The organism is Fibrobacter sp. UWB10 (assembly GCF_900182935.1).
Lineage (GTDB): Bacteria > Fibrobacterota > Fibrobacteria > Fibrobacterales > Fibrobacteraceae > Fibrobacter > Fibrobacter succinogenes_O.
In genome coordinates, this window is record NZ_FXUE01000004.1 from 1 (window position 1) to 57,671 (window position 57,671).

At 49.7% G+C, this 57,671-nt stretch carries 41 protein-coding genes and 1 rRNA gene (1 of these 42 running past the window's edge); 31 read left to right on the top strand and 11 right to left on the bottom strand.

Annotated features, from left to right (window positions below; translation table 11 throughout):
- Positions 1 to 84: ribosomal RNA gene (gene rrf, locus QOL41_RS14270) — 5S ribosomal RNA — on the top strand; the annotation flags it as partial.
- Between the two features lie 254 nt (positions 85 to 338).
- On the top strand, positions 339 to 4,625 hold the full coding sequence (locus QOL41_RS10380) for a fibro-slime domain-containing protein (RefSeq protein WP_283429698.1): 4,287 nt from the start codon (positions 339 to 341) through the stop codon (positions 4,623 to 4,625).
- 7 nt (positions 4,626 to 4,632) lie between these two features.
- Here the strand turns inward: QOL41_RS10380 and QOL41_RS10385 are convergent, their stop codons facing one another.
- From QOL41_RS10385 to aroC, 3 genes are all read right to left on the bottom strand, one after another.
- On the bottom strand, positions 4,633 to 6,096 hold the full coding sequence (locus tag QOL41_RS10385; protein WP_283429699.1) for a hypothetical protein: 1,464 nt from the start codon (positions 6,094 to 6,096) through the stop codon (positions 4,633 to 4,635).
- Positions 6,097 to 6,160: 64 nt separating this feature from the next.
- Entirely contained in the window at positions 6,161 to 7,033 is an 873-nt protein-coding gene (locus tag QOL41_RS10390; RefSeq protein WP_283429700.1) for a tetraacyldisaccharide 4'-kinase, read from the bottom strand.
- Between the two features lie 56 nt (positions 7,034 to 7,089).
- Positions 7,090 to 8,172, bottom strand: a complete 1,083-nt coding sequence (gene aroC, locus QOL41_RS10395; RefSeq protein WP_283429701.1) for a chorismate synthase — start codon at positions 8,170 to 8,172, stop codon at positions 7,090 to 7,092.
- A 105-nt stretch (positions 8,173 to 8,277) separates the two neighbouring features.
- Between aroC and QOL41_RS10400 the strand changes: the two genes are divergently transcribed.
- Positions 8,278 to 8,865, top strand: a complete 588-nt coding sequence (locus tag QOL41_RS10400; protein WP_173653692.1) for a hypothetical protein — start codon at positions 8,278 to 8,280, stop codon at positions 8,863 to 8,865.
- An 89-nt stretch (positions 8,866 to 8,954) separates the two neighbouring features.
- Here the strand turns inward: QOL41_RS10400 and QOL41_RS10405 are convergent, their stop codons facing one another.
- Positions 8,955 to 9,611, bottom strand: coding sequence for a potassium channel family protein (locus tag QOL41_RS10405; RefSeq protein WP_173653691.1), 657 nt, complete (start codon positions 9,609 to 9,611; stop codon positions 8,955 to 8,957).
- A gap of 17 nt (positions 9,612 to 9,628) precedes the next feature.
- Positions 9,629 to 11,020, bottom strand: coding sequence for a TrkH family potassium uptake protein (locus QOL41_RS10410; RefSeq protein ID WP_163438974.1), 1,392 nt, complete (start codon positions 11,018 to 11,020; stop codon positions 9,629 to 9,631).
- 67 nt (positions 11,021 to 11,087) lie between these two features.
- Between QOL41_RS10410 and QOL41_RS10415 the strand changes: the two genes are divergently transcribed.
- The 4 genes from QOL41_RS10415 (at position 11,088) to QOL41_RS10430 (ending at position 15,612) form a co-directional block, all read left to right on the top strand.
- Positions 11,088 to 11,990, top strand: a complete 903-nt coding sequence (locus QOL41_RS10415; protein ID WP_283429702.1) for a bile acid:sodium symporter family protein — start codon at positions 11,088 to 11,090, stop codon at positions 11,988 to 11,990.
- Positions 11,991 to 12,042: 52 nt separating this feature from the next.
- Positions 12,043 to 12,795 (top strand): DNA alkylation repair protein, encoded by a 753-nt coding sequence (locus QOL41_RS10420; RefSeq protein WP_283429703.1) that lies wholly within the window; start codon positions 12,043 to 12,045, stop codon positions 12,793 to 12,795.
- 55 nt (positions 12,796 to 12,850) lie between these two features.
- The gene (locus tag QOL41_RS10425) at positions 12,851 to 14,755 is read left to right on the top strand and encodes a glycoside hydrolase family 30 protein (protein WP_283429704.1); all 1,905 of its coding nucleotides are present in this window, start codon (positions 12,851 to 12,853) and stop codon (positions 14,753 to 14,755) included.
- A 92-nt stretch (positions 14,756 to 14,847) separates the two neighbouring features.
- Positions 14,848 to 15,612, top strand: coding sequence for a hypothetical protein (locus QOL41_RS10430; RefSeq protein WP_283429705.1), 765 nt, complete (start codon positions 14,848 to 14,850; stop codon positions 15,610 to 15,612).
- A gap of 401 nt (positions 15,613 to 16,013) precedes the next feature.
- Here the strand turns inward: QOL41_RS10430 and uvrC are convergent, their stop codons facing one another.
- Positions 16,014 to 17,873: an excinuclease ABC subunit UvrC gene (gene uvrC, locus QOL41_RS10435; protein ID WP_283429706.1), complete on the bottom strand. Its 1,860-nt coding sequence runs from the start codon at positions 17,871 to 17,873 to the stop codon at positions 16,014 to 16,016.
- 70 nt (positions 17,874 to 17,943) lie between these two features.
- Here uvrC and QOL41_RS10440 point away from each other — a divergent pair, with 70 nt between their 5' ends.
- Together QOL41_RS10440 and QOL41_RS10445 are read left to right on the top strand one after the other, a co-directional pair.
- Positions 17,944 to 18,816, top strand: a complete 873-nt coding sequence (locus QOL41_RS10440) for a coiled-coil domain-containing protein (RefSeq protein WP_283429707.1) — start codon at positions 17,944 to 17,946, stop codon at positions 18,814 to 18,816.
- Positions 18,817 to 18,859: 43 nt separating this feature from the next.
- A complete protein-coding gene (locus tag QOL41_RS10445) occupies positions 18,860 to 19,174 on the top strand; it encodes a hypothetical protein (protein WP_283429708.1) in 315 nt (104 codons plus the stop codon).
- A gap of 70 nt (positions 19,175 to 19,244) precedes the next feature.
- Here QOL41_RS10445 and QOL41_RS10450 read toward each other — a convergent pair whose 3' ends face one another.
- Complete coding sequence (locus QOL41_RS10450) at positions 19,245 to 20,129, bottom strand: FISUMP domain-containing protein (protein WP_283429709.1); 885 nt, start codon at positions 20,127 to 20,129, stop codon at positions 19,245 to 19,247.
- 53 nt (positions 20,130 to 20,182) lie between these two features.
- Between QOL41_RS10450 and QOL41_RS10455 the strand changes: the two genes are divergently transcribed.
- The 11 genes from QOL41_RS10455 to glgA all read left to right on the top strand — a co-directional run bounded on the left by QOL41_RS10455 (position 20,183) and on the right by glgA (position 35,414).
- Positions 20,183 to 20,590, top strand: a complete 408-nt coding sequence (locus QOL41_RS10455; protein WP_283429710.1) for an NADH-quinone oxidoreductase subunit A — start codon at positions 20,183 to 20,185, stop codon at positions 20,588 to 20,590.
- An 81-nt stretch (positions 20,591 to 20,671) separates the two neighbouring features.
- Complete coding sequence (argA, locus tag QOL41_RS10460; protein WP_173653680.1) at positions 20,672 to 22,030, top strand: amino-acid N-acetyltransferase; 1,359 nt, start codon at positions 20,672 to 20,674, stop codon at positions 22,028 to 22,030.
- A gap of 133 nt (positions 22,031 to 22,163) precedes the next feature.
- A complete protein-coding gene (locus QOL41_RS10465; protein WP_283429711.1) occupies positions 22,164 to 23,918 on the top strand; it encodes a hypothetical protein in 1,755 nt (584 codons plus the stop codon).
- 13 nt (positions 23,919 to 23,931) lie between these two features.
- Entirely contained in the window at positions 23,932 to 26,679 is a 2,748-nt protein-coding gene (locus tag QOL41_RS10470; RefSeq protein ID WP_283429712.1) for a hypothetical protein, read from the top strand.
- A gap of 27 nt (positions 26,680 to 26,706) precedes the next feature.
- Positions 26,707 to 27,297, top strand: coding sequence for a nitroreductase (locus tag QOL41_RS10475; RefSeq protein WP_349362404.1), 591 nt, complete (start codon positions 26,707 to 26,709; stop codon positions 27,295 to 27,297).
- A gap of 27 nt (positions 27,298 to 27,324) precedes the next feature.
- On the top strand, positions 27,325 to 27,816 hold the full coding sequence (locus QOL41_RS10480) for a hypothetical protein (RefSeq protein ID WP_283429714.1): 492 nt from the start codon (positions 27,325 to 27,327) through the stop codon (positions 27,814 to 27,816).
- A 131-nt stretch (positions 27,817 to 27,947) separates the two neighbouring features.
- Positions 27,948 to 29,429: a glycoside hydrolase family 5 protein gene (locus QOL41_RS10485; protein ID WP_283429715.1), complete on the top strand. Its 1,482-nt coding sequence runs from the start codon at positions 27,948 to 27,950 to the stop codon at positions 29,427 to 29,429.
- Between the two features lie 145 nt (positions 29,430 to 29,574).
- Positions 29,575 to 31,683 carry an InlB B-repeat-containing protein gene (locus tag QOL41_RS10490; RefSeq protein ID WP_283429716.1) on the top strand — a complete coding sequence of 703 codons (2,109 nt, stop codon included), beginning with the start codon at positions 29,575 to 29,577 and terminating at the stop codon, positions 31,681 to 31,683.
- A gap of 19 nt (positions 31,684 to 31,702) precedes the next feature.
- Positions 31,703 to 32,272: a GTP cyclohydrolase I FolE gene (gene folE, locus QOL41_RS10495; RefSeq protein WP_073055254.1), complete on the top strand. Its 570-nt coding sequence runs from the start codon at positions 31,703 to 31,705 to the stop codon at positions 32,270 to 32,272.
- A gap of 309 nt (positions 32,273 to 32,581) precedes the next feature.
- Positions 32,582 to 33,928: a poly(ethylene terephthalate) hydrolase family protein gene (locus QOL41_RS10500; RefSeq protein WP_283429717.1), complete on the top strand. Its 1,347-nt coding sequence runs from the start codon at positions 32,582 to 32,584 to the stop codon at positions 33,926 to 33,928.
- Positions 33,929 to 34,184: 256 nt separating this feature from the next.
- Positions 34,185 to 35,414, top strand: coding sequence for a glycogen synthase (glgA, locus tag QOL41_RS10505; RefSeq protein ID WP_283429718.1), 1,230 nt, complete (start codon positions 34,185 to 34,187; stop codon positions 35,412 to 35,414).
- A gap of 82 nt (positions 35,415 to 35,496) precedes the next feature.
- On the opposite strand, the gene QOL41_RS10510 is transcribed toward glgA, so the two are convergent.
- A complete protein-coding gene (locus QOL41_RS10510; RefSeq protein ID WP_283429719.1) occupies positions 35,497 to 37,272 on the bottom strand; it encodes a protein-disulfide reductase DsbD family protein in 1,776 nt (591 codons plus the stop codon).
- Between the two features lie 180 nt (positions 37,273 to 37,452).
- Between QOL41_RS10510 and QOL41_RS14275 the strand changes: the two genes are divergently transcribed.
- From QOL41_RS14275 to QOL41_RS10525, 4 genes are read left to right on the top strand one after another with little or no spacing between them, the layout of a single operon-like run.
- Positions 37,453 to 38,070, top strand: a complete 618-nt coding sequence (locus QOL41_RS14275) for an RNA polymerase sigma factor (protein WP_502846883.1) — start codon at positions 37,453 to 37,455, stop codon at positions 38,068 to 38,070.
- Between the two features lie 9 nt (positions 38,071 to 38,079).
- Positions 38,080 to 40,263 carry an NHL repeat-containing protein gene (locus QOL41_RS10515; protein WP_283429720.1) on the top strand — a complete coding sequence of 728 codons (2,184 nt, stop codon included), beginning with the start codon at positions 38,080 to 38,082 and terminating at the stop codon, positions 40,261 to 40,263.
- Positions 40,264 to 40,281: 18 nt separating this feature from the next.
- Positions 40,282 to 40,713 (top strand): hypothetical protein, encoded by a 432-nt coding sequence (locus tag QOL41_RS10520; RefSeq protein WP_283429721.1) that lies wholly within the window; start codon positions 40,282 to 40,284, stop codon positions 40,711 to 40,713.
- A 13-nt stretch (positions 40,714 to 40,726) separates the two neighbouring features.
- A complete protein-coding gene (locus QOL41_RS10525) occupies positions 40,727 to 42,019 on the top strand; it encodes a CCA tRNA nucleotidyltransferase (RefSeq protein WP_283429722.1) in 1,293 nt (430 codons plus the stop codon).
- On the opposite strand, the gene QOL41_RS10530 is transcribed toward QOL41_RS10525, so the two are convergent.
- A complete protein-coding gene (locus tag QOL41_RS10530) occupies positions 42,006 to 43,109 on the bottom strand; it encodes a glycosyltransferase (RefSeq protein WP_173653665.1) in 1,104 nt (367 codons plus the stop codon). The genes QOL41_RS10525 and QOL41_RS10530 overlap by 14 nt on opposite strands.
- Positions 43,110 to 43,135: 26 nt before the next feature.
- On the opposite strand from QOL41_RS10530, the gene lpxA reads away from it, so the two are divergent.
- Entirely contained in the window at positions 43,136 to 43,903 is a 768-nt protein-coding gene (gene lpxA / locus QOL41_RS10535; protein WP_283429723.1) for an acyl-ACP--UDP-N-acetylglucosamine O-acyltransferase, read from the top strand.
- A gap of 9 nt (positions 43,904 to 43,912) precedes the next feature.
- Here the strand turns inward: lpxA and QOL41_RS10540 are convergent, their stop codons facing one another.
- Positions 43,913 to 45,121 carry a glycoside hydrolase family 5 protein gene (locus QOL41_RS10540; protein WP_283429724.1) on the bottom strand — a complete coding sequence of 403 codons (1,209 nt, stop codon included), beginning with the start codon at positions 45,119 to 45,121 and terminating at the stop codon, positions 43,913 to 43,915.
- A gap of 236 nt (positions 45,122 to 45,357) precedes the next feature.
- Here QOL41_RS10540 and QOL41_RS10545 point away from each other — a divergent pair, with 236 nt between their 5' ends.
- The 6 genes from QOL41_RS10545 to QOL41_RS10570 are packed head-to-tail and all read left to right on the top strand — an operon-like array spanning position 45,358 to position 55,258.
- On the top strand, positions 45,358 to 46,101 hold the full coding sequence (locus tag QOL41_RS10545) for a carbohydrate binding domain-containing protein (RefSeq protein ID WP_233247863.1): 744 nt from the start codon (positions 45,358 to 45,360) through the stop codon (positions 46,099 to 46,101).
- A 9-nt stretch (positions 46,102 to 46,110) separates the two neighbouring features.
- Entirely contained in the window at positions 46,111 to 48,732 is a 2,622-nt protein-coding gene (locus QOL41_RS10550) for a hypothetical protein (protein ID WP_283429725.1), read from the top strand.
- Positions 48,733 to 48,747: 15 nt separating this feature from the next.
- On the top strand, positions 48,748 to 51,069 hold the full coding sequence (locus QOL41_RS10555) for a hypothetical protein (protein WP_283429726.1): 2,322 nt from the start codon (positions 48,748 to 48,750) through the stop codon (positions 51,067 to 51,069).
- A gap of 15 nt (positions 51,070 to 51,084) precedes the next feature.
- Positions 51,085 to 53,214: a hypothetical protein gene (locus QOL41_RS10560; protein ID WP_283429727.1), complete on the top strand. Its 2,130-nt coding sequence runs from the start codon at positions 51,085 to 51,087 to the stop codon at positions 53,212 to 53,214.
- Between the two features lie 11 nt (positions 53,215 to 53,225).
- Positions 53,226 to 54,188, top strand: a complete 963-nt coding sequence (locus QOL41_RS10565; RefSeq protein ID WP_283429728.1) for a hypothetical protein — start codon at positions 53,226 to 53,228, stop codon at positions 54,186 to 54,188.
- Between the two features lie 14 nt (positions 54,189 to 54,202).
- Positions 54,203 to 55,258, top strand: coding sequence for a glycoside hydrolase family 18 protein (locus QOL41_RS10570; protein WP_173653661.1), 1,056 nt, complete (start codon positions 54,203 to 54,205; stop codon positions 55,256 to 55,258).
- 331 nt (positions 55,259 to 55,589) lie between these two features.
- On the opposite strand, the gene QOL41_RS10575 is transcribed toward QOL41_RS10570, so the two are convergent.
- Positions 55,590 to 57,671, bottom strand: partial view of a cellulase family glycosylhydrolase gene (locus tag QOL41_RS10575; RefSeq protein ID WP_283429729.1) — the 3' portion only. Its footprint extends 153 nt past the window's final position; only the last 2,082 of its 2,235 coding nucleotides appear in the window; its start codon lies off the right edge, out of view; it ends in the stop codon at positions 55,590 to 55,592.

Consider the following 57,671-nt stretch of genomic DNA (forward strand, 5'->3'; position numbering starts at 1 on the left):
TTCCCTTTCCGAACACGGAAGTCAAGCCCCTCATCGCCGATGGTACCTGGCCTACGGGCCCGGGAGAGTAGGTCGCCGCTGGATTCACGCCCCTTTCACTGTAAACAGTGGAAGGGGCTTTTTGTTTTTATACCGGATTACCCGCCCGCGTCATGCTGACGAAGGTCAGCATCGGCTTCTCGTGCCAACGTAGGGTACTTGCGGATTGTGCTTAACACAACGTTTTTCTGTTAAAAAGCGCATAATTATTCCGATTTGGAATAAAGAATATATTTTATAGATTGGAGTTGTTTGTGCGAGAGAATGGAATAGTCTTTCGTAATTAAAGGAATGTGTTTATGAAGCATTGGGTTTGGGTTGTTTGCTCTATCTTATTCTTGTCCGTCGTCGCGCACGCGACGCTTACGGTGCATATTCAGTCGCCGTGGCGTAACGATTCTTCGAAAGACGGCTATTTCTTGCATATTCTTGGCGGAGCAGGTGGCGGCTATAATCCTTCTTTTGGTGCCGGTTCTTCGACAATTACTACGGATGAAGGCAACGGCTGGTTCAGCTATACCTGGAACAAGAATGTGTCCGATTTTCAGGACTGGGAATCCTTTACGGTAAGCATTTATCCGAACACTGCTGACGGAAATTACAACAACAATAATGGCGAACAATGGAAGGAAGGCGGCGAATTCAAGATGGGTACGCTGTTCGGCACCGATGTCGAAGTCTGGCTTTATACCGATCCGACCGACAAGAGTTATACCAAGTCGTTTGTGGCTCCGGGGTCCAAGATGGTGTGGTTTAAGAGCCCCTGGGGTAACCGTGCGCTTCCGCAGATGATTTTCGGGACTGATTCCGTGATGATGCGATTTGCTTTTGATGATAAGTCGAGTTGCGGTTGGTTTTATGGCGCGGTTTCGCCGGCGATGATTGCTCGCAACCCGCTGCAGTCCGCACACTTTATTCGCTTGAATACGCCTTATATGGCATACCCTGCCCAAGGGGTGGTGGAACTTGCTGCCTACTTCGACATGATGGATACGGTTTTTGTGGATGGTACGGCTGCGGACCTTACCATTGATTCCAAGATTGGTTCGCTTGGCGAGTGTTTTGATTCTACCCGCGTGCTGCATATTTACCACCCGTGGCGTACGAATTCCACGTTCAAGGACAGCACGGTCTACATTACTGTCGGAAACAACATCATCAACAATCCTGTGGCAACCGAGAAGGATGTGTATCCGTATTGGTATCGCTATGAATTTGAGCCCGCGACAGTGAATTCGGCGAACTGGAGTTCTTTTATGGCGGTGTTCAATATTTACCGTCGTCAGAATGAGTGGCCGCAGGTAACGTATTTCCCTGAAAGCAAGCGTCCGCTGGCTTCGCAGTTGTTCCCGACTGGCGTTTACGAAACTTGGCTGTTCACGAATAGCAGTGGTGTGCTTGATCTTTCGTTTAGCCCGCTAGAACCGAAGACAATTCGCTTGATGAGCCCGTGGGACAATATGTCTCCATCGATGATTGTGGCTGACGAATTGGTTCGCATGGGGCCGATTACGGCAAGTCCGTATGATTCGAGTCAGAGTGATACTTGTGGCTGGTACCAAGGCACGTATTACAAGCATACGGACGATTGGGGTGTTCAGTTCAGACAGTCCTTCGGTACTGATTTCTATAGCCTTGAGGGCCTGATGGGCGAAGGCAAGGAAGCTGGTACTCCGATTGCGCTTGATTCCATGGTGGCGCTCTATGACACGGTGTGGGTTTACCCGTATCCGCTTTCGAGCAGTGCGCCCAAGTTTAGCGAAACGTTCCCTGGCCGCTTGGGCATTTGCCCGACCATGAAGATTTCGGCGATGATTCTGGACTGGGCCGGCGAATCGTATAATGATGCAATTGATATTGACTTTGGTGGAATTTACGGCGGTAACGAATATACGACGGTTCTTCATGGCGGTTCTGAATACAAGACTTGCGGTGGGCATGTGCTTGGCATGGTGCAGGACACCTTGAGTGAACTCGGGCTCCCGCTGCGTGTGGATTCGCTTGCATTCCCGTGGGAACAGTGCTCTGCTGGCCGCGAAATCGACAAGTGGTTTATTCCCGAGGTCTTGGCGACCGATCCTGCGACGGGCCGCGAATACACGAATGCGACCTGCCGCGACATTGACTTGGTGCTTGATGCCGAAGGATTCTGGCTGGCCGACGTGACGGAATCTCCGAACGGCTGTAACGACCCTGTGAATCCAGGATTCTACCCGATTGATGATTTTGAATATCTGGATTCGGCCAAGACGATTAAGAACCCGAAATTCGACTGGGATATTCAAGGCTGCAAGCACAACTACAGTTTCTCGATGAAGATCAATGCGCAGTTCAAGTACGTTCGCGGTCAGTATTTTGAATTCCGCGGTGACGACGATGTGTGGGTGTTTATCAATAACCGCTTGGTCGTAGACATTGGCGGTTGCCATAGCCCTGTCGAAGGCGCAGTAGACTTGGATACGCTCGGACTGACCGAGGGCAAAGAATATCCGTTCCAGATTTTCTTCTCGGAACGTAATGCGACCGGTTCGAATTTCAAGATGCGTACCTCGATTAACTTGCAGACGCAAAAGACTTATTTCCCGGTCGAAAAGAAAAATTCGAAGGGAATTATCGAGTACGAACTTTTGCAGTTGCTGGTCGATGAATCTTTAAGTTGCGATGTGTCGAGCGTTTCGAAAATCGATACGACATACGCGCAGTCCGTATTCCGACTGGTGGGCGGTGGACTCCCTGCCGATGGCGTGCTGCTTGAACCGGGCCTAAATTACGGCGGTATTTTCATTAGCGAAAACATGGCTGGTTTCTCAATTGATACTTCGGCCTTTGTGAATTCGCGTACGCTTAGCCCGGGCCAGTATGTGCTGATTTGCTATTTGGCTGCCGACCAGAGCCAGTATCAGATGATTCCGTTTACGGTGCCAGAATATCCGCTTCCGGACATTGCGTTTGTGGATGTGTTCCATGTGACCGATTCGTTGGTGTTCGATCCGAAGGGCTATACGCTTCGTGGAACTTTGCTTGGACTTGACGACGGCAAGAATGATACGTTGCTTGCGCATGTGACTTACCCTGATACAGTGCCGCTTAAGATTGTGTTGCTGTACGGAACGACGCCGTGCGGCGAAATGCTTGCTAGCACGAATGTCAACTGTGTCGCGACTTTGAACGTGAAGACGAAATATCCGCTCAGTTTCTTGGATGCGAATAACCAGCGCGTTACAACGATTACGACTGATTCTACGGGCTACGCGAGCTTCTACGTAGTGGGTGATTCTGCTACGGTCAATGCCTTCTTTACGATTGAAGGCGAAGGCGTTGCAAATAGGATTCATTGGACTGATATTCATTTCAAGGAACCGCCGGTGCCGTTTGCAATGAAGGCATCTATGTTCGATGTGAATGGCGATGGCATTCCGGATAGTCTTTCGATTCCGTTTAGCAAGGCGTTTGACAAGGTTGTACCCGATACGATTTCGTGGGCATTTGGCGGGACTCAGTTCCACACGACTGCGGGACAAGATAATATTTGGCCGCTTGTAGAACAGGAATCTATAATCACCCTGTTTAATCCTGATGGACTTCGCGAAGATGTATTCACGGGTGTATCTGACCAGATTTATTCGGGCTCGCTTTTGTACCATTACACGTACACTGACGACGACTCTTTCGAAGAAGTCAAGCTTTCAATGAACACCTCGATTGAAGACCATGTGGCTCCCATTATTTTGAGTGCCACGATTGAGCCGAAGTCAGAGGACATTAGCGTTGTGACGATTAATTTGAGCGAAGGCACCGATGATAAAACATTTGATGCAAAGACGGCTTTTGTGTTCTATCGTGATTCTGTGAACTTTATGGATTCGCTAACTATTTCGACGTATATCAAGAATTCACAGGGAAATGTGTATAATTTGTACTTCCATCGTACGGCGCAAACAACGCTTCCTGAAGTGGGTGACTATGTAAAGCTGATGCCTGGTGAACTCAAGGACCGTAGTGGCAATGCGGCTCATGCGAACAATCCGAAGGTTCGCATTGTGGGTGAACAGCGTACTGAAATTAAGGCTCCTGGTGTAGTGACTATTTCGGGCGATGTCGAGAAATGGCCTTATAAGGATCCGATTGTGCCTGTGGTGGTGCCGTCGAACAAGGGCGTCAAGGAAATTATCGACAGCATTGGCAAACCTGGATTGTTGTTGAACTTTAATCTCGGTGAACTTGCGACATCGGCCATTATGAATTTGCCGAGCGATGCGAATAAGGATTCCGCTCTTGCTCTCATCAAGATTAACTGGGAAAACTATTACTTCTCGCATTTGGGCGATTTCGTAAGCAAGGTTACGGGAACTGTTGCCTGTAACGATGCGAAGGTATTCTACAATGCTGAATCTCCAGAAAAGTCGAATTGCTACGACAATCCTGGCAACCTGTTCTTTGAATGGAATGCCCGCAGCGACAAGGGCCGCGTCGTTGGCACGGGAGCCTATATTGCGAAGATGAAGGTGAAAATCAAGAACGGCAAGGAAAAGGCTGGCAGCAGTGATGATACCTTTACAATCGGTATCCGCCGCAGCAAAAAGTAAGCCTTAATTACTTGGTCGGGGCGTTGAATAGCTCGAGGGTTTCCTTGAGCTTAGTCGCAACGCCGTTGATTTTGTTGAAAGTCTCGCTCAGTTCAGTCTGGAACTTATCGAAAATTTCGAGATTGCAGAACAAGTCATTGCGGTATGTCTTGTTTGACTGGTAAAGATCGCGCAGCGAGCGCAGAATCTTTGCCTGCTGTTCCATTTGAGATTGTGCCTCTTTTTGGCAAGCTTCAAGGTTAGCGCGCTTTTTCTTAGCGACTTCGGGGTCGTTTTCGCGAAGAATGTAAGTCGGGAGCGTTGCAAAGTCTTCGAATTTTTCCGGAATGCTGTTGCCGTTTCTAGAATTGTTGTTGCGAAGGCCCACGCCCTTGATGGCGGAGTCGATAGAAATGGTGCAGCTTGAAGTTCCGTGGTAATTGCAACGCACGTGTTTTTCGACTCTGCGAAGCTCATTGTACGGGTTGAAATCTTCGTTGGTTTCAACGTATTGCAACGGTACATACAGCGGGGTCTGTTCGCCTGCAACTGTAATACGGTAGCAAATGCATTGCTCTCCGTTGAATTCCTTGGTTTCGTACAAATTGTTAGAACTGTGCATCATGGCCTTCACTCTGCGGTAAAGGGAGTCTGCATCGTAAGCTTTTTCGACAACGCCAGCGAGGTCTTTGAACAAGACCGATTTGACAATGTTGTTGAAGTTGTCCATGATGACACTGTTCGAAGTGGATCTGCCCCAAATCGATGTGCCAAGGAACAAGGCGTCGGAGAAGGTGGTTTCCTTGCGTCCGTTAAAGAAGGCAATAGTGCGGACAATGTTTGCAAGCGAGAGCCACTTGCTTATGGGAACGTAAATAGCGTTTTCAATGCAAAGTTCGGAAAGCTTTCCGATAATAGTCATGGTGTCCGGAGACAAGACGACTTTCTTGATTTCTTCGCTCCACTGCTTTTTTTCTTCTTCGGAAATAGTGTATTCTTCGGGAACCTTGAAACTGCTGTTCAGACTATGGTTCTGCAGAAGCATGCACAGCGAATCCGAAGAAAGATTGTCGGGCATGTAAATCGTGAGCGTAATATCGTCTGCGATGTCGGCGCGGCCCATGGCGTTCTCGGGGCGTACATCGCTGCTGAGAATGAGCATGGAATTGTCCCTGTTTTGCAGGGCGCTCCGCACACTGTTTTTCGTGATGTCGTCAATCGGATTGAAGTCCTTGAACCAGATGAGGTCATAATCGTCGAACGATGCCGGAAGATTTTGCGGCCGGTTGTCGATTTTGAGGACGTTCGTTTTTTTGAAAGCCGAAAGCAGGCGGTTCACCATGAAGTTCTTGCCCGAACCAGAACGACCGTACAGGTAGAACGATTCGTTGTTGATGGCGGCGAGGAATCCGAGTTGGAGCCGATCTTGTCTTTCAGGAAATTCCTGGCAAAGAGCTTGCATCAAGTTCTGGATACGGTTTGTGAGCGTCATGATTTCTTCCTTCTTTCTCTGAAATATAAAAACTAGGGAAGAAATTTGAAAGGGGTAGACGGGCTTAGAGCAGAATTTGGGTGGCTTCGGGAGAAATTTCTGTTGTCTGCGATGCAACGAAAATTAGCGAATTTACATTTTTTTGAATAAATTCGGCGGGGAGCCTAGCGGCGTCTTTTTCAGAAATCACAAAGGCGTCTTGTGGGTTCTTTTGAAGGATTTGTTCGAATTGGGCGGCAAACGATTTGCTGTGATCTTTAAAGAAGAACTGGCGTTCGATTTCGATTCCGAAATTTTGAAGGTCTTTGCAGAAGCGTTCAGGGTTGCCGAGACCGCATGCAACGTTTGCTTTTTTGTGGTTGAATTTTTCGCCGGTGGCGTAGTGCAATACTTTATCTACAACAAATTTTACGGCCGGATTTCCGCCGTCACACCTTAGTATGCGGACCATAGGAGAATCTAGGTCGTGGTCTTTCGCAAGGCTGCGCATTTTACCGTAGGGCCAGAGTTCCGAAATCTTTGTGGGTAGGGGTTCCCACTGCAAGAGAATGGTGATGGCTCCGACCAAACGGCTGTCTTCGAATCCGTCGTCACAGACAATGCAATCGAACTTTTGCGAACGGTCGAGCTCATGTGCCAAGCGGTAGCGGTTGCGGGTTGCGAAAACTTGGATGCGCGCGTTGTCTGCAAATTTTTGACGGAGCATGGAGACCTCGTCGAAGGCGTATTCGTGGGCGAGGAGTGCCACCGTTTTGCCTTGGGCGGCCAGGTGATTGCAAAGCCAGATGCTGAAAGGCGTCTTACCTGCACCACCGGTGCGAAAGCTCCCGACGACAATCAGCTTAGAATGCTGGAGAGGAGCGCCCGGCCTAAGGCAGAGCGCATGATGCAACAGGTATGCGGCACGATAGCAGAGAGCTAGAAAAAGACGAAGCATTTCATTCTTCTTGCTCAAACCTCATACCTCAAAGCGGCAACGCCGCGACCTCGTTCCTACAAGCAATTTCTCTTTTGCAGCAAGAACAAGTCTGCGAGCACGAGGGCTGCCATGCTTTCGACAATCACCGGCGCACGGACTGCAACGCACGGGTCGTGGCGACCGCGGGCGGCAAGCGTTCCGTTTTCGCCACCGCGGCCAGCAGTCTTTTGTTCCTGCGAGATTGTGGCGGTCGGCTTGAATGCCATACGGCAGTAAATGGGTTCGCCGTTGCTGATTCCGCCGAGGGAACCGCCCGCATTGTTGGTGCGGGTGTGGTAGGCGTGGCCATCAAAGTAAAGTTCATCGTTGTGCTTGCTGCCGTGCATGCGGGCCGAGGCGAAACCGCTTCCGATTTCAAAACCCTTGCAGGCGGGGATCGACAGCATTGCCTGGGCGAGTAACGCGTCCAGGCGGTCGAACACCGGTTCGCCCAGCGCCACCGGCGGATTCTTGACCAAGAGGCATACGGTGCCGCCAATGCTGTCTCCGTTTGCGCGGGCATCGAGCACGGCTTGTTCCATCTTGGCGCTTGCGTCCAGGTCGGGACAACGCACGGGCGAAGCTTCAATCTGTTCGAGCGTGAGTTTGTTCAGGTCTAGGGGACCGCAATCGACTTCGCCAATGGAATTCACCCAGGCGATGATTTCAGTGTTGTTGACCTGCTTCAAAAGTTTCTTGGCGACTGCACCTGCGGCAACACGCCCGATGGTTTCGCGGGCAGAGCTGCGTCCACCGCCGCGGTAGTCCCTGAACCCGTACTTGAGGTCGTAGCACAGGTCGGCATGACCCGGGCGGTACCATTTCTGGATTTCGGCGTAGTCGTGACTGCGCTGGTCTTCGTTAAAGACGGCGAAAGAAATCGGGGTTCCGGTGGTTTTGCCTTCGAAAACGCCCGAAAGGATCTTAACCTGGTCCTTTTCGTCGCGGGCAGTGGTCATTTTGCCCTGCCCGGGGCGGCGGCGGTTAAGTTCCGCCTGGATTTCATTTTCGGAGATTTCGAGGCCTGCGGGGCAGCCATCCAGGACCGAACCGACGGCCGGACCATGGGATTCGCCCCAGGTTGTAACGCTAAAAATTTTGCCAAAAGTGCTTGCCATGAGTCAAAATATAGATAATCGGCGTTTTTTCTAAGAAAATATCAGATAAGGACTTACCAACATGGCAAAGTTTACTATCTTTTACAAAGATTCTAGGAGAATCCTGTGAAACACTTTGGATTTATTATAACGATTTTGACCCTGCTGCTTTCTCTGGAAGCGGCCGCCCAACGTTATAATGACTTTGCGGGTATTCCCTTTGGTGCCACCCGTGAGACCGTTATCGAAGAGGTGATGAAGCTCGGTTACGAGCCGTATGGTCAAAGTGGCGAAGGCGAACGTGTCGTCATTCCGGTATTTATGTTCGGTGAACTGCCGGTCCAGGTTGACTTTATTTTTAACAAGAACGACAAGTTCTACTCTTTTGAAATTCGTACCGGTCGTGTCGAACGCGCCCGTTTGAATAAGTCTTTTGAAGCTGTAGCTTACATGTCTGAACAGTTTACGCTCAAGTACGGCAAGCCCTCGGGCAACCCGGCGATTGACGAAACTTCGGCCCTGAAGGAAAGCATTTTGAACCTGTACCAGCAGTGGTTCTCGCAGAAGGTGTTGAATATTTACACCGGACTGGTGCAGAAGGAAGGCCGCTACTTTGCAGTAGGTGCCGTAACGCACCGCAAGCTTGCAACCGAAAAGCGTTCGGGTTCGAGCCGTTCCTCGGAACGTGCCGCCTCCACAAAACCGGTATTCTAGTTTATCTGTAATACGGATTGAAAAGTTTAAAAGCCGACGAACTTCGCCGGCTTTTATCATATTTGGCCTTCGGGACCAGCCCGTTTGGGCTAGGTCTTGAGCTTATCCAAAGCCTCGTTCGGGCCAATCACGAACAGCACGTCGTTTTCCTTGAGTACGTAGTCGGCAATGTTACCGATCTTGGGGGTGCGTTCCAGCGGGTCGCGAATAGCGATCACCTGGATGCCGTACTTGTGGGTGAGTGATAGGTCCTTGAGGGTCTTGCCGAGGAATGCGTCGGGGCAGGCGATTTCCACAATCGAGAAGCCTTCCATGAACGGCAGGTAGTCGAGCATGTTCGGGCGGTTGAGCCTTTCAGCCAGCGAAATGGCCATATCGCGTTCCGGGTGGAAGATGTCTGCCACGCCGAGCTTTTCAAGGATAATCGTGTGGGCCGGGCTGCTGGACTTCGCGATAATGTGCTTGACCCCCAGTTCCTTGAGGTTCAGAACCGTCAAAAGCGATGCCTGCAGGTCTTCACCAATGCAGCAGATAACGCTGTCCACCTTGGAAAGCGGGAGCGACTGGAGCTGCTTTTTACGGGTGCCGTCGGCAACGACTGCCTGGGCAACCTGGTTCGAAATATCCTGGATTTTTTCGGGGCTCGGGTCTACGACCATCACATCGTGTCCGAGTGCGGTCAAATGACGGGCCAAAAAGTAGCCCGTGTTTCCAAGTCCGATTACTACGAATTGTTTAGAAGCCATGGCCTAAATGTAGTAACTTAGCCGACCATGATGTCTTCTTCGGCGTACCACATGCCCTGCTCCTGCTTTTTAGCCACTGCAGAAATCAGGAACAACGGGCCCATACGGCCGACAAACATCACCGTGCAAATCACGATACGGCCTGGAATCGAAAGATCTGGGGTGAGACCCATGGAAAGACCGCAGGTGCTGTAGGCGCTTGCCACTTCGAAGAATACCTTGAGGAACGAAACTTGCTCGATGGAGTTGCCGGCGGCCTCGGTTTCGAGCAACACGAGGGTTGCCACCACCACAACCACGATTGCCACCACGAAGATTCGCACAGCCTTATCGACCGTGGTTTCGGGAATGGTTCGGCCAAGAATCTGGGTCTTGTTGCGGCCCAGCAGGCGGTTAAATCCGAGCAGGAAAATCACGGCGGTGGTTGTCGTCTTGATACCGCCACCGCAGCTACCCGGGTTTGCACCGATCAGCATGATAATCACAAAGAAGAACAGCGAGCCCACACTCAAGCCGGGCACGTTTACGGAGTTCAGGCCAGCGGTACGGCTGGTGAATGCCATGAAGGCGCTCGTTTCCAGCTTTTGGCCGAAGTTCAGGCCCTCGAAGGTGTTGCTCCATTCGCTGAACATAAAGAAGAGAATGCTCACGAGAACGATAATCAGGGTAAAGCCTGTGGCAATGTGGGTATGGAGCGATACCTTGCGGATAGCGCGCTTCTTAAAGTCGAACAGGTAGCGGATTTCGGTAATGGCCAAGAAGCCGAAACCGCCGGCGAGCGCGAGCACGCAGGTGGTAATGTTCATGAGCGGGTTCAGCTGGAACCGTTCAAGTGAATCCGGGAACAGGGTAAAGCCTACGTTGCAGAACGAGCTTACCGCCTGGAACAGACTGCAGAAAAGGCGGTCGTAGAGTTCCATGTCGCTAAACTGCGTAAAGTACACCACAGCGCCAATGGCTTCGAGTAAGAAGGTAAAGGGGAGCACTGCTTTCAGGATTCGGCCGGCATCGACGTTACCTTCCTGCGTGTAATTTGCGAGGAGGGCTGACTGGTGGTTGAATCCCGGGTGCATACCGGCAAGCAAGATAATCACGGTAGAAATCGTCATGATTCCAAGACCGCCCGCCTGCATCAGGACTACGAGAACCCAGTTGCCAAAGGTGGTAAAGCTTGCGCTAATATCGATAGTGGTAAGGCCGGTAACGCATACGGCAGACATAGCCGTAAAGAACGCGTCGAGTACACCTACCGGTTCACGCTGCGCAAACGGGAGCGACAACAGGAGTGCTCCCAAAGAAACCAGCGCGAGGTAGCCGGACACGATCATCAAAATCGGGTTGCCCGACTTTTTCTTGACTTCGGCCTTCTTTTCCACGAAGTCAAACGCTTCGTACCTAGAACGTAACATGGGCGTAAATATAGAAATTAATCCCCATCTTGCCTAGGTTTTGGCGGTTTTCTACATTTGGGCCCGTATGAAGAATTTGCGTGCCATTTTGATGCCGATTGCGATTTTACTCGGGATTTTGCTCCCGCAGGCACACGTGCTTTCGCCGTTAATGCCGTTTTTGATCGGTACCATGATGTTTTTGACGTTTGTGACTAAAATTCCGCCGCAAACGCATGGTTACACGTTTAAAATTGAAATTCGTGCACTGATTGTGAGCTTGATTCTGGTGGCTGCCATTGCGGGCATTGTAAAACTCTTTGACCTTCCGCGCGAAGTGCTTTTGGGTGGTGCGATTATTGCGCTTTGCCCGCCTGCAAATGCAGCCCCTGCCATGGCCAAAATGCTTGGCGGTTCGGCCTCGCTTGCCTTGAAGATTTTCTTGAGCGGAAACCTGATTGCATGTTTTTCGATTCCGCTGGTGTTCGGTTACTTGACCGGAACAGAGGCTGGCCTAAGCGAAATTGCGATGAAGATTTTCAATACGATTCAGCCGATTATTAGCATCCCGCTGGCGTTTGCGCTGGGTCTGCGAGCTTTTTACCCGGAACTTGCCGACCGCGCCGCCAAATACCAGAAGTACACGATGTTCGTGTGGACGTTCTCGGTGTTCGTAATTTTGGCGAAGGCGAGCTACGACATTCGCGAAATGGGATTCACGGAACTTTGGAATAGCGGTAAACTCCCCATGATGGCGGGAATTTCGCTCATTCTCTGCATTCTGCTTTACGCCCTCGGCTGGTATGTCGAAAGGAACCGCCGCCCGATTGAAAGTGCACAGAGCATGGGGCAAAAGAATACCACACTCGTTATCTGGATTGCCACGTTGTATGCGGGCCCTGTGGTGGCGCTCGCCCCGACATGCTATGTGGTGTGGCAGAACCTGGTGCTCAGTTATCTGAGCGCAAGGATCAAACCGAAAAAAGAATAATTATATTTCTCATTGCGCAAGCGCATCGCGACAATCCAAAAGTGGGGGCGTAATGAATCATGCAGAACTTGTTAAGCGCCTGTTGGCTGAACAGGATTTAAAGTACCGCGACTTTCATGCGTCGCTGTTGCCGAACATCGACAAGAAATCGATTATCGGCGTGCGCGTGCCCACAATGCGAAAAATTGCGAAGGAGTTTGCCGCAGGCGCGACTCCTGCCGAACTCGGTAAATTCCTCGACAAGCTCCCGCACAAGTATTTCGAAGAAAATCAAGTGCACCTTTTTGCGGTTGAACGCATCAAGGACTTTGATGAATGCCTGCGACGCATTGAACAGTTCTTGCCCTACATTGATAACTGGGCCGTATGCGACGGCAAATCTCCGAAGGCTTTGCTCAAGGACGAAAAGCGGTTCGAGTCGTGCATCGAAAAATGGCTCAAGTCAAAGCACCCTTACACGGTTCGCTTCGGCGTGAACATGCTCATGAACTTTTTCTTGGATGAACGCTTCAGCAAGGAACATTTGAAACTTGTTGCCGCCATCGATGAAAATCGTTTCGACGACGATTCGACAGGCGCTGCGCTGGCTTCTGTAAATGCCGCCCGTCCCACCGACCGCTACTACGTGCAAATGGTTATCGCTTGGTACATGGCAACCGCCCTCGCCAAGCAATGGGACGCAACTTTCCCCTACATCAAAGGCCGCAAACTTTCGCCCTGGATTCACGCAAAATCCATCCAAAAAGCCTGCGAAAGCTACCGCATCACCGACGAACAGAAGAAAATCCTGCGCGGGTTGAAATAATTCCCCGAAAAGTCCACATTTGACATTCGCCTTGTTTTAGGATATATTTAGAACCATGAAAGGATTGGTTCGGTTTTTTACTATTTCTAGCGCTGCAGTTGCATTCCTTGCAAATGGCGCCATGGCACAAACTAAGGTCGTTGTAGACCCGGGCAAGCGCTACCAGGTTTTCGAAGGTTGGGGTTCCAGTCTTTGCTGGTGGGCCGTAAAGGCGGGCGCCTGGAGCGAGGCGAATCGAAGCAAGTTGATTGGTGCGATTGCGGACCCTGATACGGGTCTTGGCTACACGATTTTCCGTTACAATATTGGTGGCGGTGACCAGCCGGGGCATAATCACCTCACGAAGGGGGATGGCGCTGCTGCGGTGCCCGGTTACAAGACTACCGAAAGTGGCGATTTTGATTGGACGGCGGACCCGTACCAGCGTAACATTGCGTTTGAACTTGCGAAGCGCGTGAAGAACCCAATTTTCGAGGCGTTCAGCAATTCGCCCCCATGGTGGATGACCAAGAGCGGGTGCGTTTCGGGTGGCAACAATGGTGCCGACAACCTGAAAGAAGATTACTTCGATGATTTTGCCGACTACCTTTCCGAAGTGGCGCTCCATTTCAAGAAGGAATGGGGGATCACGTTCCGTACGGTGGAGCCATTCAATGAGCCGAGTGCCGGCTGGTGGAAGGCGAATGGTGATCAAGAAGGTTGTGGCTTCAAGAATAATCAGTCCAAGATGATTGTGGAACTTGGCAAGGCGCTCGTTGCGAAGGGCCTGTTCCCCGAGACTTCGGTGAGTGCCGCCGACGAGACGAATATCGGCGATGCCTTGAATCAGTTCAACAAGTACAGCGGCGAAGCGCTTTCTTACATGTTCCAGGTGAACACGCACAGCTATTCCGGCGGCGACAACCGCGCAAAGCTTTTCAATGCGGCGTTCGCGAAAGACAAGAAGGTTTGGCAGTCCGAAACGGGCCCGCTTCACAAGAGCGGCGACGAGAACATTGCGCTCTGGATGGCGGGCGTGATTTTGGCGGATCTGCGCGACATGAAGGCGAGCGCCTGGGTGGACTGGCAGATTGGCGACCCGGCCGAGAACTGGCGTAGCCTCGCGCTGAACCACAGCAAGCAGACTTTCAGCCCGAATGCGCGTTACTACATGCACGCCGCATTTAGCCGCTACATCCGCCCGGGTTCGCGCATTATCGATAGCGACAACGGCAACACGCTCGCGGCGCTGCGCGAAGATGGCGCCTTGGTGCTCGTGGTTCGCAACAGCGGCACGAGCGACGTGAAGTATGAATTCGACTTGCGCGGGTTTGACAAAATCGGCGCAAGCGCGAAGGTGGTGCGGTTTGAATTGCCGGGCAGTTTGAAGGCGCAGTCCGATATCGCGGTGTCGGGTAAGACGCTTTCGATGACGGCGCCTGCTCAGACGATTACGACGATGGTCATTGACGGCGCCGAAGGTGGCGTCTGTAAGCCGGATACAATTATCCCGTACGTGAAGGTGCATGACGGCGGCTGGAACGAGACGACCGATGTTCAAGTGAATAAGGGCGACTCGCTGGTGATTGGCCCGCATCCGTGGGAAGGTGGCCGCTGGGTTTGGAGTGGCCCGAACGGATTCGCTTCGACTGATCGCGAAATCCGCTTCAAGAATCTTGACGGAAAATCGAGCGGCTACTACAAGGCGGTCCACACGAATGCTTCGGGCTGCGAAGCCTCCGTAACCATCAAGGTGGTGGTCGATGACCCGGAAAATCCGTTCGTAGAACCGGATACGACTCAGGAAGATTCGACGACGGCAATCAGGAACCGTAATCTGGCGGGCTTCGAAATTGGGCCGAACGAACCGATTCAGGTCTTTGACATGCAGGGACGATTCTTGGGCAAATCGCTCAAACTTGCTCCGGGAACGTACCTTGTCCGTCAGGGAATCCGCCTGCAGCAGGTTCGAATCAAGTAGTATTACGCCATTATCAAGTGGTATTACGCCATTATTTTGCAAAAAACGAAGAGCTTTCTTATAAAAAGCATAAATTTTGCTATCCTTTATTCATGCTTTTACAAACAACAGCTCAAAAAATCGTTTTTTCTATTCTCGCCCTTTTCCTGCTGATTACGGCAGGTAAGGATTGGTTTGACTTTTATTCCTGCGGCGCAGTAAGCCAGTGCCTCTCTGATGCGGGCACCCTGCAGCTTTACACCAAGTCGGTCATGTCGACCATGCTTACGGTGCTTGCTTTTATCACGGCATCGAGCGCATTCTCTGGCCGCGACGGTAAGCTGCTGCGTGCAGCATTTGTGTTCTCGTTGCTTGCAGACTATAGCTTCAGCCTGCTCAAGGCGACCGTCGCCGATGTAGGAACCCTCAGCACCATTCTCGGAATCAGCTTCTTCATGGTTTTCCAGGGCATCTTGATTTACAGGCATTCCCGCAAATCCGAAGACGACAAGAGCATTCCTAAGATCTATGCGCTCTTGGCTGTGGCCGTTCTCGCTGGCATTGCTTTGATTGCTACAGGTACTTTGGGCCTCACCGTGGCCGTTGTCGTGGTTTATGGCGTCTTCGTCATTACCTCGGTGATCATCGGTATTCTTGCGCCGCGCAAGGGCTATTTCCCGGCTGTAAACGCCAAGTTTGTCTGCTGGGGCATGGTCGCCTTCTTCTTGGGCGATGTGTGCGTAGGCCTTTCGATGGTCACGGGTGACGATCACAGCGCACTGCAGTCGGTTGCTGAAATCGCAAACAACCTCATTTGGTGGTTGTATGTGCCGGCACAGCTCATGCTCATTCGCGCTTGCGTCAAGCCGAAAGCTTAAATTGCAAATCAGCCTATATTAAAAAGCACCCTTTTAGGGTGTTTTTTTATTTGGAAATTTTGTCAGGGTACAAAAAAGGCATCCCTCACGGTGGAACACTCGAAGCTACTCACTTAAAAATGATAGCAGTGCCTCGGGGCTTTGTTTTTCGCGTCGATGCGCGCCTAAACTGAACACCAAGAGCGACGAGCTTTAAAAATACTGTTAGATCGGGCGTTAATCCGTGGGATGCCTTACCCGTAATATAGACAACTTGAGGGGCAAAAGCAAGCGAAAAAACGAAAATTATTTTTTTGTCCTTTTAAAATAAACGATAAGTAAATAATTCTTATCCTTGCTTGGCGAAATTAGTTCATAAAGGTCGTTTTTATACAAACGAGCCCTACTCCATTTTGGAATATTCAGCCTTCTGTGTCGGGAGTGATAAATTCGGTAACATATTTTGCGACTTGGTCGCGTAGGTTGTTTCCGCGGACCTTTCCGAGCAGAATTTCGATGTCTTCGATGGGGGCGGCCATGAACGCTTCGGCGCTTCTGTACTTGCTCAAAATCTTGACGCGGGTTTCGTGACCCACACCAGGCATCTTGAGCCATTCGACTTCCAAGTCCTTTTTGCGCTTGCTGCGTTGGTAGGTAATCGCGAATCGGTGAGCCTCGTCGCGGGCGTTCTGCAAAAGCTTTAGCGCAGGGCTGGTGCGGTGCAATACGATGCTCTTGCGGTCGTCGGGGAACACGATTTCTTCGAGGCGCTTGGCGAGGCCGATGAGCGGTAAATCCTGATCGTGGCCGAGTTCTTTCAGAATCTGCATCGTGGCGTCTACCTGGCCTTTACCGCCGTCGCACACCCACAAGTCGGGCATGGGTACGCCCTCGTTTTCGAGCCTGCGAATGCGGCGGGTCATCACTTCGCGCATGCTCGCGAAGTCGTCGACGCCTTCGACAGTCTTGATGATAAATTTGCGGTAATTGGCTTTGTCGGGGCGCCCGTTTTTGAAGGCCACAAGGCTTGCCACCGTGTTCGTGCCCGAAAGGTGAGAAATATCCACGCACTCGATGCGGAACGGCGTCTTTTTAAGCCCGAGGACTTTCTGCAGTTCGAATACGCTCTGGTCGATTTCGCTGTACTTCTGCACTTCGGCGCGCATTTCTACCAGAATCATGTCGGCATTGGCCCCAGCAAGCTTTAAGAATCCGAGCTTTTCGCCGCGCTGGGGCGTGCTGAAAGTGACCTTTCTCCCTGCCTGTTTGCTGAGCGCCGCTTCGAGTTCCTTGCGGTCATCCGGCAGCACAATGTCGGTTGCGATTTCGGCAGGGATCAGGGGCGCCTCCATGTACCACGGGAGCACCATCTGCCTGAATATTTCGGTTTCGTCGTCTTCGAGCTTGCATTCGAGCCGGTAATGCCTGCGCCCCATGAGCACGCCTTTGCGGTATTCGAGAATCACGGCCGCGGCCATATCGCCGTTACGGCGGAGCGTTACCACATCGAGTGACAAGTTCGGGTCGCTGGTGTCGGTCTTCTGGTGCGTGCCGGACGCTTGCAGCGCCTGAATGGCGTCGCGCTTTTTCATGGCGGTTTCAAAGTCGAGCCGTTCGCTCGCTTCTTCCATTTCGCGCTGCCAAAGGTCAATCAGGTCGTCGCGCTTGCCTTCGAGCATGAGCCTTGCGTTTGCGACATCCTTGGCGTATTCCTCTTGCGTAATGAGCCCCGCACACGGTGCACTGCAGCGCCCGATGTGGTAGTTGAGGCAAGGGCGCACGGGGTGCTTGGCCGGCAATTCCATGGTGCATTCGCGAATCTTGAACAACCTTGCCGAAATGTCAATCAGCTTGTCGATGTAGCGCGAACCCATGTACGGGCCATAATACTGGCGGCCGTCCTTCTTGACAGAGCGAGAAAGCGAAAGCCGTGGGAACGGTTCCTTGACCGAAAATGCTAGGTACGGAAAGTGCTTGTCGTCTTTCAGGAGCACGTTGTACTTAGGCGTGTGCTTGCGAATCAGGTTCGCTTCTAGAATCAGCGCCTCTTGCTCGCTCTCGGTAATAATCCATTCGATGTCCCGAATGTAGGGGAGCATGAGCGTTGCCGCGCGGTGGCCGTTGTGCTCGGAGCCGTCGAAGTAGCTGCGCACGCGGTTCTTTAGGACTTTAGCTTTTCCAATGTAAATGATTTTCCCTTGGGCGTTCTTCATGATGTAAACGCCCGGCCGGTCCGGCAATTCCGTCAGTCGCCGCTGTATATGTTCATTTACAGAAATCATTTGGTTTTTGTGAAAAAATTTAGTTATCTTAATATTGTTAAAGTTCTAAAACTCATTAGACGGAGCAGAAATGAATTTAGAAAAAATGAGTGTTTTATCTCAAAAAATTGAGGGTGTCTTGGGAACGGTCCGAGCCCTCAAAGAAGAAAATGCAAAAATCAAGCGTGATTTATCTCAGGTCCAGGCTTTGGCGCAAGACAAGACCCTGTTGCTTGAATCGGCCAAGCACGACCTTGCTGATTGCAAGGCTGCCCTTGATGCCCGTGCAAATCAGGCAAAAGCCCAGCAGGATATGCTGAACAAGCAGGCTTCCGAAATCGAAGTGCTTAACGAAAAGACGGTAGTGCTTGGTCAGCAGTTGGTCGAAAAGGATGGCTGCATCGAAAGTTTGGAATCCAAGATTCGTGATCTTACGAACAGTCAGGATATGTTGACTGGCCAGATTAACGAAAGGGCCGAAACGGTAAATGCGCTCAACACCCAGGTGGCCGAAAAGGATGCGACCATTGCAAAGCTGATGGAACAGCTTTCCGAAAAGAGTGCTTTGGTCGATAGCCTGAACGAACAGCTGCAGGCCCAGAACGAAGAAATTGCAGAAGCCCAGGAAAAGTTCAACCAGCTGGTTGCAACTATCGAAAGCGAACTGGGTACAGACATTGCCCTGGACAGTGGTGATTCCGCCCCTGCTGCCGAAGAACCGGTTGCTGAGGAATCGACTGAAGAACCGGCAACTTCCGACGAAGATCTCGTATTCGAAGACGTGACTGCGGAAAATTCGGAAGCCGAAGAATCTGTGGAAGAACCTCAGGTAGACGAATCTGTTTCGCAGGAACAGGAATCCGAAGAGGATGTTCCGTCGATTGAAGTTCATGGGGCCGATGAAAAAGACAACGATTTGTTCGCGAGCAAGCAGGAGGGCTCGCAGACAAGTTTTTTCGGATAAGGATGCTGATGGACGATGATCCATTCGGCGTAGGGATAAAATAATGGCTAGTATCGAACCTTTGAAATCGGTAACCATTTCCGTTGCCCAGGAAAGCATTCAGATTCGCACCGACTTGCCCGATGCGGAACTGAATGACATTGTGGAAAACATCAACCAGCGTTTTGATCGCTCGGCAAAGTTCCAGATGGACAACCGTAAGCGCATGGCTTTGCTTGCCGTGGAGCTTATGTCCGAAATCATGGAACTCCGCAAGCAACTGGGTCGCGCGAAAATCTATTACGACTCGATGGAAAAGGAAGTCCAGAACCTCTCGCTCTTGTTGGACGAAGGCATGGGCAATGTCGATCGGCTTTAATAAGCCTTAAAAAGTGTAAAAGAAAACCCGAGCTTCAAAGCCCGGGTTTTTCTATTGGTTAAAGCTGGAGTTAATTTGCCTTGACGCAGCGTACGTTGAATGCGCGGTCTGCTGCGGAAGTCAGTTCTTCGAGTTTCTTTTCGGAATAGTCCTCGACGCGCCAGGCGTTGTTTTCGCCATCGCTTTCAAGCCAGAGGTAGCCCTGTTCGGAGTCGAGACCGTATTGGGGCTTTTCGCCAGTGTCAAGCTTGAATCTTCCGCCGACGGTCCACCATGTGTGGCCTACGGCCTCGTTGGCTGCGACAACTTCAGCCGGAGTCGGGAGTCTCCATTCACCGGGGCACGCCCTTTGGGCGGCGGCGTAGGTGTAGAATCCGCCATAGGTTGCGCAAACGTCTTTTTCGCCGGCTTCACAGTAAAGTCCCGAGCTGGTCTTGTACTTGATGTTTTCGGCCATCCAGAGCTTGCCGGCAACGGTTTGCAACTTGTAGGTGTTGCCGTCGCGGTTGTCCGTCATGGCATTGCCGGAAATGGTCGGCGGATCCTGAGCTTCGACGGACATGCCGATATCGATGGTCAGAGCCGAAGAAGACGAGGCAATTACAGGCGGATTTGCTCTGCATTCATCGGTCCAGCAGAATGCCGGAGAACTGCTAGAATACGGAACAACGACTGAATCGATGCCTTTGCGAATAAAGACTTGTTTAGTCAATGTATCATGCTTTACTTCACCGGACGAGGGAGTCGGGTTCGGGGTAGCATTGCCAATGGAGGAAGAGCTTGTTTCAGGAGAAATTGCAGCCGACGAAGGAACCGAGTTCGGATTGCTTGCAGAAGAAGGCATAGGTTCTTCGCCAAGAGATCCTCCCGGGGTCAAGATATCGCTATCGGACGAACACCCCCAGAATAAGCACACCACACCCACACATCCCAAAAATGTAGTGATCTTTTTCATGCCTGTAAATATAGTTTACATTTTGGGACTTAACGAGAAAAAAGATTTTTACTATGTTTGTCGTCACTATGACGAACGTAGAAATCTTTGATACCACTTTTGCGATGACCATCCTCGTGGTTCTTGCACTCGTTGTTCCTACTGCCCTTTTGTTGGCAAACTGGTTCTTGCACCCGGGCAAAATCAAGGGGACTTCGATCAAAGGTACGTCTTACGAATGCGGTGTCGCACACGTTTCCGGTACTTCGGGCGAACGCTATCCCGTGAAGTATTACATGGTCGCCATGTTGTTCTTGGTCTTTGACCTTGAAGTGGCGTTCCTCTATCCCTGGACCGTTCAATTCCTCAAGGGCGGCTGGGACTTGCTGTTCGTGTTGCTCGGATTCCTCGTGATTCTAGAAGCAGGCTATATCTACCTGGTCAAGAAGGGAATCCTCAACTGGACTCGAATCCAAGACTAAGATTCGAGAAAAGAATATTCTATCTCAACTAAACGAACGCGGTCCTACGGGGCCGCGTTTGTTTTTTCTACTTTATTAACCATGAATAACGCAACGCCTGACTTTAATTCGCAACATTTTGAAGTTGCCGGTTTCATTCGTGAAGTGTTCGGTTATATGGAACGCTTCAAGGGCCAGCTGTTTGTGCTGAAAATCGAGGATGACTTGATGAGTCACCCCCTTTTCCCGGTGCTTATGCGCGATATTGCGCTTTTGCATAAGGCGGGAATCCGCATTATTATCGTGCCGGGTACGCGTAACAGCATCGATGCTCAGCTCAAGGCGTGGGAATTGGAATCCACGTTCCATGCCGGTGTGCGTCTTACAAGTGAAGAAGCCTTGCCCCACATTGAGCAGGCTTCTCTCGGCGTTGCACAGCATATCATGAGCCACCTTACGGCAAGCGGCCTTAGGGGCATTCAGGGCAACTGGGTGCTGGCTCGTAGCATGGGTGTTATCGACGGTGTCGACTACATGCGCACCGGCCGTATCGAACGTATCCAGCGCGATATCCTGGAACAGCTTTTGGAAGAAAAGTTCGTGCCGATTATTCCGCCGATTGGTTGGAACAAGCTCGGGCACGCTTACAATATCAGTTCTACCGAACTTGCGACGGAACTTTGCAAGTACATGAAGGTCGGAAAGCTCTTCTTTATCGGTAACCAGAACGGTATCAAGCTCGAAGGCCTTGTAACAGGCCGGAACACTAAGTACCTGGAACCCACGGATTCGGGCGTTATTTCGGCTATGGATGTGGACCAGGCAAAGGAATTGTTGGAACTCAATTCCGACCAGCTTGACTTTGCACAGATGGATTACTTGATGAACGCCATTCGGGCTTGCGAAGCGGGTGCGAACCGTGTCCACTTGCTGAGCGGTGAATTCCAGGGCAGCGTGCTGCAAGAAGTGTTCAGTGCCCGCGGTGACGGTACCATGGTGTACGCCAACCAGTACTCCAGTATCAGGCCCGCAAACATCGAAGACATTCCCGATATTCTGCGCATTATGCAGGACTACATCGACAAGGGATTCTTGGTGCCACGTACGCAGGAAAGCATTTCTGAAAAGCTCAACGATTATGTTGTCTATAGCATCGACAACAGCATTCACGGCTGTGGTGCCTTGCACGCATTCGAAGACGGTATGGCCGAAGTCGCTGGCATTGCAGTGGGCGCAAACTACCGCAAGTCGGGTATCGGCGACGCCATCGTGCGCCACTTGATTTCTGTTGGCCGCATGAAGGGTTATAAGAAATTGTTCTTGCTGACTACGCAGGCTCTCGATTGGTTCTACCACTTCGGATTCGAAGATGGTACGGTCAGCGATTTGCCCAAGAGCAAGCGCGACCATTACAACCAGAAACGGAAATCCCGTATCTTGATACTGCCGCTTGACAAGTAACCCCGGGTAAAACCCGCGGGGGCTTGGCCAGTTATCTAGCGAAAAAGGCTGTTTGTCGGTGAATTGAATTCTAAAGAATCGTTTTATGGTTAATTTATGTAAATTCTAACCATATTTTAGGAATGGAGAACTTATGTCTGCTTTGCATAAGATAATAATGTCGTCTTTAGTGTTACTTTGCCTTGTGGCATGTTCCGAAGACGAAAGCAGCGAAGAGGTTTTGTTTCGTTTAGATGAAAACGGGGTTGTTTTTTCTCCGACGGATATGTCTGGGGGCACGCGTTACTTGCCTTCGATGAAGGCGGATCGATTCCGCATTGTTCGGGTTGACAATAAATTGAATCCGCTTGATTCATTTGACGTGCCGGCTGATCATGAAGATTGGTATCCGAACTCGTTCTCGGTTGGCACGCGGGATTATGAATTCCCGTATGTGAAAATCGTAACCGTTTTCCCGCTGGATGGAGATGATGAAATGGAATTTCCCCAGTATTACCGTATCGAAAAATACAATAATGGCATAGAGCTGCATATTTATGGTGCCTTAATTTCTGGCCGTGTTGAAACTTTGGTTCAAAAAGAAAAATATAGCTTGAACGATGCTATTGAAAAGGCTTACGGGGAACTTAAAAAAACGCTTGGGATAGACATTGATTTTCCTGAAAACAGAAGTTTTTATCAAGGTAAAAAAGATTCTTACTATAGTGACTATGTGGAGCTGCGTGATTTGTTCCCGTACGTTCTTTGTCGTCATGAAATTTCGGACAGCCTTTTCTACAGTGATTTTATGGAATTGCGAGATTCCTTTGCAAAAGACGGAACACTTGATGATTCTATAAAAGTGCGTGCGGCTGATTCTTGGCTTGCCACGTTCCTGTTGCCATCTGGTACTATGGAATGGTATGATTTTGAAAGCGTTAACCGTGATACGTCTTCCGGGTTAACAGATATTGATACGGCCTTTTTTAATTGGGCATACGAATTGAACCGCTCCTGGAATCAAAAGGACTCCATAGAAATAAAAACTGAACTTAGCCGTTATAATGGACGGATGTTTGTTTATGAAAGCTACAGTGGTGGATGGCGCTTGCAGACTGCTATTGAAGATACGCTTGGTACTTGCTTGTATTATGGTTGGAACTTTGCGGAACATGATGGCGCCGCTTATTTGTGTCGGTATCAATCATTTTATTGGGAAAAGCTAAGCAACATCGATTCTGTATTGAATCATAAATATACAGAGTGCCAAAGGGATTATTGGTCTTATGGCTCGCTCGGTTATTTTAACGACACGATGTATGTTTGCGACTGTGATGATTCTGATAAGTGCGGATGGTCTGTAGTGAATAAGGACTTTAAAGGAACGGTACTTGATACGCCGACAGTCAATATTTTGGCGACACTTCGTTATGGCGACTGCAGAGAACTTGTTGACGCGAAAGAGGTGATGGATGACAGCATCATGGTGAGGTGCTATGGGAATAGGTGGCTCAAGGTGGATACTTTGTCGTATTATATGGGGATTTGTAATAACGGTTCTAACGAAATGGAATATGCTCAGATGCCCAATGGGGACTACTATAAATGCAGAACCTATGGCGGAAAAGAATGGGAACCCTCTACATACCCTGAAGCGAAAGGTCATATGTGCGATTGGTATACTCCCAATTACTACGAAAAAAACGATGATAAATATTTTTATTGCAAAAATAATTGGGTTGAAGTTCCAGTAGATAGCGTCATTAGGCCTGTTGTGGACGAAGAACCGTGCGATTCTGCGCATTTAGATGAAGCCAAAATCTATGATGACGAAATTTTTATCTGTGATATGTATGAAAAATCAGGCAAAAAACTGTATTACTGGATGAAGTCGAAAGAAAATGATTAACGAATTGCGTAAAATGAGAATACTTGTGTTGCTGCTTGCCTTGTTGTGGTTTGCAGCGTGTTCCGATGACGACGGCAGCGTTGTACTCCGTTTAGATGAAAACGGTTACGTTTTTTCGCCGACAAAATTGGAGGGTTCTGTGGAATACCTGCCATCCATGAAGCCCGAGGCGATGCGTGTCATAGAACTGGATGAAAAACTGAATCCGATTGATTCGTTTGAAGTTTCGCTGAAAAAGAATTCGGATACAGATTTCTTTGTGGAAAGTCGCGATTATGAATATCCGTATGTGAAAATTGTGACGGTGTTTTCTGTCGGGAATAAGAAAATGGAATTTGCGCAATATGTACACCTGTCCAATGACAATTCGAGATTAAGGCTGAATATCTATGGAGCTTTGGCCGCTGATCGAATCGAATATCTTGTCAAGAACAAGAAAAAAAGTTTCAATCAAGCAGAAAATCAAGCTTTAGAAGAATTGGGTAAGGTGTTCGACATAGAACTAGACGATGTCAATGAAAGAAGATATAATGGCTTCAGTTATTATGGAGAGCAGTTACAGGATCTCTTGCCGTATGTTTATTGCCGCCATGAAATTTCGGACAGCTTGTTCTATGAGAATTTCAATAAATTCAATAGTATGTTTGCTGAAAAAGGTATGATTGATTCGGCATGGGTCTTGGAAGCGGCTGATGCATGGCTTTCTACTTTTGAAATTCTTGCAGACTCGGCCGATTACCTTTTCAAAAGCGTTTCGAAAGATACTGTAAATTACTTGTATTGGATGGATGAAAAGTTTTTCAGTCGCGCGTATGGAATAGATTTGACGAGCGGGTATACAAAAGAAGTTGTCAACACGAATAGGGCTAGTGCTTTTTACGGCAGGACATTCGTGTATACTAGTCATGTTAAATACGGTAGCAGGCAAAGTAAGTGGCGCCTGTTGTCAGTCTTGGAAGATTCCTTGGGGATGTGCGAACATCAGAGTAGCTATTATAGCACCAAATCTATTCAGCGAAACGATACGATTTATACGTGCCGGCCTGAATCCCATATATGGGAGGTGATTACCGAGCGTGATTCCCTGTTCAATCACCAATATGGCGAGTGTTCAAGGGATCAAAACAATGGTCGGGCCATGTACGTTCATGATTCCTTGTTTGTTTGTGAATGCGAAGACAGCAAATGTGCTTGGAGCGATAAGTATGTAGAAAAAGTATTTCTGGAAAGCGATACGATGTATGCCAAGGTTTTAGACGCCAAGGCTACGGCACGATTTGGTAAATGTGCGTACGGAAACTTTGGCGATATGCTAAAGTTGGATAGCTTGTTTGTGGAATGTTCTGGTAATAGGTGGAACCCGATTGATTCACTGCTGTATTACTTGGGGCATTGTTCTAGTGTCAATTACAAGGGCGAACATAATGGCTCGTATTATTCTTGCCAAGGTACATGGTCCAATATTGACGATACCACATGGCGGGAAATTTATCCTCCCGAATATTATAACGATAAATGCGACTTGAATCGCATCGTGGAATACGACAGCTCATATTACATTTGTGAACAGCTAAAATGTGAAGGAGACGGCTGCTTTGCCTTTAGAACCTGGCGCAAGCTAGAAGACGCCGAATTGATTCCGCCGGTTTTGAATAAGGATACCTGCGGAAGTCCTCAAGAGAATTTGAAGATTGTCTATGACGATGTGTTCTACGAATGTAAAGATGGAAAGTGGGAAACGGTTCCTGAAGATTCTTTGTTACCTCCTGAAAAAGATGGCGTGGTTTGCGATGATTCCTTGGGCGGCGCCGTCAAAAAGTATGGTTCGTATTATTACACCTGCAAAGAGTACCAATGGAAGGCTTTAAGTGTCAAAGAATCACTGCCTTATCTATATCGTGACAGTTTAGGTTCTTGTGATACAATCTCGAATAAACTGTTGCTCTGGGATAAAGACCGTGGGGGATTCTTTGGCTGTACTCTGAGGGATAGCATTTATAAATGGGATGAGATAAGCGTCGGAACAGATCCTTATACGTTGCCGAAAAAATTGGTTGTTTCAAAACTTGCGGGAAACACATTGGGTGATTCCACTTATGAAGCGACGGTAGACGGGGTTGTTTATCACTTTAATATCAGGAAAATGACCTATACGCAGCCGTTCTATAATTTGATTTTGAGTCAGGTAGATTTTGGTGGAAAAAGCTATGCAGCGTATTCGTATGGAGGCCGATTGTTCCTGCATGGGGAACGTGGAAAAGATTCGCTCATGCTAAGTTCTATTGAAAACCCGAGTGCATCTTTCACTGATTTTTATGCGAATTGGAAAAAACGGATAGTTGCAACTTGGCGAGGTTCTACCCCGGATGCAGAGGTGCCGGATTCAAGCGTGTCAGTACTTATGTACAGCAAAGATACGTACATGACTTATGAACAGGCGAAAGCATTCTGTCCTAAAGGATTCCATATTCCGAGTGAAATGGAATTTGAAAAAGGCTTTAGATATGGAACAAGTTATTTGGATTTGCGAAATGACTCGCCGATTAGATGGTATTTTAAAGGGTCTAACTTTGATAGCTCCACTTCTAATGAAATCTATGCCGATATTTTCTGGACAAGTACCGAAAAAGATACAGACACGCAATATTGCTATGAAACGACCATAAGGACTGTTACAATGGATGTTAAGGGTACAGGTGTTGTGGAATGTCCCAAAGATTTGTACCCGATGGTACAGGCGATGTGCGTGATGGATGATTGATTTGTATTTTTTTAACGAGGTTTGATGATGAATACTCTCGAAGCTATCAAAACACGCCGTAGTACCCGCAAGTTCAAGGCGCAACCTGTAGAACTTGAAAAATTGCAGACCATCGTTGAGGCTGGCCGTTTCGGACCCACCGGCGGTAACGCGCAGACGAATCACTTCTTCGTGATTTCGGATGCTGCAGTGATTGCAAAGCTCAAGGAACTCGTGCAGTCCGCTTTTGCTGCGATGGAACTCCGCGAAGACCTTTACAAGAGTCTTAAGAATTCGATTACGCTTGCTCGCAAGGGCAACTATTCTTTCTGCTATACCGCGCCTGTATTGATTGTGGTTGCAAACAAGAAGGAATACGGCAATAATATGGCCGATGTCGCCTGCGCTGTCGAAAACATGATGCTTGCCGCGAACGAACTCGACCTTGGCAGTTGCTACATCAACCAGCTCAAGTGGCTGAACGAAGACCCGACGCTCCTCGAATACCTGCGCTCCCTCGGCCTTAAAGGAGACGAACGTGTGTATGCCTCGGTCGCCATTGGCTATGCCGACACAGAATCCGGCCTCCCGAACCGCACGGAATCTCCGCGCATCGGAAACGAAGTCGTATTTGTGTAGCAGTCTAATTTACGCAGAGATTGAAATATGTCAGAACAAATTTTAACTCGCGAATCTTTAATTGATTTTTTCGGTGAACAGGAATACGAAAAGCTTTGCCGCCATGAGGCGGGCCACGCTTTGATTGCGATTCTGTTCAAGCGCCCCATCGATTACGTTAAAATCAACAATTCCAAAGAAAAGCCGAGCGTCACGCGCATGCTGGGGAACTCGCTCGAAGGTTCCGCCCACATTGCGATTGCGGGACACATGTCGGATTTCTTGTTTCGCAAGAATTTCGCCTGTGACCTCGACACCGTCATGAAGGAACTCCCGATGGAACTTTACCGGAGCGATCCGGACTACCAGAGCTTCCAGGCGTCTTGCTATTATTACCAGCTTTCCGAAGCGAATGTCGTTGAGCAGGTGTATAACTTGATGATGGCCTGCCGAAAACCGCTTACCGCGATTGCAACCGCCCTAAACGAAAAGACGAATTTGAGCAATGCGGACCTTGTCGCGATTATGAGCGCGAAGTAACTGGCTTGTGCCGATTTGATAAATCGTCCACGCTTTTTCCGGCGTGGATTTTTGTTTTTCCTGCGACAGGATGTATATTTTAGCTGGGTTGTTTAAATAAGGGTTGCATGCGCTTCCCTAAAGGGTTGTTTATGCTTAAAAGCATTCTACGGACTGCGGCAGTGGCCGCTTCCTTCTCTATGGTTTCGTTATCGGCGGGGGTTTCGCCGGTGCAGGCCGAAACGCTTCCGACTGCAAACGAGATGTTTGCGAAAATGGGATTTGGCATTAACATCGGTAACACGATGGAAGTGCCGGGGAATCCGACCGGTTGGGGCAACAAGTTCCCGACCGAAGCATACATCGACTCGGTCAAGGCGGCGGGCTTTAGCACCATTCGCATTCCTTGCGCTTGGGATAGCCATGCGACAAATGGCGTGATTAATGAAAGCTGGATGGACTCGGTACAGACGGTCGTGGACATGTGCATGCGCGCAGGACTTGTGACTGTCTTGAACATTCACTGGGATGGCGGCTGGCTTGAAGGCAATTTGAGCGACGACAAGAAAGACGAAGTGAATGCAAAGCAGAAGGCTTACTGGACACAGATTGCAAACCGCTTCAAGAATTACAACGAAAACTTGCTTTTCGCGAGTGCGAATGAACCTGCGACTACCGACGACAATTACAAACACGAAACTGAAATCCTCATGACGTACCACCAGACGTTTGTGGATGCTGTGCGCGCCACCGGTGGCAACAATGCTAGCCGCACGCTTGTGATTCAGGGACCGTCGACAAGTGTGGACCGCACCTGCGAAGTCATGCCAGTTTCTAAGCTTCCGAAAGATGTGATTGCGGACCGCTTGATGGTCGAGGTGCATTACTACGATCCGTACACCTACACGCTAATGAACGATGTTGCTGATTGGGGCGCTCAAGTTTATCCGCAGTATTACTGGGGTACAGAAGATTTGGCGACCGGTGACGACATCATTCACAATTGCGGCTATAACGCTTGGGCGGGCGCGATGGGCGACCCTTGTACAGGTGACCGCATGGATGACCAGTTTGGTAAAATGAAGACGAATTTTGTCGACAAGGGTGTACCTGTTTTAATCGGTGAATTCGGCGCGAATGACCGTGTGGGAGTTTTGACTGGTGACAAGTACGCTAAGCACCGCAAAGGTCGCCTCGCGTATTATGACTACCTAATGAATTCTGCCTTCAAGCACAAGGTGGTGCCTGTCGCTTGGGATACGGGCCACGAAGGCGAAAACAACATGACGATTATCCGCAGGCAATCGGAACCGGATGGTTCTATATTCGATTTGGAAATTTTGAACATCATGCGTCACGCTTATGGACTTGCCGACTATGAGAACAACGGAATCACGCATGTCGAAGACTTTGCGGGCCCGACAAAGATTGCCGAGGCCAAGCCGTTGGTCGCAAATATGGGTCAAATTGTCCGTGTGGAAGATCGCCTCGAAGCGGATGGCGATATTACTTTGTTTGACATGAATGGAGGCCTTGTTCGCCGCGCTGCGAATAACCTTTCGCTGGAAGGATTACCGTTTGGCATTTATTTTGCTAAGTGCAAGGGCAACTTGACTAAGGTAAATGTTAGATAACATAACTTTGTAAAATTACGTTTAAGGTTAAGGTAAAATCCAGGTTCTATGAGAATCTGGATTTTTTTGATATATATTCACTCTGTCACTTAGAGTGATGAAGAGAAAAATGTTTCGTTCAGTTTACGCAGTGTTAGGGTCCTTAATGCTGTTAGTCGCAGTGTCGGCTAACGCCTACACGATTAATTATAATCTGAACGGTGGCGTCAATCATCCTGAAAATCCTGAGAGCTACGACGAGGCTGCGGGCCGTTTCGATTTGAAGGCCCCCTCGCGAGATGGGTATTCTTTTTTGGGGTGGTACATTGAATTTTCTGAAGGCGTGGATGTTCCGCCTAACATGTACTATGGAGAATATCAAGATTATTCCATGTATGTGCTTGCAAACTATCTCGGCAGCTTTAGCGTGTATGCCAGATGGGGGCTCATTCCGCAAACGCCCAAGCAAGATGAACGCGGTTGCTACTTGATTTATACCGCCGAAGAACTTTACGGCATTGCGACTGTTTCGATTGCCGATTCTACGGCGTTCTCCAAAAAAGACGATTACAAATTTGAAGGTTGCGTTTCTCTCCAGAACGATATCGTAGTGAACGAGAATCTTTTGGATTCCACCGGAAACTTGTCTAGGGAAGATTATGTCTGGTGGATTCCTTTAAAGTTCAAGGGAACTTTTGAAGGCAATGGCTTCAAGATTTCTGGCTTGCGCGGTAGCGATGGCTTTTTTGTAACGCTGGGTGACGAAAACGATGTGTGGGGCAAGAGTGTCACGGTCGTAAGAAACTTGGGCATTACGGATTCCTATTTCTCGGGCGGTGATGCTGGTGGAATCGTGGGCAAGGTTGTTGGCCTTGTCCAAATGACGAATGTTTATGCCGATGTCTCTGTTCAAGGCTTGCGCTCTACAGTCGCAAGTGCTGCTCCGACTGCCGATAGCGTGCAGTTTGAAATTCATTATGTGCTGAACGGTGGCGAAAACAGCGAACTGAATCCGGCGGGATATGTCAAGGGCGATTCTGCCATTGTTCTTGCCGACCCGCAAAAAGAAAACGATGAATTCGAAGGTTGGTTCTTGGACGAAGACTTTACGCAAAAAATCGATACGATCAAGACGGAGCATTTTGGCGATTGGACTCTCTATGCAAAATGGAAAAGCTACTTCGTAATCGATGTCGAAATGAATGGCGGCCAGTTCTACAATGGTGAAAGTTTCTACAAACCGCATGTTGTCAAGTGGTCGGCTGATTCTTCGGCGTATGTGCTTGGTAAAGCTTACTGGTCTGGCTTTGAATTTGCGGGCTGGTTTGCGGATTCCTTATTCGAAACTGAGATTGCCGAAATCCCCGCGGGCAACACCGAAGACCTTACGGTTTACGCCAAGTGGAATACGACGGAATATACCATCACGTACCACATGAACGGTGGCGAAAACAGCCTGGAAAACTTGACTGCGTTCAATGCCGCCGATGTCGGTTTTGAATTCAAGGCTCCCTCTCGCGACGGTGCAAAATTCTACCGCTGGACTCCGGAAAAACTCAGCTACTATTCGGCGGTTCAGTTGACGGAAAAGAAAAGCGTCGATCTGTTTGCGGAATGGACTCCGGCACCGCAAAAGCCTGAACAGGATACAGCAGGCTGCTATCACCTAAAGAATAAAGAAGAACTCTATTGGTTTGCGGGCCTTGTCAACGGCACCTTGGATAGCATCGAGCGCGATCCCAAGGCATGCGCCTCGCTTGACTCCGACATTGTCATCAACGAAAATATATGGCAAGATTCTGCGCTGAATCTTGACGACTCGCTGACCTATTTTGTATGGGATGCCATTTGGGATTACGAAGGAACTTTCCTGGGTAACGGGCATTCCATTACGGGCTTGCTTGCGAATAGCAGCTGTGGCGATGAGCACATGTTTGCCGGAATGTTCTGCAATGTAAGCAATTACAAGAATGTCGTGAACGTCAAGGTGAACGGCTCGTACGTCCAAGAATTTGGCTACATCGACAACTTCGTCATTACCGGCGGTACCATGCCTGTGCAGCCGACGCTTCAGGGCGAATGGCGTGCCGTGGTGGGTGGCAAGAGCGTGAGCCTGTTCGGGCTTGCTCCGGGTAAGATGCTTTTCGTGTACGACCTGCAGGGTCGCTTGCTCCGCCGCGAAAGAACGGAACCGACGATGCTTATGGACTTTATGGATGCAGGCAAGTTCTTGATTCGCTACGGAAACGAAACTCGCGCTGTCACGATCCGCTGATTTTGCTATCTTTGGCCCCATGATGGATTTTAAGAAAATGGAAGACGGCTTCCGGATGATTCTGGAAGGCATGGGCGAAAACCCGAACCGCGAAGGTCTTATCGATACGCCTAAACGTGTCGCGAAGATGTATGCCGAACTCATGACGGGCCTTTCTGGCGAAATGCGTGCCGAAGATATTCTCAAGACGCGCTTTCATGAAAAGTACGATGAAATGATTATCGTGCCGGACATTGAGTTTGCAAGCATGTGCGAACACCATTTTCTTCCGTTCACGGGTAAGGCTCATGTGGCCTACATTCCGGGTGATTGCGTGGTCGGTCTTTCCAAGATTCCGCGCGTGGTGGAATTCTATGCACGTTTCCCGCAGATTCAGGAGCGCATGACGCGTCAGATTGCAGAGCTCATTCAGAAAGAACTGAACCCGAAGGGTGTCGCGGTTGTTTTGGAAGCATCTCACATGTGCATGACGATGCGTGGTGTCAAAAAACCGGGTGCGACCATGGTGACCACACAGCTTTTGGGTCGATTCAAGACTGATGAAAAAACTCGCGCTGAATTCATGTCTAGAATTTACGCTCCTAGGTAAACGTTCTTTCAAAAAACGTGTTAATATTTTTCTGGTTTTAGTCCCCCGCTCTGGTCGGGGGCTTTTATTTTTTTTCAAAATAAGCTAAATGGGGTAGCCGGCGTGTGTAAGAATAACCTTATCCATTATGGATAAATTACATATAAATTAGAACGCGAAAATCTTGCTTTTTAAGCTAATTTCGCCATTTTTGGCTCCTTTTGACTATGGACTTATTGTCCATGGAAACTCGTTTCGGACTGTTTTTTTCGCTTGTTTTTCAAGGTATCTTTAGAATGGTGTTAAGGGAAAGGTATAAAAGGAGTCACAATGAAATCGAAATATTTCAAGAATTTGGCGAAGGGGCTCGTTTTTGCTAGCGCTGCTCTCGCTTTGGTCAACTGTAACGAATCTACCACTGCGGCAGATGAAGGTGGCAACGAACCGACCCCAATTGCAGTTGAAGATCCTACAAATCCTTCTGATCCGACTCAAACCGTAACGGATCCTACCCAAAATCCGGCTGACCCGTCTCAGACCGTGACTGACCCTGCACAGCAGGGATCTAATCAGGGAACAGATCCTTCGCAGACTGTTACCGATCCGGCTCAACAGGGAACTGACCCCACTCAGCCCGCAGACACGACTGCCCAGGTGATTCCCCCCGAAGAACTTTGTTTGTCATCTAGCTTGCCCGATGCTTGTGGACCAGGAACGAATCCGCTTCCGACCAGCAGCGCAACAGTTGATCCCGTTGCAAGCAGTGCATCTGCAGAACCTGCTCAGTCCAGCTCCAGCGAATCCGTTAAGCCGGCCTCTAGCTCTAGCGAAGCAGTCAAGCCCGCCAGCTCTTCTAGCGAACAGGTTGTGTCTTCTTCTAGCGCAGCTCCCAAGGGCGTCTTCCTTGCCAGCGGTAAGGAAGAAGAAAAGGACCAGATGCAGGTCGAATACAAGACGAATACCGGTTGGGATCGCGGTGGCATTCTTGCTTATCCGAAGCAGCTTTCTAATGACCAGAAGCACGCCGTCGTGGTGTGGGGCCCGGGTGGTGGTACTGAACCGGGTGCTTACGAAGGCATGATTCGCCGCCTTGCCTCTCACGGCTTTGTGGTGATTGCTCTTAAGGAATCTCCGGGTGATGCTTCTCAGGCCATCAAGGCCCTCGACTGGATGGACCAGCAGAATAAGGATTCCAATAGCCCGCTTTACAACAAGCTTGATTTGAACACTGTCGGATGCTCTGGCCACTCCATGGGCGGCCTTGAATCTGAACAGGCTGTCATTAAGGACAAGCGCGTGCTTACCGCATTCCTGAACAACAGCGGCGACTGGAATGGTAACGGTGCGAACAAGGTTCCGACCGATCGCTCCATTGCAATCCTTTACGGCGAAGTTGGTATGGAAAAGGACAACGCCAAGAATGACTATAACAACCAGGGCGTTCGCGCTCCTGCCTGCCTTATCGAAATGAATGGCGGTCCGAGAAACAGTGAAGGTGGCTATGGCCACGGTTCCGGTTCTTGGGACGGCATGGCTGCAACGGTTGCCTGGATGCGCTGGCATCTCGGTGGTGAAACCGAACGCAAGGCTGACTTTGTTGGCTCTAGCGGCAAGTATATCAATGGCAGCATCATCGGTAAGCAGGGTCATTGGAAAACCCAGTGCAAGAATTTCTAAGAAACTCCACACTCACTCCTTACACTCCGTCCGAATGGGCGGGGTGTTTTTTATTGACGAAGTCAATTCAAAACGCGGCGCCTCGGTCATGGGCAAGCGAGCTTGCCCGCGACTCTCGGCTTGGGTGTTTTTGCTATTAAGAAAGCTCGGGGGCGAAACCCCAAAATTTTTAAAAGAATACGCATACATTTTTCTTATGGGTTTGTCCGGTGGACAAAACAAAGCTATCTTAATGCAGTAAACGGAGTTTAGTTCCATGAACGCAGCAATTTTGACGAATGAGTTCCCGCCGGAAATTTATGGCGGTGCAGGTATTCACGTAAAGTTCCTTACGCAGGAACTTGCAAAGCTTTGTCATGTGGAAGCACGTTGCTTTGGCGTGCAAGACGAAGACAAGGATAATATCCGTGCTTTGGGTTTTTCTCGCAAGTTAGGTTTGAACCCGCACGATGATCGTTTCCAGAAGATTTTCAAGCCGCTCGACATTAACCTCCAGTGGGCGGCCGCGCTCGACAATATCGACGTCATTCATTGTCATACATGGTATAGTCATTTTGGCGGCGTGCTCGCTAGCCGTCTTTTGCAGTGCCCGCTAATTCTCACGACGCATTCGCTTGAACCGCACCGTCCGTGGAAGGCCGAACAGTTGGGCGATGGTGGCTATGCTATGAGTTGCTGGATTGAACGCACCGCTTATGAAGCGGCCGACGGCGTGATTGCCGTGAGCCAGGGCATGAAGCGTGACGTGATGAAACTCTACGGTGTTCCCGAAGATCGCGTGAAGGTGATTTACAATGGTATTGATCCAGACTTTTATGCTCCGACTTTCGACGAAAGCATCCTCACCAAGTGGGGTGTCGACCCGAAGCGTCCGTTTGTTCTGTTCGTGGGTCGTATTACGCGCCAGAAGGGCATTAGCCAGCTGATTCAGGCAATCCCGCAAATCGACAAGAGCGCTCAGGTGGTGCTTTGCGCCGGTGCTCCGGATACTATCGAACTGGCTGACGAATGCAAGGCTCTCATCGAAGAAGTCCAGAAGACCCGCGATGGTGTGGTTTGGATTCAGGAAGCCGTTCCGCACGAAGAACTTCGCGTGCTCTACAGCCATGCGACCGTGTTTGCAACACCGTCCCTCTATGAACCGTTCGGCATCATCAACCTCGAAGCCATGAGCTGCGGTACGCCGGTGGTGGGTTCTGCTGTCGGTGGCATTCCCGAAATCATCGTGGACGGTGAAACTGGCTTCTTGGTTCCGCTCAAGGCCAAGTCCGAAACGGATTTCGAACCGGCTGACCCGAAGGCCTTCCAGACCGACTTCGCGAACAAGCTCAACAAGATTCTCGGAAACCCGGAACTGGCGAAGAAGATGGGCGATGTCAGCCGCAAGCGCGCGATTGACGTGTTCAGCTGGAAATCGATTGCCAAGCAGACCTTTGACTTCTATCAGGAATGTATCGACCGCTACAAGCGCGAAGGCAAGCGATAGAATAAAAAAGGGAACCGTTAGGTTCCCACAATCCGTGTGGCAATTAAAATTCTTGGGTCTCTCTTCTCGGAGAGGCTCTTTTTTATTTTTGCGAAGTAATCTTCTCGACGATTGCGCTCGTTGTCAGTAACTCGGGCAGAACAATCTGTCTGGACACATCCCCAGCCGGATAGATCGCATAGGCGGGCACGCCCGACTTGTGCATGCTTTTTAAGAGCGCATTCACTTCAGGCGTTTCGCGAGTCCAGTCGGCTTTCACTAGCGCCACATTTAAGCTATCCATGGCGCGGCGGAATTCGTCGCGGTTGAGAACGGCGGCTTCGTTCGTCTTGCAAGTGAGGCACCAGTCGGCGGTGGCGTCGATGAATACGGTGCGGTTTGCTTTCGCGAATTCTTCGATTAAGGCAGGGCTATAACGGTACCAACCGTCGGCAGTCATCTGCTCTTGCATGCGGGCGTTGAACTTTTCGCTGGCAGCACGTTCGTATTCAGGAGCGATTGCAGCGAACCAGATTGATACGAGAACGACAATGCTCAATCCAAATCCGGCGACTTCGCGCCCGAAGGCGACTCCCGGCGGCGCGAACTTGCCGAGCAGAACGCTGCAGGCAACGCTTGCCACCACGATAATGGAGAACATCCCAACGCCAGCGGTGCCGGCTTGTTCATTCACAATCCACAAGAGCCATACGACGCTTGCAAGGAGCAATACGCCCATCACCTTTTGGAGTTTCACCATCCATGGGCCCGGTTTCGGGAATACCTTCAGAATTTTCGGGAAGGCGCTTACGAGCATGTAGGGGAGAGCAAGGCCGAGCCCTGCTGTGGTAAAGAATAAGAAGAGTACGGGCGTCGTCTGCGCGAAGGCGAATCCCATGGCGGTGCCGAGGAAGGGCGCAGAGCACGGCGTGCTTAAAAGAACAAGCAATGCGCCGGTAAAGAAGGCGCCTGCAAAGCCCGCCTTATGGCCGGCTTCGTCCATCTTGGTGGTGGCACCCCATGGGAGCCACACTTCGAACACGCCAAAAAAGCTCATGGCAAATGCAGTCAGAATCACGACCATGAAGGCGATGAATCCTGCACTCTGGAATTGCATGCCCCAGCCTGCGGACCCGCCGCCGGCCTTGACGGCGGCGACAACGGCGGCCAGCGCCCAGAAACTTGCCAGAATGCCCGCCGTTGTGGCTCCTCCCAAAGCGAGGAGCCGTCCGCGACTTTCGCCGGCCTGCTTGATCAGGCTAAAGAGCTTGAGCGAAAGCACCGGCAAAACGCACGGCATCAAGTTCAGAATGATTCCGCCGAGGAATGCGAAAAACAAAAGGGCTATGATTCCTGCCGAAGCGGTGGCGCCTGCATCGCTCGTTTCCAAGTTCTCATTGTCGCTTGTGCTGGCGGTTACTTCATTTTCGGAGTCGTTTTTTTTTGCGCTGCTATTTACATTGCTGGATTTTACGCCAGCCGCATTTCCGCTGAGCGAAATCGTCTTGCTTGCAGGCGCGAGGCAAATGGAATTGTCGCAGGCCTGATAATGGAAGGTCGTTTCGGTTTCGAGGCTATCGTACTTGTCGGCAACGCTCTTCACCGGAATTTCAATCTTGAATTCTCCGCGGAAAGTCAAAATTTCGAGTTCTAGCGCCTCGTTGTATTCCTTAATGGGTTTGGGCCACACCACATCACCGAATTCGATTCCTTCGGCTTTCACCACAATCGAAGATGGCTTCAAGAATTCGTCGGTGACTTCGTTTGCGTTCACGTGCCACTTTTCCGGAATGGTTACCCACACGGTCAATTTTCCGCCGTCTTTCAATGCGCCCGCGCTATATTGCATCTGCATATCCGGGGGCGGCATCGAGTTCATATTGAACTCTTGGGCGTTAACAGATTGTGGATAAATTACCAGAAAAAGAGCCGAAATGAAAAAAGCTGTTGATAGCTGCAAACACCTGTTTGCAAAATTTCCAAAAATTCGTTTTTTCAGTTTTATTTTCATAAATTTTATCGCAACTGAAAGTTCGCTGTCAAAATTCCTGGTTGTCAAATGTCAAAATCAAGAATTTTAACAGAAAAAACTCCCAAGTGGGTTGAAAAAGTGTGGCGCAAGAATGCCTCACAAATTTACAAACTCTGTCAGTTCAAGAGTAATGACCCTGACGGCGCAAAAGACCTTTTTCAAGAGGTTGCACTCCGTTTATGCCGGTCAGCGTATACTTTAGACCTGAAGAAACCGGTGGATTCGTGGTTTCGGACCGTTGTCCGCAACGCTTTTAGCGATATGAACCGAAGGGTACCTCCGGTTGTCCCGTTTTCATGCTTGTCGGACAATTCCGCCACATACGATGCCTCGGGTGGGGTAATTGACCAAGAGGTCTTGGAAAAACGTCGAAGGCTCGCTTTGCGCAATGAATTGGACTTTTTGATGGGATGCCTTTCTCCGGTCGAAAAAATGGCGATAGAATATTCCTATATCGGCGAAATCCCGGCTACCCAGGCGAGCCTGTTTTGTGGCGTTAGCCGGAGTACGTTCTTAAAAAGAAGATCTGAAGCAATCAAGAAGATGCGTCGAAAAAAGAGCGAATATATGTCGAAACAAAAAAATAACGAAAGTTCTTGCACGAATTTTGACGATTGGCTAACGCGGGCGAGTGAATTTTCGTAATTTTAGGGCGTGAAGTTCAAATCTCTTATTTTATGCCTGCTGCTTTTGGCAGTATATGTTGGTGCCGCCGATCAATGGGGGGCGTTTTCCAATCCGTTCCCCATTCACGATGTCGTGCCTTTTGGTGATAAAGGTATCTTGCTTGCGACCGATGGGGGTATCCGTTATCGTGCCCTCGATGGCGATTTGGTGTATCATTCCGATCACGGTCTCGAAACCTCGAAGTTTTATTCTATCGTAGGTTCTTCGATTGGCTATTATGCCGTTTCCGAATATGGACTTGTTGCGGTTCTTGGCGAAGGCGAAAAGCCTTGGATTGTCCTGAACCGTTCCTATGTAAAGAATAATATCCGGGCAATTCCCCATGGGGCTGTGCTTGGCAAGACCATTTTGGTGATTGCATTTGAAGACCGCCTCGCGTTCTTTGATCTCATGCAGAATCGTTCTCTTTTGACGATTGATCGTATCGGAGACGCCATGCTTTCTGCAAGTCCAATTCAAAAGATGGCTGTTCATGGCGATTCCCTGTACGTGAAAATGGAAAAAGCCTTGTATGTCCGTAAAATGGATTGGGATCATCTTTCCGAAGACAAGCATCTTGTTTCACCCTCGTCATGGGCGTCCCTTTCTCCCAAGACTTCTGTTGCTGGCTTAGAAACATTGAGTGAAGACGAGGTCAATGTCGATGGCGTTGTTTTGAAAGATTCCGTTTTGTATTACAGGGACACTACGATTAAGGCTGAAAAAGACACCGTGATTAAGGTTAAGAGCTGGGTTAAATGGCAAGTCAAGTCTCAAGACGGGACGTATCTCGTGGGCCCGAAAAATGTCTTTTATTTGGCAAATGGTGCAAAAAAGATCAAAGACCTGACAGAATACCAGAAATTTCCTTTGGGTGCAACCTATGAATTGCAGGCAACACCTGTCGGTGGCGTTCTTGCCGCTTCGGTTGATGGCAAATTAAGTTATGGTAACTTGACGGGCTGGAAAAAGCCTGAAGAAGTGTATGGCGGCCTTGGTAACGCTGGTAATGCCTATACGAGAATGAAGGTTTTGTCGTATTTGCCCGATGGTCATGTGTTTTACCATATTTGGGGTCTCTCCTTTACGATGTATTCTCAATGGGGCGAACAGCATGATTTCTGGTTTAGGAGTACAGATGGATTGTGTCTCGACACCATCATTACAAACTATACCGTTTCTTTTTCTACGGTTCCTGCTCCCGATAAATCTGGTTTCTTGTCATCGACGGCTCGTAAAAACGGTCATTACGGTATATCCTATTTTACCAAGGATGGTGAAGTCTCTTGCGCAAGTCAAGTTGGTTCTAGGGCGATTCCCGGGGCAATGTATGCAACCTTCGATGATGATGGAAACTGGTTGGTTTATACGGCAAGTAGGACCGGAACGGTTAATGCTAGCTCTGGTGAACTGGATGTCCACAAGTTCAAACCTCCTAAATCCAACGGCGGACAGCTTGAACCCATCGGGAACGTGAAAACCTATGGGGGTATTTCTCCTACGCCAATCGATATTGCCTACGACTCTGTCGGAAAAAGGCTGTGGATTGTATCTATGTCTTCATTGGTTTATTTAGATGAAGAACAGGATACCCTTCTTTCGCCGACTTCGACAAACGGAATGGTTGGCCCCGAATATACCTCAATTGATGTCGATGTCCATGGAAACTTGTGGGTTGGTACGGCAAACCAAGGTGTATTCCGCTTGACGCCCAAGAATGGATCTCCTGACACGTTGGTGGTGAAAAATTTCACGACAAAAGACGGCTTGCTCGATAACAGTGTTCTGGATGTCGCCATTGACCATGTGCTTGGTATTGCCTGGTTTGCACATGACAATGGTGTGAGCTATTACCAACGCAAAGACTTGCGTGACGCAAGCAAAAACATGACGGATTCTGCCGAGATAAAGGTTTATGCTTATCCGATTCCGTTTAGGCCGAAGATTCATGAACGCTTTACGATTGAAGGTGTTACCGAAAATTCGGTGGTAAGCATTTATAACCGTGGAGGCGCCTTGATTAAATCGTTCCGTGAAGATGATCTCTTGGGCGGAAAGGTTGAATGGGACGGCTGCGATAAGATTGGCAAATTTGTTGCTCCGGGCGTCTATTATTACGTCGTCAAAGACGGCTCTAAAGTAAAGAAAGGCAAATTCATAGTTGTCCATTAATCGGTGTCGAGGCGAATAATGAAACGTGCTGCAATCTGGTTGTTTTTAGGCGTCGCCGCGGTGCTGGTTGGCTGTGCTGGCGAGCGTCAGGGTCTCGTTTGTGAAGAAATGGAATACCGTTTGAATACCATGACCTATTCGCCGGACCAGCGTGCTTATGCCGAAGAGGAATTGCGCGTATGCCGCGAAGAAGAAGCTCAGAAGAAGTCCGAAGGGGCTGCGCAGCGTCAGAGTATTTATGACCGCTTTGCAGCTTCGGATTCATCGAAGTCGAAATTGACCGATTCGACAAATGCCGGAAAAGATGGTGAAGTTTCTGTGACCAAGGCCCTTCAGGATTCTTCGGGCGTAGAAACCACAAGCATATACGACCGCTACAAGTCTGTGGAACAACCTTCGGATTCCGCAGCCGTTGACACTTCTGCTGCAGATGCCGGCAGTTTCCAGTAGGGCGATTTAGCAGATGGCAAAAATCCAGACACTTGCAGGCGAGTGGTTCGAACCGGATTTGCCCGGGCGCTTGCTTAAGATTGCAGGCGATATCCGCGAAGCGGGCGGCCGTGCGTTTTTAGTGGGCGGTTGGGTTCGCGATGCGCTTTTAGGCAAGTCTTGCCGCGACTACGATGTCGAAGTATACGACATGGCGCAAGACGCTCTCGTTCCGATTCTTTCAAAGTATGGCCGTACGAATTTGGTGGGCAAGGCTTTTGGCGTGATTCACCTTGCCATGAAGGGCCTGTCGCTTGATTTCTCGTTCCCGCGTACCGAAAGCAAAGTCGGCTATGGTCACCGCGGTTTCGTGGTGCATACCGACGAAAAACTGAGTTTTAAAGAAGCCGCACTCCGGCGCGATTTTACCATCAATGCCATGGGCATGGAACTACCGGAACTCACGCTTTGTGACCCCTATGGCGGTATTGACGACTTGAAATCGCACACCTTGCGTCATGTGGGTCCGGCTTTTGCCGAAGATTCTTTGCGCATTCTGCGCGGGGTACAGTTTGCGAGCCGCTTTGGTTGCTCGCTTGCACCCGATACGGTTGAACTTTGCCGCACGCTTTCTTTGGATGATCTTTCTGTAGAACGCCTGTTCGAAGAATTCAAGAAATGGCTCCTGAAGCCGGGCAAGCCTTCGCTCGGTCTCAAGGCTTTTTTGGATATCAAGCTTGATGAATATTTCCCGGAAATTCATCCGTTCAAGGATTCTTGGGAAACTCTCGGAACGATTCTCGATAACATGGTTCCTTGGCGTGATACATTGCCCGAGGCGCAGGCAATGGAATTCGCTTTTGCCGCTCTCTTGTGTGGTTCTCCTGAAACTTCGCTCAAGTTTCTGGAACGCATCACGAACGAAACTCACTTGCTCAAGATTGTGCCTTCGCTTTTGAAGGCGTACCAAGAGCTAGATACGGCTATCGTAAACGATGCTCCGGCACTCCGCCGCCTTGCTGTAAAATTGGGTGGTTTGAAGTTGCTCGGCTTGCTCGTAAAATGCACTCCTCGCGAATTCTATGCAGGCTCTGCGGTCGATGGCGAATGCTTTGCCGACAAACTTTGGAATGCAGCGAGTGAATTAGATTTAATCGAAGAAGCTCCGCAGCCTTACCTGATGGGTAAAATGCTCATGGATATGGGCGTTAAGCCGGGCAAGCAAATGGGCGAAATCATCAAGAAGAGTTTCGAACTGCAACTCGACGGCGAAATCAAAAACGCTGAAGAGGCTATTGCCTGGGCGCGCTCCGCTATTTCCATCTGAACATGCCTGTGATGCCTGCGGGCACGGCAAACACGATCATCGGAATCTGAATCACTTCGGTCGGCAAGAACGCAAGCATTTTGCGCTTGGCATGCAGTTTCCAAGAAGCAATCATCAAGAAAACAAAGTCCACCAGAATCTTGGGCAGAATGCTGAATACGCACCACTGCCAGGGGCAATCCAAAAAGAGCACGCACCAAGGACTAATGAACATCCAGATGTAGTAGGTGTAAATTAGCGTGAGCATCAAGATGTATGCCTTGCTTTCGTAGTTGGTGCCGTTGCTGCTCCAACGGGCGCGCTGGTTAAAAAGTTGCTTCCAAGTGTGCACCGGAGCGGTTTCAATCACGGCGTCCTTGTCCAGATTGTAGCAGACTTTGGTGCCCGGAATTTTCATCATCTTGTGGATGAGCATGTCGTCGTCGCCACTCGAAAGGTTCACCAAGTCGCCAAAACCACCCACGGCAAAGAACAGGTCTTTTTTGTAGGCGAGGCATGCAGCTGATGCCACAATCGGGTGCCCCCAGCTAAAGCCTGCGGCTTCCATGGCGGTGTAGCCTAAAGTTTCGAGTTTCTGGTATAGGTGCGGCATCGTGCGGCTGCCGTTATTTTGCTTAGGGCCTTGCACAATGCAGATGCCGTCATTAAAGCGGCCTGCCATGGCGGTAATCCAGCTCTTGCGCGGAATGCAGTCTGCGTCCATCGTCAAAAGCACCTCATACTTTGCAATCTTGAAGGCGCTTTCGAGGGCGCGCTTTTTGGGGCTTGCGATTGTGGGCAAATCCTGCGGTAGCGAAAGTACTCTGAATTTTGGGTGGGTGGCTGCAAACTTTTCGAGAATCTCCTTGGTGGAATCGGTCGAGCGGTCGTCTACACAAATCACTTCCCATTCGCCTACATAGTCCTGTTCGGCCAGCGCTTCGAGCGTGCGCTGCGCGAATTCTTCTTCATTGCGCATGGGCACCACGACCGATACACTCGGAGTTGCCTTAGGCCCTCTGTAACGGTGCGTACGAATCACCCCTATTATAAAGAATAGGAACAAGATTACGTACAGTGCGGTGAGGCTTGCAATGATTATACCACCCATGCGGTTAAAATTAGTAAATTTGGGGCATGATCCATCCTTCTGCATTTGTAAGCCCGCAAGCCAAAGTACACGAATCTGCCATTATTGGCCCCTGGTGCTTGGTCGATGCCGGTGCCGAAATTGCCGAAGGTGTCATTTTGGAATCCCGCGTGCATGTGTACGGTGGGGTTTCGGTCGGAAAAAACACGCATGTCTATGACGGAGCCATTCTCGGTGGCCCACCGCAAGATTTAAAATACGCCGGTGAACCAACTCGGCTTGAAATCGGCGAAAATTGCACCGTTCGTGAATATTGCACGCTCAATCGCGGCACGGTGCAGGGTGGCGGTTGCACCCATGTGGCAAACAAGGTGCTTGTGATGGCCTACTCGCATATCGCCCATGACTGCGACATTCGCGAGGGCGTCGTTATTGCGAACAGCTGCCAGTTAGGCGGTCATGTGCGCATCGGCGAATATGCGACCATCGGTGGCGTTACCGCCATTCAGCAGCGCAATCAGGTCGGCGCCTACGCTTTCGTGGGCGGCACCCATAAGGTGGACCGCGATGTTCCCCCGTGCACCAAGGCGTCTGGAAACCCCATCCGCTACGGCGCCTTAAATCTGCACGCTCTGCGCCTGCATCCAGAACAGTTCCCTGAAGACCGGATCCAGGCCCTTTCGCGTGCCTACCGCGAACTTTACCGTAGCGGACGCCCCGTTGCCGACGTTATCGAAGAATTGAAAAAAGGCCCGGAACCTTTGTTCCAAGCCTTTTTCGACGAGCATTGGGGCGGCACGCTTGTGCGCCCATAGAAAGTCTAATTAAAGTCCGAATGCGGCGGGGAATCCTTCGTACCACTCGATGTTTTCGTCCATGGCATTATGGTGTGCGGCTTCAAAACCACCAACGCTTGTAAATCCCCAATAGTTCCAGGACATACCGTAGGCTTCAGCAGCTTTGATCGTAAGCGATGCCCATTGGGCTTTCATCTTGGCCGAGGGGAGCGATTCACCTTCTTTACAAGTGCTTTTGTTTGCGTATTCCGTTCCACCAGAAATACCAAATTCACCCATATTCAAAGGAACGCTGTTCACGCCATCTACATCGGGGTAAAGGGCCTTGGCCTGCTTTGCGTACAATTCCAAGTCGGTGAACGCCTTGTTGTTATATGCGGCATCGCCCTTGCAGTTGTAGCTGTGCCCCTGGTGGCTGAATCCATAGGGCTCGTAGTAATGGCCCGTATAGATGATGTTGCCATCGGCGGGGAGGTGCAAGATGTTTAAGTCTTCGAATTTAGCCGAATGGTAAGATTCGAACATGATGGTTTTGGTCTTCGTCACGGAGCGAATGACTGTGTATGCTTCGTTCATCAGGTTGTCTACGCGTTCGGCGTTAGAAATGGTGGGTTCGTTCAAGATTTCAAGAACAATCATGGAATCAGGGAATGCGTCCATTTCCTGGGCGACTTGTGCCCACATGCCGAGGAAGTGTGTTTTTTCGGCTTCGTAAGCGGTGGAATCATAGGTGCAACCCTGTCCGCCGCCACCGGCGCAGTTCAACTGTACATAATGGTGGAAATTCACAATAACCACAAGGCCCTGGTTGATGGCCAGCTGAATGTCTTCTTTAACACCGGCAAGCCTTTCGGGGTCTACAGTGTGTGTGCTGTAGTCAGAATTCCTTTGCCAGCGTACAGGAATGCGCACTGAATTGAATCCGGCCTTTTTGATAAAGGGAAAATCGTAATCGCGAATGGGGTTGCCCCAGCTACTGTCGAGTCTGTTGCCGTCGGAATCCCAAGAGTTGCCAAGGTTGATACCCTTGCCGATGCGGGCGTTCATGGCGCGACCAAGGCTATAGTCAACTGGGACAATAACGCGAGTTTCTTTTTTTGTCGTGTCCGCTTCTTTGGGAGTGGTCGTTGCTGCAGTATGGGGATTGCCTTCACTAGAACATGCGCCAAAGACGATGCCTAATGCGGCCACAAAGGGGGCAATAGTTAAAGGTAAAAAAGCGCGTAAATGAATCATGGTTTCCTCGCGGAAAGAGTGATTGGTTGTTAACTACAAATTTACACTTTTTTAAGGCGTAAGGAAAGTCTTAATAAAAAATTATGTTTACCTTTGAAACCGCTAAAATCGAGTAAAATCAAGGCTTTTCGGGGTGGTATATCCCAATTCCACAAGCATTTTGATTTTTTTGCCCGTTGAGTCCCCAAAAAACAAGTTATATTGTAGTGGTCCGTATCTGGAGATTTTTAGATATTATGAACGTAAAACCGCATAAAGCAAGTTGGGCGTGCGCCTTGGGCGTTCTCCTTTTAGCGTCTTTCTCTTTTGCTGGTTATGGTTTTAGCGATTACCGCGACCGCGACCAGTCCCGTTTTGTCACTAAGCAGGCGAAGCCATTCAGACCCGACAAGGATGTCGTGTCTGTCGTGATGCGCGAAGCTATTCCGCGTGGTGGTGGATATACCTACCAGTACCCGCGTGAAAACCCCGAACCGGTTCTTACGGACAAGTATGCCATGGAAGGTGCTCTTTCCATGGAGATTGAACTTATTGCAAGCGACTATTCCGGTGTGGCAATTTGTATTGCCGGTTCTGTCGACTTGACCCCCTATTTTGAAGAAGGCGTCCTCGAGTTCTGGATCAAGGGTGCCCAGGGTGGCGAAAACGCTCTATTCGTGTTGGTGGACGACGGCGTGAAGAGCGGTGGCGAATCCCTGCAGGTGAAGCTCCGTTCCAAGAGCCTTGGCGAAATCACCACCGAATGGAAACATTTCAGCATTCCGCTCAAACTGTTCGGTACGACCGGTGTGTACTGGGATGCCAAGAACACTCGTGAAGTCATGCTGCCCTTTAGCTGGAGCAACTTCAAGGGCTTCCGTCTTGAAGTCCGTAAAGATGAAAACGAGTCCTTCAAGGTCTGGATTGACGATATCGTGATCAAGAAGCATGGTAAGGCTTACGAAGGTCCGATGAACTATCCGTTCCGCAACGAGATTTAAGAGGATTTTATGCGCAAATTACCTACACTATTTACGACTCTGCTTTGCTGCACGTCTTTGGCCCTTGCTCAGATGGACGAAGATGTGTCCTCTGAAGAATTCGAAGAATCTGCTCCGGCTGTAGAAGAGGCTGCTCCTGAAGCTGCCGAAGAACCTGCCGAAGAAGCTTCTGAACCCGAAGAATCTGTTGCTGAAGCCTCTACTGAAGCCGAACCGGCTACCGAGGAAGGCTCTGATGAATCTCCGGTCGAAGAAGCTGTTGAAGCTGCTCCTGCCGAAGAAGCCGTTGCCGAAGCTCCTGCTGAAGAACCGGTTGCAGCCCCTGTGGCAGACCTTTCCAAGCCGGCAGAAACGGTTCCTTACCAGCCGCTCGTGGTGAATGCATCCTCCAAGCTCGACCCGAAGGTTCAGATTTCCAACGTGGAAGAAGGCTTGGATACGCTTGCCAACAACATGGAATCGACCCTCATGGGTAAGGATGACCTTCCGCTCGCGGTCTCTGGCTACTTGGCCTTCCGCCTGAAGAACTTCCATTACTCTGAACCGAGCCCTTGGGCGCAGAACGACTTGGCTCGCACTTCTGTTGACGCTGTGCTCAACATGAACATTGTGGCCATGCCGAACTCCTACATGACCTTGTGGACGAACATGAGCTTCCCGTTCTCCTTGTCCGGCCTCTACTCTAACTACTTGGGTAGCCAGCCGACACAGGCTCCGACCAAGGATCAGCGTGTCATGTACGACCACTCCACGGACTTCTACTCTGCAACCATCAACGAAGAAATGAACTTCGGTGTGGATATCCGCGCAGGCGTCTTTGGTGCCTACGTGACGGCCGGTGGTGTGATTTGGGCTAACGCTTCTCCGCTTACCATGTGGGAACGTGAAACCAACCCGCGTTTTGCTTGGCAGTACGAACTGTTCGAAGACGAAAAGACTGTTTCTACCTACTATAAGGAAAAGGTCTTTAAGCCGGTTAAAGAAGGTGGTCGTGCATTCTGGACAAACCGTAGTTTCGGTGGTGTGTTTGGCAACTTCTACCAGCTTCCGTTCGACATGAAGGCTCAGTTCCTCGTATCTCAGCCGGCTGATGCCGATATCGGTACCCGCGACGGTTTGCGTATGTATGGTGGTCAGCCGGGCGAACTTGAAATGTCCGGTGGCTATGACTTCCGCGGCTCCATTTACCATGGCCGTATCGCTAAGGAAAAGATTGCGGACAATCTTACTCTTGGTTTGAACTATATGGGCGTCATCTTCGATAAGGATATCGTCTATGAAGGCGAATATTTGACTCAGATGAAGTACTTTACCAATACCTGCCCGGATCCTAACGATCCTAGTGTTCAGGTACCGTGCCCGCCGATGCTCAACAACCATGTGGTTTCTCTTGATATCAAGGGCAACGTGACCCCGAAACTTTACTTGATGGCCGATGTGGGCGTGAGCATGACGGATTCCGTCAAGTTTAGGCGTACCTCTGATGCTTATGGCTATAAGCAGTCTAACTCCACTACTGGTTACCTCCCGGATTCCTATGAATCGAGCATGAATACCCCGCAGGTGGGCGTCTATGTCAAGGCTCAGTCCAAGTACATTGAAGGCTGGCCCATGACGGTTGAAGCAATTTTCCTCCCGAAGGATTTCTATTCTCCGTATTCTTTGAGCAACCCGTCTCGCTTTAACAGCTGGCGCAAAGATGAATTCTACCTGAATGGTGGTTCCATGCGTTACTCCCCGAACATGGCTGGCTTGAACTTCAAGTTGGAACCGACCTTCAATCGCGGCTACTTTGACTTCCAGTATGGCTTGCACCGCCAGGTGGAAGAAGGTCAAGACGTAATCTTCTTCAACTACCGCTTAAATGGCCGCAACATGTGGGAATCCACCAATTCTTGGACCAAGCACAAGCCGCTCTTTATTGCTGACTCCGGTAACGCTGATAACGCAGCCTATGTGGCTCGCACCGGTATCTACAGCAACTCTGAAAAGGGTGTCAAGCAGTACCGTCAGCAGGGTGGCCTTTATGGTGGAACCTGGGAACTCTGGGAATCCTTCGTGGCTTATGATGATATTGAACAGGTCAAGAAGACTGAACAGACTGGCGAAGCTCCGTCGCATACCAAGTGGTCCTCTTATATGTCCTTTATGGGTGGCTATGATATCGGTGGCTGGTTCGGTACCGATCGCACTATCATGATGACTGCTTACGCTGCTCTTTCGGGCGTTTCTACGACGATCGCCCCGATTGCTTATAGCGAATCTCAGAAGGACATGCTCCTGTGGAGTTTCTACGGCCAGTTTGAACCTTCTGTTGCTGTGACTCCGACCTTCCACATGGTAGGTGTCCTTGGTCTCGAAACCTTCCGTTCCGACCGCGCTTACACCTCTGTCGGTTACCAGGCTGCTCTTAAGGGCTCTAGCCTCATGAACCAGGCGAATTACTTCTACTACAAGAAGGCTCCGATTAATTACTTGGAAACTGCACTTGGTGTCGGCTTCGACTGGGACTTTGCTGACCGCGTAGGCCTGCATGTGCGTTACAAATGGATGACTCATTCCGACGAAACTATTTCTGTGAATGACTGGCATTCCCACTACATTTCAGCCGAAGCTAAGGCTTGGTTCTAATAGGGGGTGCTGAACATGAAAAAGACTATGAATATGAAAAAGACTTTTGCCGCTATTCTTGCTGCCTCTATGGCCGCTTCTGCAGCTTCGGTTGTGGAAAATCAGGAATTGATTGAGAGCAAGGTTGATTCCGCCAATGCCAAGCGCGGCGTCGAAATCACCGGTGCCATCCGTGCGGTTGCGCAGACGTCCAGATTCAGTACCGATAACGACCCGACGGGTATCAACCACATGCCGAATGTGGAAAAAGATGAATTCGTTACGGCCGACCTGAACTTTGGATTCCGTCCTTGGGAAAATGTCCGTGCCAATGCGACCCTTCGCCTTGAAGCCGGTATGCAGGAATACTTCGCCTCGGCAGCCAAGTCCATCTCTGTGGCGTGGCTCAATGCCGAAGGCAACGTAGGTAACAACCTGTACTGGGTTGTGGGTGATTTCCGTCAGGAATATTCTCCGCTGACCTTGTTCTTGCCTGGCATCGACATCATGTACGAGCCGCAGATTTTTGCTCGCAAGCGTTACATGGCCGAACATGAACAGTTTATCGAAGGCAACCAGCGCAACTTGCAGGGTGCAAACATCCAGTTCCGTGCGGATATGGGTGATGCCCTTGGTCAAATCCGTGCCGAAGCTTTGTTTGCTCGACTCAACCGTACGGCGGTCTTGGACCTTAGCGGTGCCGAAGGCAATATTCTTCCAAACGATGAAGTTTGGGGTGCATCTCAGTCTGCCAATATGGACAAGTTCGTTGCTGCCGGTAACTTCGAAATGTTGCCGCTCAACCGTTCCTTGTACTTGGGTGTGACTCCGATGTACATCTTCGACAACGAAGACAGTTACACTTACACCTATCGTCATCCGAATAACGACGTCAATAAGGCCTACGAAAAGGTTGATATCAACCCCTACGAACTCAATCCGCAGGAAACCTTTATCGTAAGCGGCCGTCTCGGTGCCGATGTGGCTTCCCTGATGGGCAACAAGAACTTGATTCTTGATGTGACGGGTGAATTCGCAATGTCTAACGACAAGGTCTATACTCCTGACTCCGTTTTGGCGTACGAAAAGGATGAAAATGGCAACTTCGTTCTTGAAGATGCTGTTGATCCTGTTTCTGGCGCTCCGATTCAGAAATTCGTACTTGCTAAAAACGATGACGGTGAAAATTACCTGGAATCGAATGGGTTCACTGATGAAAAGCAGAGTGGTATGGCCTTGTTGGTGAATGCCAATGTGGGGTATAAGACCGAAGATTGGGGCGCACGTGTTGCCGTTGATTTCGTAATGAACGACAGCGCATGGTTCAACAACCTTGCCCAATCTCCGAAGTTCTTTGCACAGCGCATTCAGAATTCCGATAAGGATGGTCAGACAGTCAAGTATGGCGTGAATTCTCCGCTGTATTCCTCCTTTGACGCTCTCTATAATTTCTCTCCCAAGTTCAGTCCGGTAGCAACTACGCTTAATACCAATGACGATGCTTTCAAGGGTAGTGAAGTTAACAGCTACAATATCGCGAACTACAACAAGAATTCTTGGACGACTAACGTCTATACGCGCAACCAGCTTGCTTTGCTCGAACAGCTCTCTGATCCGGCTTTGCAGATGTCTCTGCCGAACGGCCTTGCCACGGCAAACCGCGTGGGTGCACGTGTGAACCTGATTGCAAATGCCAAGGATTTCCTTGAAGTGCAGGGCCTCTTCAGCATGTTTAACCAGGTGAAGGGTCAGAACTTTACGACTCATGTCATTGCAAACGAAATGCTCAATACGATTTCGCTTGGCTACAAGGCGGCTAAGTACATGGAATTTGGTGGTGGCGCTAAGATCGATGTGTTCAAGTTGCTTGGCTTTAGCAAACCGCTCGAAATTTCGGGTTCTTACAAGCATTCCGAACGTACTGTGGATACCGACAACTGGGTTGAAGTTGGCTTGCTCGATCAAACCAGCGAAATCAAGTCTGACTTTATCAACGCGGGCCTTTACGTGCAATACCTGCCGCGTTTAGGATTCAACGCCGGTTTCCAAATGATTAATACGGAATACACCAACGCTTCCAATGCCTATACAGCACTTGCTCCGCTCATGAAGGGTAAGCAAATGCAGTGGATGGTTGGTCTCGATTACAACATCGCCTCTAACGCATGGCTTGCTGTGAATTTCGGCATGATTAACGTTGCAAACGATTACAACACACTGTTGGTCACCACAGCTGGTTCGACCGAAGGTGTTGTGAATCTGCCGGACTATTACGATGTTACAAAGGATGAATCTGGAACGTTCAAGAGTGAATTCTCCCAGATGATTCTTGAAGCTTCCCTTAATGTGGAATTTTAATGGGAGGGTATGAATATGATGTTTAATAAGAAAATTTCTCTTACCTCTGCCATTTTGTTCGCTACGGCTACCGCTTTTGCTGAAGGCGAAAGTGTTGAAGTTCAGCAGACTTCGCTTTTGCAGAAACTCGATTCCTTGAGCACTGCCGTTCTGGGACTCAAGTTTAACGGTACAGTCAAGGCTGGCGCTCTTACCTCTATGGCCAAGTCCGATCAGTTCAGCGATGATTCTCCGACGCAAGAAAACCAGGCGTTCTCTGACGCTAATTTGGTTCTGACGGCTCGTCCGAGTTCTGAAACCCAGGCAACGATTGAACTTCGTTTGCATAAGGATTGGCAGAGCGGCTTTGACGAAAACAACAATCCTGTGATTGGCCACTGGTTCAGCTATGATGGTAAAATCCTGAACAAGCACTTGGATTTCAACTTGGGTTACATGCGTGTTGGTTATACGCCCTATACTCTGTATACCCCGCAGCAAAAGTTGCTCCAGGAACCCGATATCTTTGCTGAAAAGCGTGTTGAAGCCTTGGCCCAGCGTAATCTGGATACCACGAGTCGCCGCTTGATGCAGGGCCTTAATGCAGACTTCCATAGCGGTGTTGTTGGTCCCTTAAGTGATATCCACGCTCAGGTGACTGGTGCTCGCATGCGCGATGCTGCCAAAAAGACCGACCAGGTGTTCTTTGACTTCGATTGGACGGACCGCTACTTCTATGGTCTGCGTCTTGGTGCAGATGCCTTCGGCGCTCACCTTGGCGTGAACTACACCGATGCATTCGATCGTATCAAGGGCCGCCGCGCTCGTAAGACAGATCCTAAAGACACTGTGTATTACGAAGATAATGCCGTGCTTTCTATTGAAGCGGGGTTCGATTCCAAGGAACTGCTTAAGGATTCTCCGTTCGGCTTCGGTTTGAACGGCGAATTTGCCATGACTTCGTTGAAGAATTCTCGTGATTATAATAAGCAAGTGTCTGTAAAGTATTATGAATTGAACGAATTCATTAATGTGTTGGATCCGGCTTTGACCAACCGTCGCGACACTTCGTTCATTTATGTGAAGGTGAACGAAAAGTCTGATTATGAAAATGTGTCCGAAGATTTGGGCTCTGTTGATGGCAAGGGTTTTTATGTCGAACCTTATGCAAATATCGACTTGGCTGGAATCGAAGGTTCTCTTAAGGTGATGTACTTGCAGAACGACGAAAAGTTCTGGAGTGAAATGGCCTCTAGCCCGGTTTACCGTGGCGGTGCCACCGTGCTGAATGCAAATGCCCTGTTCAAGGACGATAGCTATTCTAGCTTGATTGATGCCTTCGGTATGTCGAGCCTCGAAAACATGTACATGACCGTGTATAATTCCAATCCGCTTTATGCCGGTAACTTGATGACTTCCAACTCCAAGAATGCTCTCACGGATCAGGAAGAATCGGGTAACATGTATTATCGCTTGTACAACAACTACAAGAACGCGCACTTCTATCGCAACGGCTACAATGCCGATGTTAAGAAAAAGCGCGAAATCGAAGCGGAACTCTTCTTATTGGATCCGGCAAATGACATGGCTCTCCCCATGGGTGTTGCAACTCCTGACCGCAAGGGTTTGAATGTGAATTTGGACCTCGCCTGGAATGGTGCTGTTGAATTGAATGTGCTCTTCGGCATGATTTCGACGGTGAATTCTGATGAAGAAAATAAGTTCACTCGCTATGCCGCTGGCCTTGGCGTAGATGTGGGCCGCATTGCTGGTTTGAACCAAAAGATTAAGATCCAGGGTTCCTACGATCATTCTGAAGAAGATAAGGGTTTCCAGCGTAAGAGCGACCGCATTATGGCAGGCCTTAATGCAGACGTATATGGTCCGTTTGCTCTCTTAGCAGGCTACCAAATGTCGACTCGCGAATTTGGCGTGGCGTTACCTGTTTCCGGTCTCGCTTCAATCACCAAGGCTGAAGAATCCTTGTTGCTTGTTGGTCCGAGATTCAAGATTGCTCCGCATTCGTTCATTTCTGTCCAGTATGGTCTGCTGACGGATAAGATTTCGTTCTTGGGTGGTGTTGATCCGGTTACTAACATGGCTGCAAACCAAGAGCTTTCTATTGATAAGAACGTAATCATTGCCGATGTGACGGTGAACTTCTAAGAGGTGTTGCAATGAAAAACTTTAAAATTTTATTCTCGATTGCTGTTGCCTCGGCTTTGGTGGGTTGCTCCTCTATGGCTGTAGACGAAAACGAAGCTTTGGAAGGCAACCTCCCGGCAGATTTCGATGTCAATGAGTACATGGAACTCCATCCGGAATTGAAGCGCCTCCAGATTAAGGATTATATTGCTATTCATAATGAAAGCGCTGAGAAGGCCGCCAAGGCTGCTGGCACCGCTGCTGAATTCAAGACAGCGAAGGCTGCCGATGAAGCCGCTTTTGAAGCCGATACGGCTACGATCCACAAAATCGTGACGACCTATGCAGGTTATACTGAAGATGCTTGGAATCTCACGCTGCAAAATTCCACTAGGGATTCTGCCGTTGTTGAATCCAGGACAGATACTATTGCAGTGGGTGTAAAGTCCAAGGCCGAAGCAGACGCCAAGTTCACTAAGGTTTGGTTCTGCCCCGATAGTACTAACAAGGGCTCCATTACCATCGAAGCCGATGCGGTTTCTGCTGTAACAGCGTTCGCTGATTCTACTTGCACAGGCGAAGCCAAGGACTATGCCGCTGCAGATTACGACTTCAATCTGAAAACTGATAAACCTGCCGAAGCGGGCCTGAAAATTCGCGAGGCTAAAGATACTGTCGACGTGATTCAGGTTCCTGTCGAAGGTATGGTGAATCCGGCTTTGGTCAAGGCTGCAAAGGAGTATAACTTTGTGGATGCCACGAACGACTGGGATCTGATCGCTGCCATTCCGCTGGATTTGTTTGCCATTAGCTATCAGTATTCTGCCTATGGACAGGATCATGGCTGGGCTTACAGACGTTGCAAGGAAGGCGACAACCTTGGCAGGCTTCTTTACGAACTTAATCCGGAAACGCTCACTTATACTGAGACGGCTACGTATCCGGTGACCAAGCTCTATTGCGACGATAACGGTGAACCCCGCGAACTTAATTAGGAAGAGGTGAATTTATGAATATTAAACCGATTCTTTTGTCTCTTGCTCTTGGGGCTGCTATTACAGCCCAGGCTGCTGCCGACAAGGTAGTAGGCTTTTACCCCTACTGGAGCCAGTATTCTCAGTTTTATCCGAAAGATATCCGCTATAACTTTGTGACGGACATTCATTATGTCGGCCTTGCAGCCGGTGAAGATGGTTCGGTTGCCTTTGCGGATGAAAACGATGCTGAAAACTTCAAGACGCTCGTGCAGATGTCCAAGGACAACAACGTGAAGTTGATTGTTTCTGTGGGCGGTATCGAAAACGAAGGCAACTTGAAGGCTATCGCCTCTTCCGAAGAACTTCTGCCGACTTTCGTTTCGAATGTCTCTAGCTGGCTTTCTGCAAACGGCGGCGACGGCGTAGAAGTCGACTGGCAGAACCTCACGGCTGAAGATGCCGAAGATTATGCCAAGTTGCTGAACGCCTTGGTCGATGGTCTTTCGGGCGCTCCGGTGACTGCTGTGATTTATCCGGCTGCCGGTATGGATGCTTACAAGGCTGACGCTCTGAACCGTCTCGCTTATGTGGATGTGTTCATGGCCGACCAGATGACCGAAGAAAATTCTTCCGTGGTCCCGAACCAGAGTGCTACCTCTGTCGAAGAAACTCTGAACGCAGTGAAGGGCGCTGGCGTGAACGGCGACTTGCTCGTTCCGGTAATCTTCCTTTATGGCAAAACTTGGAGCGGCGCTAAGGGTCTTGGATCTTCTCACCAGGGTACGGGTAGCGGTAACGAAGGTTACGTGTCCTACGCCGAACTTATGGGCAAGTTTGATTCTCCGGAATACAAGGTGACCTTCGATGCTTCTTCTAAGTCCGAAGTGGCCGTGAGCGATGCAGAAACTATCGTGTTCATGGGTATTCCGTCTGTGAAGGCTGTAGCTCAGCAGGTCAAGAGCGAAGGCATGGCTGGCGTTGCGGTTTACGACCTCTCGCAAGACCATCACGAACCGATTGTCTCCCTCTTGGTGACTATCGGCTTGCAGCTTCGCCCCGAAGTCAATTACAAGGCTAAGAAGAAGTAATTCTCTTAAGAAAAGTTCTTGTTGTAAGGCTTAAAAGATCCCGGCTATCCGCCGGGAATCTTTTTTATATGCGGGTGTATCCTGGGCTGTATGTTGCTGTACCTGTAAGCCTTTTTAAGGGATTCGTTATATGCGTTATAAGTATGCTCTAGGTAGTAATTTAATGCGCTAAGAATCTGTGCTAATTCTTCAGGATATGTCTGTACGCAGGTTTTTTGCGTTCGTTTAGGGATGCATTAACGATTCGCTGCGATACGTCTGGGTAAATGTTAAAAAAAGAAAGCCAGGCGTGCGCCCGGCTTTCTTTAAGGGAATTTCTTGTGGTCTAGATTTACTTCTTGGTCCACCTGATGTTCAGCTGCTTGACGCCCTGCCTTACGGTAATCAGGTAAGCTCCAGTAGGAATGTTTTCGAGGGATACGGTCGAGTTGTTGCCCATAACCTTAGAGACAACCTTCTGACCCATAATCGAGAACACATCCACGTGAATGTCTCCAGATTCCTTGGAGTTGACGAGCAACTGGGAGTTAGCAATGGTGGCGCGGAGTGGGAGAGTCGGCTTTGTCTTGAAGACGCCAATACCTTGTTCTTCGCCATTCATTTTCTGCAACGCGGCGTAGTATTCTTCGGCGTTCACGGCAGAGGCGAGGTCGCCAATAATCACCGTGGTAGAACGGGTGACTTCGCCGTAGTTCGCTGTTTCGTCGGCATGGCCGGTAACGATTACGATGGCGTTCTGGCTGCCGGCAACGAGGTCATTGCCGTTTTTGGTCAGGTAATCAGAAGATTCCTTGCCGTTAAAGGTGTAGGTAACCTTAGCCTTTTCGTTCAAGGCGGTGTCCGGGAAGAACTTTGCCTTGGTTTCACTAGGAGTGAGGTAAACGAAACCTTGCTTGTCGGCGCCCTTACCGAAGTTACTGTGAATTCTGTTGGCTGTCTTGAGGTAGCTGACTTCAACCGTGTCTTGCAGGGCGGGGAAACCAGCTGCTGCAGGTGCGGTGGCAACGACCTTTGCGGTACCGTAGCCCTTGAATTCATACATGACAACCTGCTTGCCCTTCTGGAGAGAAGAACAAGAAGCATCAGAACAGGTGGCGGTCTTGACCGTGACAACGCTCGGGTCAAGGGAGGTCAGAGTGAACTTGGCGCCTTCATCAGTGGTGTTAGCCACGGAGACGACCCATTCCATATTCTGGCCACCAGAGTACTTCTGAGTTCTGTTGTTGGTGCAGTCGCCGTTGTTGTAGCACTTGAGATCAACAAAACCTGCAATAGTCTGCTTAGCTTCGGCGCTAACGATAACCAGGGACTGAGAGCCATCATTACCGGTCATGATAACGTAGCCAGCTTTCTTGATATCGCCCGTAGAGGTCACGACGTTTTCGTTGCTGGAGGTGTAAGTACAGCCAGATTTGAGGACGCTTGCAACGTTACCAGCGGATTCTTTAACTGTCGTAGCGTTAAAGGAGCAAGAACCGGTTTTCAGAGATTTGGCAAACAAGCTGGGCCAATCGGTTGCATTCTTCGAAAGGTAATCCTTAACGAGCTTGCCGGATTCGCTGTAGCTTGCACTGTTGAGCTTACCGATCGTGTTCAGGTCATCGCTGCCGCTGAACATGGCGGAAGTTTCTTGCTTGTTGTTGACGGCGTATTTACTACCGACTGCACGCAAGCTCCAGTTACAGTTACTGATTTTGTTCGTTTCCATGAAGCTCATCCATTCCTGGGTGCTGCCGCTGCTCGGGCTGCCTGCACCGTCGGCATTGGTGGTACCCCATTCGGTAATGAACACGGCGTTGCCGCTGCTCTTTGCCTGTGTTGCGCGGCCACCGTAGGTGCCTACGCCATGGGTGCCTGCATAGAAGTGGAGCACGTAGCCCACGTTCTTGCCGTTTACGCCGCCGTATTGGGTCATCTGGGACCAGCTCGGCGTACCGACCAGAACCAGGTTGTCAGTGCTATTGCGGATGAGCGGAACAATGTTGTTGGCGTAGCCCTTCACCTGATCCCAGCTCTGGCTTACGGGTTCGTTGAAGATTTCGTAAATGACGTTAGGTACGTCTTTGTACTTCTTGGCAACCTGTTCAAAGAAGGTCTTTGCGATATTCTGTTCGTTGGTTGCGCGGTGGCTATGCCAGTCCAAAATAATGTAAATGTCGTTTTCGATAGCGGCTTCGACCATCAGGTCGATAATGCCCATGTAACCATCGGGGGCGCCGGCGTAGGAATAGCTTTCGTCGAGGGCGTTGCTGGTACCGCCATCGCTATCGTAATAGGTAATGCCCATAGCAAAACGGAAAACGTCCATGGGCAGGTTTTCGGCAGCCCAAGTAATCACGTTCTTGTTGTAGTACGGCATGCCAGTAGCGTCGGACCAGAAAAGGCTCATACCGCGAATCATGGCTTCTTGACC

What these genes read in the sequence shown, in the direction of transcription:
- QOL41_RS10520 (WP_283429721.1), top strand. Translation starts at nt 40,282, where the DNA reads ATGAAACGTGCTGCAATCTGGTTGTTTTTAGGCGTCGCCGCGGTGCTG.
- folE (WP_073055254.1), top strand. Translation starts at nt 31,703, where the DNA reads ATGATGGATTTTAAGAAAATGGAAGACGGCTTCCGGATGATTCTGGAA.
- QOL41_RS10380 (WP_283429698.1), top strand. Translation starts at nt 339, where the DNA reads ATGAAGCATTGGGTTTGGGTTGTTTGCTCTATCTTATTCTTGTCCGTC.
- QOL41_RS10390 (WP_283429700.1), bottom strand. Translation starts at nt 7,033, where the DNA reads ATGCTTCGTCTTTTTCTAGCTCTCTGCTATCGTGCCGCATACCTGTTG.
- QOL41_RS10510 (WP_283429719.1), bottom strand. Translation starts at nt 37,272, where the DNA reads ATGAACTCGATGCCGCCCCCGGATATGCAGATGCAATATAGCGCGGGC.
- QOL41_RS10430 (WP_283429705.1), top strand. Translation starts at nt 14,848, where the DNA reads ATGCTTTTACAAACAACAGCTCAAAAAATCGTTTTTTCTATTCTCGCC.
- aroC (WP_283429701.1), bottom strand. Translation starts at nt 8,172, where the DNA reads ATGGCAAGCACTTTTGGCAAAATTTTTAGCGTTACAACCTGGGGCGAA.
- QOL41_RS10490 (WP_283429716.1), top strand. Translation starts at nt 29,575, where the DNA reads ATGCTGTTAGTCGCAGTGTCGGCTAACGCCTACACGATTAATTATAAT.
- QOL41_RS10425 (WP_283429704.1), top strand. Translation starts at nt 12,851, where the DNA reads ATGAAAGGATTGGTTCGGTTTTTTACTATTTCTAGCGCTGCAGTTGCA.
- QOL41_RS10555 (WP_283429726.1), top strand. Translation starts at nt 48,748, where the DNA reads ATGAAAAAGACTATGAATATGAAAAAGACTTTTGCCGCTATTCTTGCT.
- argA (WP_173653680.1), top strand. Translation starts at nt 20,672, where the DNA reads ATGAATAACGCAACGCCTGACTTTAATTCGCAACATTTTGAAGTTGCC.
- QOL41_RS10385 (WP_283429699.1), bottom strand. Translation starts at nt 6,096, where the DNA reads ATGACGCTCACAAACCGTATCCAGAACTTGATGCAAGCTCTTTGCCAG.
- QOL41_RS14275 (WP_502846883.1), top strand. Translation starts at nt 37,453, where the DNA reads ATGTCAAAATCAAGAATTTTAACAGAAAAAACTCCCAAGTGGGTTGAA.
- QOL41_RS10565 (WP_283429728.1), top strand. Translation starts at nt 53,226, where the DNA reads ATGAAAAACTTTAAAATTTTATTCTCGATTGCTGTTGCCTCGGCTTTG.
- QOL41_RS10410 (WP_163438974.1), bottom strand. Translation starts at nt 11,020, where the DNA reads ATGTTACGTTCTAGGTACGAAGCGTTTGACTTCGTGGAAAAGAAGGCC.
- QOL41_RS10570 (WP_173653661.1), top strand. Translation starts at nt 54,203, where the DNA reads ATGAATATTAAACCGATTCTTTTGTCTCTTGCTCTTGGGGCTGCTATT.
- QOL41_RS10475 (WP_349362404.1), top strand. Translation starts at nt 26,707, where the DNA reads ATGAATACTCTCGAAGCTATCAAAACACGCCGTAGTACCCGCAAGTTC.
- QOL41_RS10440 (WP_283429707.1), top strand. Translation starts at nt 17,944, where the DNA reads ATGAATTTAGAAAAAATGAGTGTTTTATCTCAAAAAATTGAGGGTGTC.
- QOL41_RS10465 (WP_283429711.1), top strand. Translation starts at nt 22,164, where the DNA reads ATGTCTGCTTTGCATAAGATAATAATGTCGTCTTTAGTGTTACTTTGC.
- QOL41_RS10485 (WP_283429715.1), top strand. Translation starts at nt 27,948, where the DNA reads ATGCTTAAAAGCATTCTACGGACTGCGGCAGTGGCCGCTTCCTTCTCT.
- QOL41_RS10455 (WP_283429710.1), top strand. Translation starts at nt 20,183, where the DNA reads ATGTTTGTCGTCACTATGACGAACGTAGAAATCTTTGATACCACTTTT.
- QOL41_RS10470 (WP_283429712.1), top strand. Translation starts at nt 23,932, where the DNA reads ATGAGAATACTTGTGTTGCTGCTTGCCTTGTTGTGGTTTGCAGCGTGT.
- QOL41_RS10545 (WP_233247863.1), top strand. Translation starts at nt 45,358, where the DNA reads ATGAACGTAAAACCGCATAAAGCAAGTTGGGCGTGCGCCTTGGGCGTT.
- QOL41_RS10480 (WP_283429714.1), top strand. Translation starts at nt 27,325, where the DNA reads ATGTCAGAACAAATTTTAACTCGCGAATCTTTAATTGATTTTTTCGGT.
- QOL41_RS10450 (WP_283429709.1), bottom strand. Translation starts at nt 20,129, where the DNA reads ATGAAAAAGATCACTACATTTTTGGGATGTGTGGGTGTGGTGTGCTTA.
- QOL41_RS10525 (WP_283429722.1), top strand. Translation starts at nt 40,727, where the DNA reads ATGGCAAAAATCCAGACACTTGCAGGCGAGTGGTTCGAACCGGATTTG.
- QOL41_RS10420 (WP_283429703.1), top strand. Translation starts at nt 12,043, where the DNA reads ATGAATCATGCAGAACTTGTTAAGCGCCTGTTGGCTGAACAGGATTTA.
- QOL41_RS10500 (WP_283429717.1), top strand. Translation starts at nt 32,582, where the DNA reads ATGAAATCGAAATATTTCAAGAATTTGGCGAAGGGGCTCGTTTTTGCT.
- uvrC (WP_283429706.1), bottom strand. Translation starts at nt 17,873, where the DNA reads ATGATTTCTGTAAATGAACATATACAGCGGCGACTGACGGAATTGCCG.
- QOL41_RS10530 (WP_173653665.1), bottom strand. Translation starts at nt 43,109, where the DNA reads ATGGGTGGTATAATCATTGCAAGCCTCACCGCACTGTACGTAATCTTG.
- QOL41_RS10560 (WP_283429727.1), top strand. Translation starts at nt 51,085, where the DNA reads ATGATGTTTAATAAGAAAATTTCTCTTACCTCTGCCATTTTGTTCGCT.
- QOL41_RS10540 (WP_283429724.1), bottom strand. Translation starts at nt 45,121, where the DNA reads ATGATTCATTTACGCGCTTTTTTACCTTTAACTATTGCCCCCTTTGTG.
- QOL41_RS10550 (WP_283429725.1), top strand. Translation starts at nt 46,111, where the DNA reads ATGCGCAAATTACCTACACTATTTACGACTCTGCTTTGCTGCACGTCT.
- QOL41_RS10445 (WP_283429708.1), top strand. Translation starts at nt 18,860, where the DNA reads ATGGCTAGTATCGAACCTTTGAAATCGGTAACCATTTCCGTTGCCCAG.
- glgA (WP_283429718.1), top strand. Translation starts at nt 34,185, where the DNA reads ATGAACGCAGCAATTTTGACGAATGAGTTCCCGCCGGAAATTTATGGC.
- QOL41_RS10415 (WP_283429702.1), top strand. Translation starts at nt 11,088, where the DNA reads ATGAAGAATTTGCGTGCCATTTTGATGCCGATTGCGATTTTACTCGGG.
- QOL41_RS10405 (WP_173653691.1), bottom strand. Translation starts at nt 9,611, where the DNA reads ATGGCTTCTAAACAATTCGTAGTAATCGGACTTGGAAACACGGGCTAC.
- lpxA (WP_283429723.1), top strand. Translation starts at nt 43,136, where the DNA reads ATGATCCATCCTTCTGCATTTGTAAGCCCGCAAGCCAAAGTACACGAA.